At 61.0% G+C, this 54,103-nt stretch carries 56 protein-coding genes and 2 pseudogenes (1 of these 58 running past the window's edge); 28 read left to right on the top strand and 30 right to left on the bottom strand.

From position 1 onward, the window contains the following. Positions 1–24 precede the first annotated feature (24 nt). The 5 genes from EJ072_RS14395 to EJ072_RS14375 form a co-directional block, all read right to left on the bottom strand. Positions 25–549, bottom strand: a complete 525-nt coding sequence (locus EJ072_RS14395; RefSeq protein WP_126080273.1) for a hypothetical protein — start codon at positions 547–549, stop codon at positions 25–27. Between the two features lie 70 nt (positions 550–619). Then, positions 620–1,756: an ABC transporter permease gene (locus tag EJ072_RS14390; RefSeq protein WP_126080272.1), complete on the bottom strand. Its 1,137-nt coding sequence runs from the start codon at positions 1,754–1,756 to the stop codon at positions 620–622. Further along, entirely contained in the window at positions 1,753–2,673 is a 921-nt protein-coding gene (locus tag EJ072_RS14385; RefSeq protein WP_126080271.1) for an ABC transporter ATP-binding protein, read from the bottom strand. Before EJ072_RS14385 ends, EJ072_RS14390 begins: the two co-directional genes overlap by 4 nt. After that, entirely contained in the window at positions 2,670–3,623 is a 954-nt protein-coding gene (locus EJ072_RS14380; protein WP_126080270.1) for an HlyD family efflux transporter periplasmic adaptor subunit, read from the bottom strand. The genes EJ072_RS14385 and EJ072_RS14380 overlap by 4 nt, the downstream gene beginning before the upstream one ends. Then, entirely contained in the window at positions 3,620–4,324 is a 705-nt protein-coding gene (locus EJ072_RS14375) for a CerR family C-terminal domain-containing protein (protein WP_126080269.1), read from the bottom strand. The genes EJ072_RS14380 and EJ072_RS14375 overlap by 4 nt, the downstream gene beginning before the upstream one ends. A 92-nt stretch (positions 4,325–4,416) precedes the next feature. Here EJ072_RS14375 and EJ072_RS14370 point away from each other — a divergent pair, with 92 nt between their 5' ends. Together EJ072_RS14370 and EJ072_RS14365 are read left to right on the top strand one after the other, a co-directional pair. Further along, positions 4,417–4,890 carry a CYTH domain-containing protein gene (locus EJ072_RS14370; protein WP_126080268.1) on the top strand — a complete coding sequence of 158 codons (474 nt, stop codon included), beginning with the start codon at positions 4,417–4,419 and terminating at the stop codon, positions 4,888–4,890. Next, positions 4,887–5,819 (top strand): CHAD domain-containing protein, encoded by a 933-nt coding sequence (locus tag EJ072_RS14365; protein WP_126080267.1) that lies wholly within the window; start codon positions 4,887–4,889, stop codon positions 5,817–5,819. Before EJ072_RS14370 ends, EJ072_RS14365 begins: the two co-directional genes overlap by 4 nt. Positions 5,820–5,862: 43 nt before the next feature. On the opposite strand, the gene EJ072_RS14360 is transcribed toward EJ072_RS14365, so the two are convergent. Next, a complete protein-coding gene (locus EJ072_RS14360) occupies positions 5,863–6,657 on the bottom strand; it encodes a helix-turn-helix transcriptional regulator (RefSeq protein ID WP_245463430.1) in 795 nt (264 codons plus the stop codon). A gap of 112 nt (positions 6,658–6,769) precedes the next feature. Between EJ072_RS14360 and EJ072_RS14355 the strand changes: the two genes are divergently transcribed. Both EJ072_RS14355 and EJ072_RS14350 read left to right on the top strand, forming a co-directional pair. Then, positions 6,770–7,633: an SMP-30/gluconolactonase/LRE family protein gene (locus EJ072_RS14355; RefSeq protein ID WP_126080265.1), complete on the top strand. Its 864-nt coding sequence runs from the start codon at positions 6,770–6,772 to the stop codon at positions 7,631–7,633. A gap of 118 nt (positions 7,634–7,751) precedes the next feature. Further along, positions 7,752–8,678 (top strand): DMT family transporter, encoded by a 927-nt coding sequence (locus tag EJ072_RS14350; RefSeq protein WP_126080264.1) that lies wholly within the window; start codon positions 7,752–7,754, stop codon positions 8,676–8,678. Positions 8,679–8,700: 22 nt separating this feature from the next. Here the strand turns inward: EJ072_RS14350 and EJ072_RS14345 are convergent, their stop codons facing one another. The 3 genes from EJ072_RS14345 to EJ072_RS14335 all read right to left on the bottom strand — a co-directional run bounded on the left by EJ072_RS14345 (position 8,701) and on the right by EJ072_RS14335 (position 10,112). Beyond that, complete coding sequence (locus EJ072_RS14345) at positions 8,701–8,970, bottom strand: helix-turn-helix transcriptional regulator (RefSeq protein ID WP_126080263.1); 270 nt, start codon at positions 8,968–8,970, stop codon at positions 8,701–8,703. Positions 8,971–9,048: 78 nt separating this feature from the next. Beyond that, the gene (locus tag EJ072_RS14340) at positions 9,049–9,759 is read right to left on the bottom strand and encodes a phosphatase PAP2 family protein (RefSeq protein WP_126080262.1); all 711 of its coding nucleotides are present in this window, start codon (positions 9,757–9,759) and stop codon (positions 9,049–9,051) included. Between the two features lie 14 nt (positions 9,760–9,773). Next, positions 9,774–10,112 carry a hypothetical protein gene (locus tag EJ072_RS14335; protein WP_042637321.1) on the bottom strand — a complete coding sequence of 113 codons (339 nt, stop codon included), beginning with the start codon at positions 10,110–10,112 and terminating at the stop codon, positions 9,774–9,776. 383 nt (positions 10,113–10,495) lie between these two features. Between EJ072_RS14335 and EJ072_RS14330 the strand changes: the two genes are divergently transcribed. The 3 genes from EJ072_RS14330 (at position 10,496) to EJ072_RS14320 (ending at position 14,287) form a co-directional block, all read left to right on the top strand. Then, entirely contained in the window at positions 10,496–11,686 is a 1,191-nt protein-coding gene (locus tag EJ072_RS14330) for an integrase core domain-containing protein (protein ID WP_126078595.1), read from the top strand. A 186-nt stretch (positions 11,687–11,872) separates the two neighbouring features. Beyond that, positions 11,873–13,870, top strand: coding sequence for a PhoX family phosphatase (locus tag EJ072_RS14325; protein ID WP_126080261.1), 1,998 nt, complete (start codon positions 11,873–11,875; stop codon positions 13,868–13,870). A 192-nt stretch (positions 13,871–14,062) separates the two neighbouring features. Next, entirely contained in the window at positions 14,063–14,287 is a 225-nt protein-coding gene (locus EJ072_RS14320) for a hypothetical protein (RefSeq protein WP_126080260.1), read from the top strand. Positions 14,288–14,299: 12 nt separating this feature from the next. Here EJ072_RS14320 and EJ072_RS14315 read toward each other — a convergent pair. Beyond that, positions 14,300–14,515, bottom strand: a pseudogene (locus EJ072_RS14315) (GNAT family N-acetyltransferase); the annotation flags it as partial. A gap of 158 nt (positions 14,516–14,673) precedes the next feature. Here EJ072_RS14315 and EJ072_RS14310 point away from each other — a divergent pair. Together EJ072_RS14310 and EJ072_RS14305 are read left to right on the top strand one after the other, a co-directional pair. Further along, positions 14,674–15,711: a phosphatidylglycerol lysyltransferase domain-containing protein gene (locus EJ072_RS14310; RefSeq protein WP_126080259.1), complete on the top strand. Its 1,038-nt coding sequence runs from the start codon at positions 14,674–14,676 to the stop codon at positions 15,709–15,711. 109 nt (positions 15,712–15,820) lie between these two features. Next, entirely contained in the window at positions 15,821–17,041 is a 1,221-nt protein-coding gene (locus tag EJ072_RS14305) for an IS481 family transposase (protein ID WP_245467312.1), read from the top strand. A gap of 278 nt (positions 17,042–17,319) precedes the next feature. Here the strand turns inward: EJ072_RS14305 and EJ072_RS14300 are convergent, their stop codons facing one another. Both EJ072_RS14300 and EJ072_RS14295 read right to left on the bottom strand, forming a co-directional pair. Next, a complete protein-coding gene (locus EJ072_RS14300) occupies positions 17,320–18,081 on the bottom strand; it encodes an ABC transporter permease (protein WP_126080258.1) in 762 nt (253 codons plus the stop codon). Continuing rightward, positions 18,078–19,004, bottom strand: coding sequence for an ABC transporter ATP-binding protein (locus EJ072_RS14295; RefSeq protein WP_126080257.1), 927 nt, complete (start codon positions 19,002–19,004; stop codon positions 18,078–18,080). The genes EJ072_RS14300 and EJ072_RS14295 overlap by 4 nt, the downstream gene beginning before the upstream one ends. A 505-nt stretch (positions 19,005–19,509) precedes the next feature. Between EJ072_RS14295 and EJ072_RS14290 the strand changes: the two genes are divergently transcribed. The 3 genes from EJ072_RS14290 (at position 19,510) to EJ072_RS14275 (ending at position 24,936) form a co-directional block, all read left to right on the top strand. Next, positions 19,510–20,136, top strand: coding sequence for a CDGSH iron-sulfur domain-containing protein (locus EJ072_RS14290; protein WP_126080256.1), 627 nt, complete (start codon positions 19,510–19,512; stop codon positions 20,134–20,136). A 331-nt stretch (positions 20,137–20,467) separates the two neighbouring features. Then, positions 20,468–22,489 carry a hydantoinase/oxoprolinase family protein gene (locus EJ072_RS14280; RefSeq protein ID WP_126080255.1) on the top strand — a complete coding sequence of 674 codons (2,022 nt, stop codon included), beginning with the start codon at positions 20,468–20,470 and terminating at the stop codon, positions 22,487–22,489. A 266-nt stretch (positions 22,490–22,755) separates the two neighbouring features. Next, positions 22,756–24,936 (top strand): malate synthase G, encoded by a 2,181-nt coding sequence (locus EJ072_RS14275; RefSeq protein ID WP_126080254.1) that lies wholly within the window; start codon positions 22,756–22,758, stop codon positions 24,934–24,936. Positions 24,937–24,965: 29 nt separating this feature from the next. Here EJ072_RS14275 and EJ072_RS14270 read toward each other — a convergent pair whose 3' ends face one another. Continuing rightward, complete coding sequence (locus EJ072_RS14270; RefSeq protein WP_126080253.1) at positions 24,966–25,481, bottom strand: GNAT family N-acetyltransferase; 516 nt, start codon at positions 25,479–25,481, stop codon at positions 24,966–24,968. 165 nt (positions 25,482–25,646) lie between these two features. Between EJ072_RS14270 and EJ072_RS14265 the strand changes: the two genes are divergently transcribed. Together EJ072_RS14265 and EJ072_RS14260 are read left to right on the top strand one after the other, a co-directional pair. Beyond that, positions 25,647–26,237 (top strand): DUF308 domain-containing protein, encoded by a 591-nt coding sequence (locus EJ072_RS14265; RefSeq protein WP_126080252.1) that lies wholly within the window; start codon positions 25,647–25,649, stop codon positions 26,235–26,237. 131 nt (positions 26,238–26,368) lie between these two features. Next, positions 26,369–26,956 carry a TetR/AcrR family transcriptional regulator gene (locus EJ072_RS14260; RefSeq protein ID WP_126080251.1) on the top strand — a complete coding sequence of 196 codons (588 nt, stop codon included), beginning with the start codon at positions 26,369–26,371 and terminating at the stop codon, positions 26,954–26,956. Between the two features lie 52 nt (positions 26,957–27,008). On the opposite strand, the pseudogene EJ072_RS14255 reads toward EJ072_RS14260, so the two are convergent. Then, positions 27,009–28,442, bottom strand: a pseudogene (locus EJ072_RS14255) (YifB family Mg chelatase-like AAA ATPase); the annotation flags it as partial. Positions 28,443–28,640: 198 nt separating this feature from the next. Between EJ072_RS14255 and EJ072_RS14250 the strand changes: the two are divergent. Both EJ072_RS14250 and EJ072_RS14245 read left to right on the top strand, forming a co-directional pair. Then, complete coding sequence (locus EJ072_RS14250) at positions 28,641–29,594, top strand: hypothetical protein (RefSeq protein ID WP_126080250.1); 954 nt, start codon at positions 28,641–28,643, stop codon at positions 29,592–29,594. A 391-nt stretch (positions 29,595–29,985) separates the two neighbouring features. Beyond that, positions 29,986–31,311 carry an ATP-binding protein gene (locus tag EJ072_RS14245; protein WP_126080249.1) on the top strand — a complete coding sequence of 442 codons (1,326 nt, stop codon included), beginning with the start codon at positions 29,986–29,988 and terminating at the stop codon, positions 31,309–31,311. Between the two features lie 154 nt (positions 31,312–31,465). On the opposite strand, the gene EJ072_RS14240 is transcribed toward EJ072_RS14245, so the two are convergent. Further along, on the bottom strand, positions 31,466–33,187 hold the full coding sequence (locus tag EJ072_RS14240) for a DUF262 domain-containing protein (protein ID WP_126080248.1): 1,722 nt from the start codon (positions 33,185–33,187) through the stop codon (positions 31,466–31,468). Between the two features lie 195 nt (positions 33,188–33,382). On the opposite strand from EJ072_RS14240, the gene EJ072_RS14235 reads away from it, so the two are divergent. Then, positions 33,383–33,640 (top strand): hypothetical protein, encoded by a 258-nt coding sequence (locus EJ072_RS14235; RefSeq protein WP_126080247.1) that lies wholly within the window; start codon positions 33,383–33,385, stop codon positions 33,638–33,640. 242 nt (positions 33,641–33,882) lie between these two features. Here the strand turns inward: EJ072_RS14235 and EJ072_RS14230 are convergent, their stop codons facing one another. Then, positions 33,883–35,211, bottom strand: a complete 1,329-nt coding sequence (locus EJ072_RS14230) for a J domain-containing protein (protein WP_126080246.1) — start codon at positions 35,209–35,211, stop codon at positions 33,883–33,885. A gap of 345 nt (positions 35,212–35,556) precedes the next feature. Here EJ072_RS14230 and EJ072_RS14225 point away from each other — a divergent pair, with 345 nt between their 5' ends. Together EJ072_RS14225 and EJ072_RS14220 are read left to right on the top strand one after the other, a co-directional pair. Then, a complete protein-coding gene (locus EJ072_RS14225) occupies positions 35,557–36,585 on the top strand; it encodes a hypothetical protein (protein ID WP_126080245.1) in 1,029 nt (342 codons plus the stop codon). A 32-nt stretch (positions 36,586–36,617) separates the two neighbouring features. Continuing rightward, positions 36,618–37,283, top strand: a complete 666-nt coding sequence (locus EJ072_RS14220) for a phospholipase D family protein (RefSeq protein ID WP_210211649.1) — start codon at positions 36,618–36,620, stop codon at positions 37,281–37,283. A 378-nt stretch (positions 37,284–37,661) separates the two neighbouring features. On the opposite strand, the gene EJ072_RS14215 is transcribed toward EJ072_RS14220, so the two are convergent. Genes EJ072_RS14215 through EJ072_RS14200 form a run of 4 tightly spaced genes read right to left on the bottom strand, consistent with a single transcriptional unit; the run spans position 37,662 to position 42,163 of the window. After that, complete coding sequence (locus EJ072_RS14215) at positions 37,662–38,654, bottom strand: hypothetical protein (RefSeq protein WP_348639283.1); 993 nt, start codon at positions 38,652–38,654, stop codon at positions 37,662–37,664. Continuing rightward, positions 38,651–39,919, bottom strand: a complete 1,269-nt coding sequence (locus tag EJ072_RS14210; RefSeq protein ID WP_126080244.1) for a hypothetical protein — start codon at positions 39,917–39,919, stop codon at positions 38,651–38,653. The genes EJ072_RS14215 and EJ072_RS14210 overlap by 4 nt, the downstream gene beginning before the upstream one ends. Beyond that, complete coding sequence (locus EJ072_RS14205) at positions 39,919–40,731, bottom strand: hypothetical protein (RefSeq protein WP_126080243.1); 813 nt, start codon at positions 40,729–40,731, stop codon at positions 39,919–39,921. Before EJ072_RS14205 ends, EJ072_RS14210 begins: the two co-directional genes overlap by 1 nt. Continuing rightward, complete coding sequence (locus EJ072_RS14200; protein WP_126080242.1) at positions 40,712–42,163, bottom strand: hypothetical protein; 1,452 nt, start codon at positions 42,161–42,163, stop codon at positions 40,712–40,714. The genes EJ072_RS14205 and EJ072_RS14200 overlap by 20 nt, the downstream gene beginning before the upstream one ends. A gap of 392 nt (positions 42,164–42,555) precedes the next feature. Between EJ072_RS14200 and EJ072_RS14195 the strand changes: the two genes are divergently transcribed. The 3 genes from EJ072_RS14195 to EJ072_RS36380 all read left to right on the top strand — a co-directional run bounded on the left by EJ072_RS14195 (position 42,556) and on the right by EJ072_RS36380 (position 45,378). Beyond that, positions 42,556–43,215: a recombinase family protein gene (locus EJ072_RS14195; protein ID WP_126080241.1), complete on the top strand. Its 660-nt coding sequence runs from the start codon at positions 42,556–42,558 to the stop codon at positions 43,213–43,215. 171 nt (positions 43,216–43,386) lie between these two features. Next, on the top strand, positions 43,387–44,184 hold the full coding sequence (locus tag EJ072_RS14190; RefSeq protein ID WP_126080240.1) for a DUF6615 family protein: 798 nt from the start codon (positions 43,387–43,389) through the stop codon (positions 44,182–44,184). A 42-nt stretch (positions 44,185–44,226) separates the two neighbouring features. Next, positions 44,227–45,378, top strand: a complete 1,152-nt coding sequence (locus tag EJ072_RS36380; RefSeq protein ID WP_210211648.1) for an HNH endonuclease — start codon at positions 44,227–44,229, stop codon at positions 45,376–45,378. A 24-nt stretch (positions 45,379–45,402) separates the two neighbouring features. On the opposite strand, the gene EJ072_RS14180 is transcribed toward EJ072_RS36380, so the two are convergent. Then, positions 45,403–46,083 (bottom strand): thermonuclease family protein, encoded by a 681-nt coding sequence (locus tag EJ072_RS14180; protein WP_245467311.1) that lies wholly within the window; start codon positions 46,081–46,083, stop codon positions 45,403–45,405. Positions 46,084–46,389: 306 nt separating this feature from the next. On the opposite strand from EJ072_RS14180, the gene EJ072_RS14175 reads away from it, so the two are divergent. After that, the gene (locus EJ072_RS14175; RefSeq protein WP_126080239.1) at positions 46,390–46,722 is read left to right on the top strand and encodes a hypothetical protein; all 333 of its coding nucleotides are present in this window, start codon (positions 46,390–46,392) and stop codon (positions 46,720–46,722) included. Positions 46,723–46,804: 82 nt separating this feature from the next. On the opposite strand, the gene EJ072_RS14170 is transcribed toward EJ072_RS14175, so the two are convergent. Next, the gene (locus tag EJ072_RS14170; RefSeq protein WP_126080238.1) at positions 46,805–47,086 is read right to left on the bottom strand and encodes a hypothetical protein; all 282 of its coding nucleotides are present in this window, start codon (positions 47,084–47,086) and stop codon (positions 46,805–46,807) included. Positions 47,087–47,238: 152 nt separating this feature from the next. Here EJ072_RS14170 and EJ072_RS14165 point away from each other — a divergent pair, with 152 nt between their 5' ends. Then, positions 47,239–48,117: an ATP-dependent DNA ligase gene (locus EJ072_RS14165; RefSeq protein ID WP_126083628.1), complete on the top strand. Its 879-nt coding sequence runs from the start codon at positions 47,239–47,241 to the stop codon at positions 48,115–48,117. Positions 48,118–48,119: 2 nt separating this feature from the next. Then, a complete protein-coding gene (locus EJ072_RS14160; RefSeq protein ID WP_126080237.1) occupies positions 48,120–48,344 on the top strand; it encodes a hypothetical protein in 225 nt (74 codons plus the stop codon). Between the two features lie 14 nt (positions 48,345–48,358). On the opposite strand, the gene EJ072_RS14155 is transcribed toward EJ072_RS14160, so the two are convergent. The 4 genes from EJ072_RS14155 to EJ072_RS35960 form a co-directional block, all read right to left on the bottom strand. Beyond that, positions 48,359–48,646, bottom strand: a complete 288-nt coding sequence (locus tag EJ072_RS14155; RefSeq protein ID WP_126080236.1) for a hypothetical protein — start codon at positions 48,644–48,646, stop codon at positions 48,359–48,361. Positions 48,647–48,803: 157 nt separating this feature from the next. Continuing rightward, positions 48,804–49,052 carry a hypothetical protein gene (locus tag EJ072_RS14150; protein ID WP_126080235.1) on the bottom strand — a complete coding sequence of 83 codons (249 nt, stop codon included), beginning with the start codon at positions 49,050–49,052 and terminating at the stop codon, positions 48,804–48,806. After that, positions 49,049–49,342 carry a hypothetical protein gene (locus tag EJ072_RS14145; RefSeq protein ID WP_126080234.1) on the bottom strand — a complete coding sequence of 98 codons (294 nt, stop codon included), beginning with the start codon at positions 49,340–49,342 and terminating at the stop codon, positions 49,049–49,051. Before EJ072_RS14145 ends, EJ072_RS14150 begins: the two co-directional genes overlap by 4 nt. An 11-nt stretch (positions 49,343–49,353) precedes the next feature. Beyond that, positions 49,354–49,530 (bottom strand): hypothetical protein, encoded by a 177-nt coding sequence (locus EJ072_RS35960; protein ID WP_189343304.1) that lies wholly within the window; start codon positions 49,528–49,530, stop codon positions 49,354–49,356. Between the two features lie 126 nt (positions 49,531–49,656). On the opposite strand from EJ072_RS35960, the gene EJ072_RS14140 reads away from it, so the two are divergent. Next, positions 49,657–49,926 (top strand): hypothetical protein, encoded by a 270-nt coding sequence (locus tag EJ072_RS14140; protein WP_126080233.1) that lies wholly within the window; start codon positions 49,657–49,659, stop codon positions 49,924–49,926. A 29-nt stretch (positions 49,927–49,955) separates the two neighbouring features. Here EJ072_RS14140 and EJ072_RS14135 read toward each other — a convergent pair whose 3' ends face one another. The 3 genes from EJ072_RS14135 to EJ072_RS14125 are packed head-to-tail and all read right to left on the bottom strand — an operon-like array spanning position 49,956 to position 52,495. Next, on the bottom strand, positions 49,956–50,954 hold the full coding sequence (locus EJ072_RS14135) for a DUF4238 domain-containing protein (RefSeq protein WP_126080232.1): 999 nt from the start codon (positions 50,952–50,954) through the stop codon (positions 49,956–49,958). Between the two features lie 38 nt (positions 50,955–50,992). Further along, a complete protein-coding gene (locus tag EJ072_RS14130) occupies positions 50,993–51,445 on the bottom strand; it encodes a MucR family transcriptional regulator (protein ID WP_126080231.1) in 453 nt (150 codons plus the stop codon). 51 nt (positions 51,446–51,496) lie between these two features. Further along, positions 51,497–52,495 (bottom strand): hypothetical protein, encoded by a 999-nt coding sequence (locus EJ072_RS14125; RefSeq protein ID WP_126080230.1) that lies wholly within the window; start codon positions 52,493–52,495, stop codon positions 51,497–51,499. A gap of 173 nt (positions 52,496–52,668) precedes the next feature. On the opposite strand from EJ072_RS14125, the gene EJ072_RS14120 reads away from it, so the two are divergent. Next, complete coding sequence (locus EJ072_RS14120) at positions 52,669–53,343, top strand: hypothetical protein (protein ID WP_126080229.1); 675 nt, start codon at positions 52,669–52,671, stop codon at positions 53,341–53,343. A gap of 117 nt (positions 53,344–53,460) precedes the next feature. Then, positions 53,461–53,766: a helix-turn-helix transcriptional regulator gene (locus EJ072_RS14115; RefSeq protein WP_126080228.1), complete on the top strand. Its 306-nt coding sequence runs from the start codon at positions 53,461–53,463 to the stop codon at positions 53,764–53,766. Positions 53,767–53,801: 35 nt separating this feature from the next. Here EJ072_RS14115 and EJ072_RS14110 read toward each other — a convergent pair whose 3' ends face one another. Further along, positions 53,802–54,103, bottom strand: partial view of a hypothetical protein gene (locus EJ072_RS14110; protein ID WP_245467310.1) — the 3' portion only. Its footprint extends 22 nt past the window's final position; the window shows 302 of its 324 coding nt (coding positions 23–324); the start codon falls outside the window, past its right edge; its stop codon occupies positions 53,802–53,804.

The raw sequence follows: 54,103 nt of genomic DNA, 5'->3' as shown, positions 1-54,103 counted from the left end.
CGTCAGGCCTTCAGCTTGTGTGGCTCAAAAGGCCCAATCACCTTTGGTTCGCCGGATTTCCTCTGAGGTCAGGAAGTGGATCTCCATAAGGATCGGTTCTTCCGGTCCTCGGAAGAAATGCAATTCCGTATGGGGAAGCACAAGGCGGCGCACTGTTTCGGAGGCACTGTCGACTTGGTACTCTTCGCTGTGAAGGCCGAGATCAGTAAGCAGCGCCTTGGCGGAGGAAAGTCTCATGGCTGGGCTGAAGCCATCGAGATCGATTTGGCTGTTTCCGCTCCACTTCAAAGGTAAAGACTTGGCGACGTCCGGCATGTGCCACAGCTTGATGCTGATGCGGTTGACGCGAGCCCGATTCCGGCGGGTCAGAATGTCGATCTCCAGGTCGCCATAGCCAAGAAGAAAGCCGCAGGGCTGATTCTGATAGACATACAGCCATTTCGGGAAGCCAAGGTGCTTCTGGACTGGGCCGAGATCGGCTCCGACACGCAAGGGCATGTCTTTCTTGCCCGTGATCAAAGGAAGGATATGAAGTTTGCCCCGCAGCATCTATCAACCTGAATTGGCCCGTCACAGGCGATGCACTCTATAGTCTCGGCTACCGCGCCGGCGGTGCCTATCAATCCAGCGTCCGTCTGAACCGCACCAGCGCGACCCCGGCAAACAGCGCCACGAACACCGCCAGCCAGCCGATTTCCGTCGCCACCGCCGGCAGCTCGGCGCCCTTGAGCATGACCGCGCGGGTGATGCGCAGGAAATGCGTCAGCGGAAAGATCTCGCCAAGGCTCTGCGCCCATCCCGGCATGCCGCGATAGGGGAACATGAAGCCGGAGAGCAGCAGCGAGGGCAGGAAGAAGAAGAAGGTCAGCTGCATGGCCTGCATCTGCGAGCGGGCCATGGTCGAGATCGTGTAGCCGAGCAGCACCAGCGAAAGCACGAAGACCAGCACCGAGGAGAGCAGCAGCGTCAGGCTGCCGACGAAGGGGATGCCGAACAGCAGCTTCGCCGCCACCAGCACCACCACCACCTGCACCGCGCCGACCACCAGGTAAGGCAGCACCTTGCCCAGCATGATCTCGAGCGGGCTCGAGGGCATGGCCAGAAGGTTTTCCATCGTGCCGCGCTCGGTTTCCCGGGTCAGCGCCATCGCCGTCATCATCACCATGGTCATCTGCAGGATTACGCCGAGCAGGCCGGGCACGATGTTGTATTGCGAGACGCCTTCCGGATTGTAGCGCCGGTGCACGACAACATCGAGCTGGCCGCGCGCCGCTTCCCTGGCCGCGTCCTGGGTGCCCTGGGCTCGCAGCAGCGCCTGGCCGGCAACGGTGCTGAGCGTGGAGATGGCGCCGCTGGCGACGGACGGGTCGGTGGCGTCGGCTTCGATCAGGATCTGCGGGTTGTCGCCGCGCTCGACGCGGCGCGCGAAATCGGCGGGAATGGTGACGACGAAGGAGACGTCGCCGCGCGCCATCAGGAACTCGGCTTGCGCGGCACTTTGCGCGACATGGTCGAAGCGGTAGTAGCCGGTGGTCTGCAGCGCCGAGACCATCGCCCGCGTGTAGGGATCGCTGCTGGTCGCCACCAGGGCCGCCGGCAGGCTCTTCGGGTCGTTGTTGATCGCAAAGCCGAACAGCACGAGCTGCATCAGCGGCACGCCCAGCATCATGGCGAAGGTGATGCGGTCGCGCCGCATCTGGATGAACTCCTTGGTGAGCAGCGCGCCCAGCCTGGCGAAGGAAAAGACCGCGTTCATGCCATATTGTCCTTCGAGCCGGACATGAACTGGATGAACACATCCTCGAGGCTGGTCTCGCCCGGCGTCACCGTCACGTCCTTGTGCTCCTTCTCGACGTCGGCCAGCGCCTTTTCCAACGCTGCCTTGTCGGAGCCGACGACGTGCAGTGTCGCGCCGAACGGCGCCACCTGGTCGACGCCGGGCCGCCCCTGCAGCGCCTGGGCGACCTGGTCGAGCCCCGGCCCATGCAGCACGAACGTGGTCAGCCCGGCATTCCTCACCACCTCGTCGACCGTGCCGGCGGCGAGCATCTTGCCGTAGGAGATGTAGCTGATGCGGTGGCAGCGCTCGGCCTCGTCCATGTAATGGGTGGAGACGAGCACGGTGAGCCCGCCGCCGGCCAGGCGATGGATCTCGTCCCAGAACTCGCGCCGCGCCTTGGGATCGACGCCGGCCGTCGGCTCGTCGAGCAGAAGCAGCTTCGGCTTGTGCATGATGCAGGCCGCCAGCGCCAGCCGCTGCTTCCAGCCGCCGGAAAGCGTGCCGGCCAGCTGGTTGCGGCGGCTCGCCAGGCCGAGCTCTTCCAATGTCCTCGCCACATAGTGCTCGACCGGCTTCAGCTGGTAGAGCCGCGCCACGAATTCGAGGTTCTCGCCGATCGTCAGATCCTCGTAGAACGAGAATTTCTGCGTCATGTAGCCGACTTCACGCTTGATCCTGAGCGCGTCGGTGCGGATGTCGAAGCCCAGCACCGTGCCGTCGCCCTCGTCCGGCGTGAGCAGCCCGCACATGATGCGGATGGTCGTCGTCTTGCCCGAGCCGTTCGGCCCGAGGAAGCCGACGATCTCGCCTTCGGCGACCGTCATCGTCACATGGTCGACGACCGTCTTGTCGCCGAAGCGCTTGACCAGGCCGCGGACGTCGATGGCGTTCATTGCCCCATATCCGCGAGATCGACATCGACGATCTGGCCGGGCTGCAGCGGCCCGGCATCGCCCTCCGGCCGCGCCTCGACGAGATAGACCAGCTTCTGCCGGTTCTCGAGCGAGTAGATCACCGGCGGTGTGAATTCGGGATCGGGCGAGACATAGCTGACGCGCGCCTTCAGCCCTGCCCCGCAGCCATCGCAATGGACGCTGAGCGCGGTGCCGACCTTGACCGACGAGAACGCGCTTTCGGGCACATAGACGCTGAGCTTCACGGCGCCGTCCGGCAGCATCGAGATCACCGGTGCGGTCGGCCCGGCCGTGTCGCCGGGATTGCGGATCACGTCGTTGACGCGTCCGGGCGAGGGCGCCATCAGCACCCGCTTCGACAACCGCCACTCAGCCTGCCGCAGGGCCGACTGCGCCTGCTTGACCTGGTTGTCGGCGGCCTTGATCGTCTCGGGCCGCGCCGGCAGGTTGCCGACGGCGAGATTGGCTTCCGCCTGGCCGACCTGCGCGTTGGCCGTCTCCAGCGAGGCCGAGGCGGTGTCGTAGTCGGCCTGCGTGCCGGTGCCGCGCTTGTAGAGGTCGCTGGCGCGGTCATATTTGCGCTTGGCGTCGGCGGCCTGGGCTTTTGCCATGTCGACCTCGGCCTTCAGCACGGCGATCTCTTCCGAACGCTTGCCGACCTGCAGGTCGGCAAGCTGCGCCTGTGCCTGGGCAAGCGCGGCCTCGGCCTGCGCCACCTCGATTTTGGCATCGGCATCTTCCAGCGTCGCCACCGCCGCGCCGGTCTCGACGCGGTCGCCGCGCCTCACCGTCACCGTCGCCACCTGGGCCACTTCGATCGGCGCCATCAGCACATATTCGCCTTCGACATAGCCGACGGCGAGGGGTGCCGCCGGCGCGCAGGCGCCGAACAGTTGGGCCGCGAGCGGCAACGAACAGAGAAAGCTCATGATTTGCCCTTCTTGCCGGCGGGCGCATCGCGCGCCGCTAGCATTGCCCTGAGATTGCCGGTCGTGACCGCCACCACCTTGGCGGCCTCTTTCTCGCCGATCTCGCGCCAGCCCATCCGGCGCATCACCGCTTCGCGGCCGATGCGGAAATAGATGACTTGGCCGATCATGGTGAAAACGGTGAGCCGGGTTGCCTCGCTCTCGGCCGGTTCGCCGGTCGCCTGCTCCCAGATCTGGCACAGCCGCCGGTGCGTCGGCTCGAAGACGCCGGCATAGATGCGGTCGAGCGCGGCGGTCGGATGCGAGAGCTCGCGAAGTACGAATTGTACGATCTCGCCCGCCTGCGGACTGACGATGACGAAGCCCACCATCCGCTCCAGCGCCGCAAAGAGCTGTGCCCTGGCGGCTTCCGGGTTTGCCGGGGCGGTCCCCTGGGCGCCGCCCAGCGCCTGGCCGGCGATGCCCTGGATGGTTTCCACGATGAAGTCGGCGGCGGCGGCGCGCAGGCCTTCCTTGCCGCCGAAATGATAGGCGATCGAGCCGATATTGGCCTTGGCTTCCGCCGCGATTTGGCGCGTCGACGTGCCGTCGAACCCCTGCCGCCCGAACAGCTTGAGCGCCGCGTGCACCAGCGCCGCGCGTGTTTGGTCGGCGGTGGTGGCTTCGCGCTGCTGCCTTTTCGCAATTGATTGCCTGTCCATACCTCAATGTTTAATCAATCGATTGATTAAAGTCAAATTTGACCTCTGAACCGGCTTGCCTTCACTGCCCCCACAGGCTTTAGTGCGCGGCCATGGGCAAGGAAGTCGAGCGTAAATTCCTGGTCTCCAGTTCCGCCTGGCGAGACGAGGTCGAGGCGGAGATCCGCATTCGCCAGTTCTATGTCGCCGCCCAGCCCGGCCGCACCGTGCGCGTGCGCATCTCGGACGGGCGCTCCGCCAAGCTGACGTTGAAGTTCGGCGTCAGGGCGCGCGAACGCGACGAATTCGAATATTCGATCCCGCTTGCCGAGGCCGAGGAATTGATGGCCTTTGCCATCGGACGTGTCATCGAGAAGACACGCCACCATGTTAGACACCGTGGCTATCTCTATGAAGTCGATGTTTTCGGCGGCAAGCTCGCGGGGTTGGTGATCGCGGAGCTGGAGACGCCGGAGGACGTATCTGACGAAATGCTGCCCGACTGGCTCGGTCGCGAGGTCACCGGCGAGTCGAGGTTCTACAACGCGTCGCTGGCCCTCGGGGGGATACCGGAGATCGCCGCATGAGCTTCCGCATCGATCCGCGCTTGCCGCTGACCGGCGAGGTCAGGCGCATATTGGCCGACGAGATCGGCAGGGCCATCAGCCATCTCGAGACGGCGCGCGAGAAGCCGGAGCAGGGCCTGCACAAATGCCGCAAGCGGCTGAAGAGCGTGCGCGCCTTGCTGCGCATGGTTCGTTCCGGGGACGAACCGTTCTGCCGGACCGAGAATGAATGCTACAAGCAGGTCTCGGCGCTGCTCGCCGGCCCGCGCGAGGCGACGGCGCTCATCGAGACCGTCGACCGCCTCGCCGATGCCTTTCCGGAACAATCCGCAGGCGGCGGTCTCGATCCCGTGCGCGAACGGCTGGTGCTGCGCCAGCACGAGCTTCATGCCGGCCCGGGCCTCGACGCCGCCATCAACGCGGCCGTGGCCGCCTGCCGGGAAGGCCTGGAGCGTATCGACAGGCTGGCGCTGCCCGACCTGCCGGAACAGGCGGCCGACATCCTGGCCGACGGCGCCCGCGCCACCTTGCGGCGGGCGAAGAAGGCGCTCGACAAGGCGGAGGCGCGCGGCGAGGACGAGGATTTTCACAACCTGCGCAAGGCGGCCAAGACGCACTCCATGCATCTGTCGCTGCTCGGCCGCCTGTGGCCGACGCCGATCAAGGCGCGCCGCAAGGCGGTCGACAAGCTCGGCGAGCAGCTCGGCGAACTGCACGACGTCTTCGTCATGCGCGCGCTGCTCGATGCCGAAGGCGAGCCGCTCGGCCCCGCCGACGAGACGAAGCTTCTGCGCAAGCTCTTGAAGCGCTCCGAGAAGAGCCTGACCAAGGCCTGCCTCGCCGATGCCGCCGAGCTTTTCGGCGACAGCCCGAAACGCTCCGCCAAAAGATTGGCTCGCAAGGCGCGCGACGACCTCGCCGCGCCGCAGGAAGAGGCGAAAGCGGCGTGACGCTGCGCTTTTTCCTTCTCCCCTGGGGGAGAAGGAGAAGGCGCTACGCCGGCAGCGGCCGTCTTCCTTTCGCCCCAGCATCCGCCTTTGCCCCCGCATCGCGCGGATGCGGGCAGATCGGCATGATCGCCGGGAACGGCGTCGCGCCGAAGGCGAAGGTCCATTTGTAGCCGGTGAGCTGGTCCTCCGGCGTGGTGTGCTGGTCGTGATGGGCAAGCAGCCGGGCGCGTTCGGCGAGCTCGTCGGCCTCGCGGCGCAACATCTCGGCCGTTTGCGGCCGCATCCGCCGGGAAAAGCTGATGAAGGTCGCGCCGTGCTCCATATGGCCGAGCGCCCAGCCGACGAAATTCTTGTTGGTCATTTCGAAGTGCGGCTTCAGCGGCCCTTCGAAATCCCACTGGATGGGCGTGTCGACGAGCAGCCTTGCCGACAGGCCGCGCCCCAGCGCCACCAGCCCGAGCTCCTCGAGGTCGCGCAGATAGAGGAACATCGAGGCCTCGCTCAAGCCCTGCGAGCGCATGATGCCTTCGGCCGTGAATTTCTCCGACAGCATGATGAAGACGAAGAGCAGCGCCGGCCGCGCCGCCAGCCTGCGCTCGATCTCCGGCGAAACGCGGTTGGCCGGACCCGGTCCGCGATTCATCGCGCCGAGCACGTTCTCCAGCTCGACGTCCGCCGCGGCGCAGATCTCCATCAGCCGGTCGAGCTTGCAGTTCCGCTCATGGAAGATCCGCTTCACCGTCGGCTCGGAAACGCCCATGCGCTCGGCGAGCGTCCGGTAGGTCAGGCCCTTGGCCTTCAGCGTCCGCTTCAGCGCCTCGAAGATCGGAGCGTTCATGGAATGCACCTCATTCGCGCGATTTCGTATCGATAAGCGATACTAGCGTCGAACCGTCTTTCCGAAAAGTATCGAAAAATTTAGCTCTCCTTCGTCACCACAGGAGAGCACCATGAACACCCTCATCGCTTCGACCGTCATCGCCGTCGCCGGCATCGCGGCGGCTCCGGCTGCGCAGGCCGGCGAGCTCTGGCGCGCCGCCGGCTTCGAGCAGCCGGAATCCGTGCTTGCCGACGCCGCCCACAACCGCATCGTCGTCTCCAACATCGCCGGCGATCCCGGCGCGGCGGACGGCAACGGCTATTTGTCGCTTCTGTCGATGGACGGCAAGGTCATCGCCCGCCACTGGGTCGACGGCATGGATGCGCCCAAGGGCATGGCGATTTCCGGAGGCAGGCTCTACGCCGCCGACCTCACAAAGGTGCTCGTCGTCGATCTCGCCAGCGGCAGGCTGGTCGAGACCATCGACGTGCCGGGCTCTGTCTTCCTCAACGATATGACTGAGGACAGCGCGGGCAAGGTCTATGTCAGCGACATGCTGGCCGACACGATCTACCGCATCGACGGCGACAAGCCGGAGCTGTTCGTCAAGGATGCGCTGCTGGCCTCGCCCAATGGCGTGTTCGCCGATGGCGACCGGCTGATCGTCGCGTCCTGGGGGAAGGGCATCAACAAGGCCGATTTCAGCACCGCCGAGCCCGGCGGACTGCTGTCGGTCGACCTCGCCACGAAGACGATAACGCCGCTCCCCGGCGCGCAAAACTTCGCCGACCTCGACGGTGTCATCGCCATTGGCGGCACCATCTACGCCACCGCCTACATGACCGGCACGCTTTACAGCTACAAGCCAGGCGGCAAGCGGGAAGCGGTAATGCAGTTCAAGCCGGGCAGCGCCGATATCGGCACGGACGGCAAGGCGACCATCTATGTGCCGCTGATGGGCGAGGGCGAGGTCGCGGCGCTGTCACTGGATTGAGCCAGGCGGAAGTGATCGTGTCCCGCCAGCCTTCGAATTTCGCCGATCGGGATTGGACCGGCCATATAGGCGGCGCTGCCATCTGGTAGCGCTGTCGGCTCCGGGATATCCGGCTGCCATGAGCCAAGCCGTGAAGACATCCAGCCTGACCGGCGCCGTTTCTACGACCATCCCCGTGCTCACGTGCGCGCTGGCGATTTTCCTGCTGTCCGGCATGGATGCGGCCATGAAGTCGCTGACAATAGCGGTCGGCGTCTACAACACGCTGCTGTGGCGCAGCATGGTCTCGACCCTGGTCGCCGGCGCCGCCTGGTCGGCGGGGCCACGCTCGAAGCCGCGCCTTCCGGTGCTGGGCCTGCATGCGTTGCGCGCCGCGATTGTCGGCGTCGTCCTGGTCTCGTTCTTCTGGGGACTCGCCAGGCTGCCGCTCGCCGAGGCGATCGGGCTCAGCTTCGTCGCGCCGCTGTTTGCGCTCTTCCTCGCGGCGCTGCTGCTGGGCGAGCGCATAAGGCGGCAGGCGATCTGGGCGTCGCTTGCCGGCATCGCCGGCGTCGCCATCATCCTGTCCGGACAGTTCGGGCGGGAAAGCTACTCGCAGGATGCCGTGCTCGGCACGGCGGCGGTGCTCGTATCGACGGTGTTCTACGGCTACAATCTGGTCCTCGCCCGGCAGCAGGCTCTACTGGCCAAGCCGGTCGAGATCATGCTGTTCCAAAACCTCTTCGTTGGGATCATCCTTGGTTGCGCAGCACCTTGGCTCGCGGTTGCGCTGCCGGGAGATCTCTGGCTGCCCTTGGTCGGGGTGGCGCTGCTGTCGCTCGCCGGGCAATTCCTGATGAGCTGGTCCTACGCCCGTGCCGAAGCGCAATATCTGATCCCGACCGAATACTCGGCCTTCATCTGGGCGATCGCGCTTGGCTGGTTCTTCTTCGGCGAGAAGCTGGCCTGGACCACGTTGGCCGGCGCATGCCTCATCGTCGCCGGCTGCCTGATCGCCGCGCGCGCCAATCCGAAGCTTGCCGAGCCGATCGAAGCGGCGATGTGAGGCGATCTTCCAGGCCGGCGGCTTAACCTTGCGGGTTCTGCGCCGCGGCGGCCTTGAGGCGCACGCCCCTGCCGCCGCGCTCGCTGGCCTGGTTCTCGCCGATCAGCTCCACGCCGACATCATCGAGCGCCTGGATGACCTTCATCAGCGTGTCGACCACGCCCCTGACGACACCGTCGCTCGCTTCCATGCGCTGGATCGTGGGCAGGGAGACCCCGGCGCGCTCGGCAAGCGTCTTCTGGTCGATGCCGGTCAACGCCCGCGCGGCGCGCATCTGTGCGGCAGTGATCATCGGCCGGAACCTGTTTCTGAAAATATGAAAGATGTATATTTTAGATATTACAATGTCTCAAGCATCATTTTGAATGCTTCAGCCATCGATATCGCTGTCGGCCACAACTTTGCGCCGCTGCAGCAGCCGTGCCGCGAGCCAGCACAGCATGGCCCAGGCGAAGCCAGCGCACCAGCCGGCAAGCACGTCTGACGGCCAGTGCACGCCGAGATAGACGCGGCTGGTGCCGACCAGCACGGTGATCAGCACGGCAAGGCAAAGCACGAAGATCTTCGTCCGGCGATCCGGAAGGAAGCGCGCCGCCAAAGAGCCGAGCGTCAGATAGGTCACCGCCGACAGCATGGCGTGTCCGCTTGGAAAGGACAGTGACGTTTCGGTGGCCAGGTGCGAGACGAGATCGGGCCGGGGCCGGTCGACTTCGTGCTTGAGCAAGGTGGAAAGCACTTGCCCGCCCGCCACCGCCGCGAACACGAACAGCGCGGTCGAAGGCCTGCGGATCAAGATGAGATAGACGATCGTCGCGGTCGTGATCAGCACCAGCACGACGGTGCTGCCGAGCGCGGTGATGTCGCGCATCGCGCCCTGCAGCCAAAGCGGACCGATCGGGCTGTCCGGCTGCCCGGCATGGCGGAAGGCAAGCAGGATTTCGGTGTCGAAGGCGTGCGGCGTCGTCGCCCGCGCCACCTCCATCAGTTCTTCGAAACCCCATAGCCCGCCGGCGATGATCAGTCCGGCCAGAAGCAGGGGGAATTCGATCTTGGCAAGCAGCGCGCCGACGGATGGCTTCATGAGAGGCTCGAGGGTTAGAGCTTCTGCATATAGGGCCCAAGCGTGATCAGGGCGACGGCGGCGATCGCCAGCACCATGCCGGTCGCCTGGAAAGCATTGAGCCGTTCGCCGAAAAAGGCGATCGCCACGACATTGACCGCGACAAGCTGGATCACCGCCGACAGGCTGAACGCCACCGACATGCCGAACTCGCGCACCAGCCTCAGCATGATCAGGTTGCCGGCGGTATAGAGCGCCAGCGTCACAAGGAGCTTGGCCAAGCTCGGCGCCAACCCCCATTGCTTGGCCGCCATCGCCGCCAGCAGGAACATCACGGTCGAAATACCGAGCTGCGCCAGTCCCCAGAAACTCACCTGCCGTCCCCTTTTGAAGCGCCGTCGCCACGCCGGCCGCAGCCCTTGTTTCCGAACCGGGCGAAGCCGTCAAGCTGGCGGTGTGGGGGCGAAGGTCGCGGCAAGCCCCCTTCTCCCCGTCACTATACGGGGAGAAGGTGCCGGCAGGCGGATGAGGGGCGGCGCCAGCGTTGGCCATCAGCATTACACGCAGGGGCTGTCTTTGAAGACATCATTATAGCGCCACTGTTTGCCAGCTCGGCGCCGCCCCTCATTGCCCAGCCGGGCATTTCTCCCCGTATAGTGACGGGGAGAAAGGGGCTGATGTCCGAACCGGATAGATAGGTAACAGAATGGACCGATTAGATGGGTGACAGTTTTCTTGCCAGCCGGGAGGACCGGCGATGGTTTGGCGAGAGACTGGCATCATGGATGAGCGGCTTCGTTTTGTTGTTGAATGCCTAGCTGGCGAGGAGACGATGACGCAGCTTTGCGCGGCCTTCGAGATCTCACGCAAGACCGGCTACAAATGGCTTGGGCGTTACCGGGAGACCGGGCCGGAAGGCCTGCACGACCGGCTGCGGGCGCCGCTCGATCACGGCCGAGCAACGGCAGCCGAGCTGGTGGAGCGGATCGTGGCGGAGAAGGAAGCGCATCCGCTGTGGGGGCCGAAGAAGATCATGGCGCGGCTGAAGCGGGCGGAGCCCAGTTGTGGCTGGCCGGCAGTCTCGACAGCTGGCGAGATCCTGAAGCGGCATGGTCTTGTGGGACGCCGGCGCCGGCGCTGGCGGGCTGTGGGCAATGGGCCATGGCCGGAGCCTGCGGCGCCGAATGCGGTGTGGACGGTAGACCACAAGGGCTGGTTCCGGACCCGTGACGGCTGGCGCTGCGAGCCATTGACGGTGATGGATGCATTGAGCCGCTACCTGCTGGGGCTCGAGGCGACGGGCTCGACGGCCGACGAGGAGGCGTGGCCGGTGTTTGAGCGATTGTTTGAGGAAAACGGTCTGCCGGATCGCATTCGAAGCGACAATGGCCCACCCTTTGCGTCGGCCGGCGTCACAGGGCTGACGCCGCTGGCAGTGCGCTTCATTAAGCTCGGCATCGCCCTGGAGCGCATCCAGCCAGGCAAGCCGCAGCAGAACGGGCGCCATGAGCGTTTCCATCTGACCATGCTGCCGATGGCCGATGCACCGAAGGCTGACAAAGCGGCTCAAGCCAGGGCCTTCGAGAACTTCCGGCGCAGCTACAATGAGGAGCGTCCGCACGAGGCGCTGGGCATGGACACCCCGGCACAGCATTACCGCCCCTCGACCCGACCGATGCCGAAGACAGCCCCTGAACCCGATTATCCGACCGAGGCAGCGGTGCGCGGCGTGCGCCAGAACGGCGCGGTCAAATGGCGGGGCACCGAGATCTATGTCTCGGCCACGTTGGCCGGCGAACCGATTGCCATTGAAGAGACCGAGGATGGCGAGTGGACGATGCGCTTCCACACCCATCCGCTCGGCTTCATCGATGAGAAGCACATGAAACTGGTTCGCCGCAGCGCCGCGCCAAGCCGACCGCTTGGCGCTGCGGCGACCGCATCATAGGGAGAGAAAACTGTTACCTATGTATCCGGTTCAAAGTGTTACCCATCTATCCGCTGGACACTGACATCGACAGGCTTCGCCAACCACCGAGGGCTACGCAGAAGCCGATGTCACGAAAATGTGATCGGCGCGCTTTAGGGGTTGAAGGTCCAAGCTCAAGCCACCTCAAGAAGCCAGAGGAACACCATGACCGCGACCCCTGAAACCCGCTTCCGCACCAGCCAGCTCGAGGAGAATGACGGTCCGCCCGTCAACCCGACCGACAACCGCACCATGGGCGAGATCATTGCCGCGCGCTTCTCGCGCCGCGGTTTCCTCTTGGGCTCGCTGGCCGTCTCGGCCATCGCCGCCACCGTCAGCCCGTTGGCGCTCGTCGCCGCCGACGAGGCGCGCGCCGCCGAGGCCTCGGCGTTCAAGTTCGACGAGCTCGAAGCCGGCATCGATGACAAGCACCATGTCGCGCCAGGCTATGATGCCGACGTGCTGCTGCGCTGGGGCGATCCGCTGTTTGCCGATTCGCCGGAGTTCGATCCGCTGAAGCAATCGGCTGAGGCTCAGGCAAAACAGTTCGGCTACAACAACGACTATGTCGGCTATATCCCGATCGACGGCTCGGCGGAGCACGGGCTACTGGTCGTCAACCACGAATACACCAACCCGCATCTGATGTTCCCCGGCATCGTTTCGATCGTCGAAAAAGACGGCAAGAAGGCCGCCGAGGTCGCACCGCTGTCGAAGGAGGAGGTCGATGTCGAGATGGCCGCGCATGGCGGCACCATCGTCGAGATCCGCAAGGAAGGCGGCAAGTGGCAGGTGGTGCGCGACGGCAAGCTCAACCGCCGCATCATGTCGACCACCGAGATGGCGCTCTCCGGCCCGGTCGCCGGCCACGACCGCGTCAAGACCAATGCCGACCCCTCCGGCACCAAGGTCATCGGCACGCTCAACAATTGCGCCGGCGGCGTCACGCCCTGGGGCACCTATGTGATGGCCGAGGAGAATATCCACGGCTACTTCTCGGGCGAGCTGCCGGAAGGCCACAAGGAAGCCGCCAATTACAAGCGCCTGGGCATTCCGGAAGGCGCCTATGAATGGGGCGCGCATTACGACCGCTTCAACCTCGCCAAGGAGCCGAACGAACCGAATCGTTTCGGCTGGATCGTCGAGGTCGACGTCAACGATCCGGCTTCGGTGCCGAGGAAGCGCACCGCCATGGGCCGTTTCAAGCATGAGGGCGCCGAGTCGATCGTCGCCAGGGACGGCCGCGTCGTCTTCTATCTCGGCGACGACGAGCGCTTCGACTATGTCTACAAATTCGTCACCGCCGGCAGGTTCAATCCTGGTGACCGCGCGGCCAACATGAACCTGCTCGACGACGGCACGCTCTATGTGGCGCAGTTCGCCGAGGACGGTTCGGTCGAATGGATGCCGATCGTCTTTGGCCAAGGCCCGCTGACGGCGGAGAACGGTTTTGCGTCCCAGGCCGACGTTCTGATCGAGACGCGGCGCGCCGCCGATCTGCTCGGCGCCACCAAGATGGACCGGCCGGAAGACATCCAGCCCAACGCCGGCAACGGCAAGGTCTATGTCATGCTGACCAACAATTCCAAGCGTAAGGCCGAGCAGGTCGACGCCGCCAACCCGCGTGCTGCCAACGCCTTCGGCCACATCATCGAGATCGTCGAGGATGGCGGCGACTTCGCCGCCAGCAAGGGCAAGTGGGAAGTGCTGCTCAAATGCGGCGATCCGTCCGTCGCGGATGTAGGCGCCACCTTCTCGACCGCGACCACCGCGCATGGCTGGTTCGGCATGCCGGACAATTGCGCCGTCGATTCCGCCGGGCGCCTGTGGGTCGCCACCGACGGCCAGGGCCCGAAAGCCACCGGCCGCACCGACGGCCTGTGGGCGGTCGACACGGAAGGAGCGGCGCGGGCGACCTCAAAACTGTTCTTCCGCGTGCCGATCGGCGCCGAGATGTGCGGCCCGCTCTTCGCGCCGGACGACCAGACCGCCTTCGTCGCCGTCCAGCATCCGGGCGACGGCGGCGAGGATTGGGAAGGCTTCGGCCGCCCGTCCTATTACGAGGATCCGTCGACCCGCTGGCCGGACTTCAAGCCGGACATGCCGGTGCGGCCGTCGGTCGTTGCGATCACGAAGCAGGGCGGCGGCAAGATCGCGGTGTGAGGACACTATCTCTCTGTTTTTATGCAATTCCGGACGGAAAACCGCTCACACTTTTCCTGGAATTGCTCTAAGCACCCGACATGGCGGGGGCTCGGCAGGGCCCGAGCCCCCTGTTTTGGTTGAAGTCGATCAAGCCTCAGGAAAGATTGATCTTTTATAGGTGGCGCCCTAGCTCCTCGCCAGGAGATCGCCATGCCGAAGTCCATTTATGACCGTGGCCTGCTGAAACCCGCCCAGGTCGCCACCTTGCAACGCGTCTTCGATGAAGCCTGCCGAAGTCGCGAGGCGCATCCCGAATCGGACGAGGCGCGGGAGATCGCGCTGACTGTGCTCGCGCTCTACAATGCCGGCATGGTCGATGAAGAGATGTTGATGGAGACGGTTTGCTTCCGTCGGCCGAAGTCGAAAACCGCCTGATCCAGACAGCCGCTATCTCGCCCGCTGAACCACCGCGATGTTCATCGCGCTGCGCAGCCGGAAGCCGATCGACTCGTAGAGCTTTATCGCCGCTGCATTGTTGGCAAAGGCGTGCAGATATGGCACCTCGCCACGCGCCATGATGCGGTTGGCCACAAACAGCGACAACAGCCTGGCGAGGCCGCCGCCGCGAAAATCCGGATGCGAGCACACGCCGCTGAGTTCCGTGTTTCGCGCGGCCGACCGCCGATGCCGAAGGCTTCTGACCTTTGCCCTTCATTCGCCGTCAATTGCATCCTATATCGCTGTCGCGGCGTAGCCGGCAGCGGTCGCCAGCGATTCGCGACCTGCGGGGGCAGGTCATCACTTCTTGGCACGCGGAGCTCATGGCGCCCCTGCGCATCTATTTTGATCGGCTTCTCGATGCCGTGGCACCCAAGGTTCCGCGGCGCGAATTGAGCGATGAGGAGCGCCTGGGGCTGGTGCGCCGCCACGGCGATTTCTCGCTCGCCTATTCCACGGCCGTGCAGAAGAAGCTGTCCTATTTCAGCGAGGGCGACGGCTACATCGCCTTCGGCACCAAGATGAGCCGTCATTTCGCACTGGGCGATCCGGTGGCCGACCCAGCCGACCGCCCGGCCTATATCAAGCGCTTCGTCGAGGCGGCCGGCGGCCCCTGGTTCGTGCAGATCGGCGCCGACACGGCCAAGGTGCTCGCCGGTCTCGGCTACCAGGTCAACCGGTTCGGCATCGACACCAGGCTGCTTTTGCCGGCGCATGATTTTTCCGGCAAGCGCAACGAGACGGTGCGCTATTCCGAGCGCTGGCTGGCGAAGAAGGGTTTTCTCCTCGCCGAGGGCACGGGCGACATGCTGCAGGAAGAGATCAAGCAGCTTTCCGCCGACTGGCGCAAAAAGCGCATCATCAAGCGCTGGGAGATGGGTTTCCTCAACCGCCGCTTCTCCGAGGAGCTCGGTGCCGGCATGCGCCGCTTCCTCCTGCACAGCCCCGAAGGCCGGCTTCTCGCCATCCTGGATTTCGACCCGCTGTTTCGCGACGGCAAGGTGATCGGCTACACCACCGCCTTCAAGCGCAAGCAGACCGACGCGACGCCGCATGCCGAGGTCGGACTGACCAAATTCGCCGTCGACCGCTTTCGCGAGGAAGGTATCTCGCAGGTGACGCTCGGCCTCTCGCCGCTGCTCGACATCGAGCCCAGCGGCTTCGCCGAATCGGATTTCTGGCGCAACGCCTTCCAGCGCGCCTACAAGTCGCCCTGGGTCAACCGCTCGCGCTTCAACCTGCAGGGCCAGGCGGCCTTCAAGCGCCGCTTCCACGGTGTCGAGGAACCGACCTATATCGCCTTCCGCAAAGGAACCTTCGTCGAGATGCTGGGGCTGCTGCGCCTGACCAAGGCGATTTAGATAGGCGCCCCTTCCTCGCCCCCGCCAAACTGTACAGACTGGGGAGATGGTGGACAGGCGTTCGGAGACATCGTGGACACTTCCCGATCCTTGGATCGGGAGGGATGGAATGCCGTTTTACGAGGTGTCCATGATGGATCAGAAGCGAGAGTTCGTGGAGTTTGCCTCGCGAGAGTGGGCGAATGTGCGTGAACTTTGTCGACGGTTCGGGATAAGTCCGACGACCGGCTATAAGTGGCTCGAGCGATACCGGTCGGAAGGGCCGGCTGGATTGGTCGAACGATCGCGTCGCCCGCACTTGAGCCCGCAACGCACCGCTTCGGCAATTGAGGCAAGGGTGTTGCAGGTACGCGACGAGAGCAACGACGTCTGGGGCGGTCGCAAGATCAGACAGGCGATGAAGAGACATGGCGAACTCGTCATCCCGGCGGCGAGCACGATCACCGCGATCCTGCGTCGTCATGATCGGCTGACGGAGGCGACAGCAGCGCAACATCCGGGACCATGGCAGCGCTTCGAGCGGGAGGCTCCCAACGAGCTGCGGCAGATTGACTTCAAGGGTCACTTCGCCATCCATGGCGGGCGCTGCCATCCGCTCACCACGCTCGACGATCACTCGCGCTTCAACCTGGTGCTGTCCGCCTGCGGCGACGAGCAGGGCCGGACGGTACGCCGGGAGCTGGAGATTACCTTTCGCCGCTATGGCTTGCCGCTGGCGATGCTGATGGACGGCGGCTCGCCGTGGAGCGATTCCGGCGGTGAGCCTTACACCGGCTTCAGCGTCTGGCTGTTGCGGCTCGGCATCCGCGTGCTGCACGGTCGGCCGCGCCATCCGCAGACCCAAGGCAAGGAAGAACGCTTCCATCGCACACTCAAGGCCGAGGTGATCAACGGGCGAAGCTTCGGCGATCTCGCCGAGTGCCAGCGAGCCTTCGATCGGTGGCGCCCGCGCTATAACTACGAACGACCACACGAAGCACTCGACATGGCCACGCCGGCCGAGCGCTACCGGCCGAGCCCGCGCAGCTTTCCCGACGTCCTGCCCGCGATCGAGTACGCACCGGGCGACCAGGTTCGCAAGGTCGACAGTGATGGCTTCATCAGCTTCAGGAACCGACCCTGGCGACTCGGCAAGGCATTCCGCGGCGAGCTGGTGGCGCTTCGCCCGACCGTCGAGGATGGTGTCTTCAGCGTGCACTACTGCTCGCATCGAATTGCCACCCTGAACCTACGTCAGGGCGCAAGCGAGACCTGTGGACTTGTGGACAACGCTGAGCGTTGCCCACAGGGTCCACAGGCCGAACAACAAAAACAACCCAGCAGTTCGTGATGAACAAAAGCGTCCACGATGTCCCCGAACACCCGTTCACCTTGTCTCCAGCACAAACACCCCGCAAAGCGGGGGAGAGGTGGCTCGGGCGAAGCCCGAGACGGAGAGGGGGGGCGACATCCGCGAAGCCAGAACCCGGCGTGAAAAGGGCGCCACATTGCCTTGATCTGAAGAACAGGCCACGCACAGAGAGATTCCACCCGTCGGCACGGGCCCCTCTCCGTCCCGGCTTCGCCGGGCCACCTCCCCCCGTCGTGGGGCGAGGAACTCGACTTCGGTCAGTTCCTCAACCGGTAGCCCGTCTTGAATATCCAGGCGACGATGGCGATGCAGATGGCCAAAAACACCAGCGTCATGCCGAGGCTGACGCCGACCGAGACGTCGGCCTTGCCGTAAAAGCTCCAGCGGAACCCGCTGATCAGATAGACGACCGGGTTGAACAGCGTGAGCGTCTTCCAGATGCCGGGAAGCATGTGGATCGAATAGAAGCTGCCGCCGAGGAAGGTGAGCGGCGTGACGATGAGCAGCGGCACCAGCTGCAGCTGCTCGAAGGTTTTCGCCCAGATGCCGATGATGAAGCCGAACAGGCTGAAGGTCACCGCGGTCAGCACCAGGAAGGCGACCATCCAGAACGGATGCTCGATCCTGAGCGGCACGAACAGCGCGGCGGTGGCGAGGATGATCAGGCCGAGCATGATCGATTTGGTCGCAGCGCCCCCGACATAGGCGATGATGATCTCGAGATAGGAGACCGGCGCCGACAAAAGCTCGTAGATCGAGCCGACGAATTTCGGAAAGTAGATGGCGAAGGAGGCGTTGGAGATCGATTGCGTCAAGAGCGACAGCATCATCAATCCGGGCACGATGAAGGCGCCGTAGGCGATGCCGTCGATCTCGTTGATGCGCGAGCCTATGGCCGAGCCGAAGACGACGAAATAGAGCGACGTCGAGATGACCGGCGAGATGATGCTCTGCAGCACCGTGCGGAAGGCACGCGCCATCTCCACCCGGTAGATCGCCCATACCGCGCGCAGGTTCATGGCTCTTGCCTCAGAAGACTGACGAAAATCTCTTCGAGCGAGCTGTTCTTGGTGTCGAGATCGCGGAACTGGACGCCGGCCGCCTCGAGGTCGCGGATCAGCGAGGCGACGCCCGGACGGTCGCTCTGGTTGTCGTAGGTGTAGGTGAGCTGGCTGCCGTCGCCCGACAGCTCCAGCGCATAGCGCGACAGGCTCTCCGGCAAGGCGGCGAGCGGCGCGCGTAGCTCCAGCTTCATCTGCTTGCGGCCAAGCTTGCGCATCAGCTCGGCCTTGCCCTCGACCAGGATGATCTCGCCCTTGTTGATGACGCCGACGCGGTCAGCCATCGCCTCGGCTTCCTCGATGTAATGCGTGGTGAGGATGATGGTGACGCCGTCCTCGCGCAGGCGCCTGACCATCGCCCACATGTCCTGGCGCAGCTCGACGTCGACGCCGGCCGTCGGTTCGTCGAGGAAAAGCACGCGCGGCTCGTGCGACAGGGCCTTGGCGATCATCAGACGGCGCTTCATGCCGCCCGACAGCGTGATCGCCTTGGAATCCTTCTTCTCCCAGAGCGACAGGTCGCGCAGCACCTTCTCGACGAAATCCTTGTTCGGCGGCTTGCCGAACAAGCCGCGGCTGTAGTTCACCGTCGCCCAGACCGTCTCGAAGGCGTCGATGGTGAGTTCCTGCGGCACCAGCCCGATCAGGCTGCGCGCGGCGCGGTAATCCCGGCTGATGTCGTGGCCGTCGACCGTGACGCTGCCCGACGAGCGGTTGACGATGCCGCAGACGATCGAGATCAGCGTCGTCTTGCCGGCGCCGTTCGGCCCGAGCAGCGCAAAAATCTCGCCGCGCTCGATATCGAGATTGATTTCCTTCAATGCCTTGAAGCCGGTGGCATAGGTTTTCGTGACACCGGAGATCGAGATGATGGATGACATGCTGAAAAACGGCCGGCTGGAAATTGTGACCTGATATAGGTCGGTTGCCGTTTTATGCAAACCGGCATTCGATGCCGCTCCTGACAGCTCTGGACAGTGGGTCCTGACCGACCAGTATTCGGGTCCCGGCGGCTGGAGAGCCGGCGCTGGCGGCAGCTTCTTTCTCCCCGTAAACGGCATATGCGCTAAGATAGCGCTGGCATGCTTGAAACTTGCGCTTTCGTGGTGGCTCACCGACGATGTCGCGGGGCATGGAGATTTAGGCGCAGGGTCGCCAGGGGCGGCTGAGTAAAGATCGCAGCGATCAGGGAGGCGACGATCTGGCGGCTAGCGCGCCACAGCAGCGGGCACCCTCGCTCAAGGGGGCGCGGGAGATCAGCCGGCACCTCTCCTTTCGCCAATCTCCTGACGGTCGCTATTGTAAGGCTGCCCATCCTCCCAGCTTGACGCCCTTCGCTCCCGCGCCCTAAGCCCGGTCTCCACCCCAACAGGAGACCCCACCCAAATGGCAGGCACGGTCGAAGGCGAGAAGATCGACGTTTCCTTCAGCGGCAAGCGCTGCATCCATTCGCGCAATTGCGTGCTCGGCAACCCGCATGTCTTCGTGCCCAACGCGCCGGGCGAGTGGATCCATCCCGATGCCGCGAGCGTAGAACGGGTGGTGGCGCTGGCGGAGAACTGCCCGTCGGGCGCCGTCACCTACAAGCGCAAGGATGGCGGGCCGCAGGAGAAGCCGCCTGTGGTCAACACGGTGCGCGTGCGCGAAAACGGCCCGCTGGCGGTGCATGCCGAGATCGTGCTGGGTGACCAGACGTTCTTGCGCGGCACGCTCTGCCGCTGCGGCGCCTCGCAGAACAAGCCCTTCTGCGACAACAGCCACATCAAGGCCGGCTTCACCGCCACCGGCGAGCCGCCGCTGAAGGAAGCGCAGGTGCTGGACGCGCGGGACGGCCCGCTGACCGTAACCCCGACCAGCAACGGACCGCTGAAGGTCGAAGGCAATGCCGAGCTCGTCACCGGCACGGGGCATACGATCGCCCGCACGACCAAGGTGTTCCTCTGCCGCTGCGGGCATTCGGCGAACAAACCGTTCTGTGATGGATCGCACAAAAGAGTGGGGTTTGTCGGGTAGATAGTTGCGAAGGCCGGCTCGAGGCCCCCCTCTCTGCCCTGCCGGGCATCTCCCCCTCAAGGGGGGAGATTGGCAGTTCAAGCGCCTCGCTCCTTTCTACAACGTTGGCGATTGGCGAAAGCCGGCGTGACATCCGATCTCCCCCTTGAGGGGGAGATGGCCGGCAGGCCAGAGAGGGGGGCCTCGCGCCGATGTCTCAAAGCTTGGGTCCCTCTCCCCACTTTGTCGGGCGAGGAACTTGCGCCCCTTGGCCCATCCCTCCAACCTTTATCCGGCAGCCCGTATCGGCTAAGGGCTTCGCGAAGCCCTCGACCCCGGACTGCCCGCAAAAATGACTGCCAAGCCTCACCCCCTCTTCCTCGGCATCGACACCGGCGGCACCTACACCGATGCGGTGCTGTGGTCGGAGGAGGGCGGACCCAAGGGCAAGGTCCTGGCCAAGGCGAAATCGCTGACCACGCGTCACGATCTCGCCGTCGGCATTTCCGGCGCGGTCGACGCGGTGCTTCAGCAATCCGCCACCGATCCGGCCGCGATAAAACTCGTCTCGATGTCCACGACACTTGCCACCAACGCGCTGGTCGAGGGCCAGGGCGGGCGCGTGGCGCTCGTCATGATCGGCTTTTCCGAGGCCGACCTTGCCCGCGACGGGTTGAAGACGGCGCTGGGCACCGACCCGGTGGTGTTCTGCCCCGGCGGACACGACGTGCACGGCAATGCCGCCAAGCTCGACCTTTCCGGCCTCGAGGCGGCGTTGCCGGAATTGGGCGGCTCGGTTTCGGGCTTCGCCGTCTGCGCCTATTTCGCCACCCGCAATCCGGCGCATGAGCTGGCGGCCCGCGACCTGATCCGCGAGAAGACCGGCTTTCCGGTCACAGCAAGCCATGAATTGTCGGCCAAGCTCGGCGGCCCGCGCCGCGCGCTTACCACGCTGCTCAACGCCCGCCTGATCTCGATGATCGACCGGCTGGTCGCGGCGACCGAAGGGTTTCTGGCCAAGCGCGGCATCGCGGCACCCCTGATGGTGGTGCGCGGCGACGGCGCGCTGGTCTCGGCCGCCTTTGCCCGCCAGCGGCCTATCGAGACGATCCTCTCGGGCCCGGCTGCCTCTCTTGTCGGCGCCCGCCACATGACCGGGCTGGACGACGCCATGGTCTCGGATATCGGCGGCACCACCACGGACGTCGCCGTGCTCGACGGCGGCCGCCCGCGCCTCGATCCGGAAGGCGCCACCGTCGGCGGCTTCCGCACCATGGTCGAAGCGGTCGCCATGCGCACCTTCGGCCTTGGCGGCGACTCGGAGGTCACGCTGGAAGACGGCGCGCTCGATCCGAAAATCCTGCTCGGGCCGCGCCGCCTGGTGCCGCTGGCGCTGGCCGGCATGGCGCATGGCGAGGCAGTCACCGCCGAGCTGGAACGGCAGCTGCGGGCGCCGAACCCCGGCCGCATGGACGGGCGGTTTGCCCTGCGCACCGGTGTGCCGGACCGACTCGCCGCCGGCCTCACCGCGCCGGAAGCGAAGCTCTACGAGGCGATCGGCACTGTCCCGCTGGCGCTTGATCGGCTGCTCTCGTCGAACGCGCAGAACGCCACGCTGAACCGGTTGGTCGCGCGCGGGCTGGTGCATATCTGCGGCTTCACGCCGTCCGACGCCGCGCATGTGCTGGGCAAGCAGTCGAACTGGGACGCCGCCACTGCCCGCCTGGGCGCCGAGCTGTTTTCGCGCCGCCGCGACGGCCGCGGCCAGGCGATCGCGGCGACACCCGAAGCCCTGGCCGAGCGCGTGCTGACGACGCTCACCCGCTGGTCGGCCGAATACATCCTCGAAACCGCCTTCGCCGAGGACGGGCTGGATGGCGCGGCCACCGTCGCGCATGCGCTGGTGCAGCGCGCGGTCGATGGCCATCCCGGCATCGCCCGCTTCACCGTCGCGCTCGACCGTCCGGTCATCGGGCTGGGCGCCTCGGCGCCGCTGCATTACGCCGGCTTGGCCGTGCTGGTCGGAAATGGCTGCATCGTGCCGGAGGACACCGACGTCGCCAACGCGCTTGGCGCCGTGGTCGGCCAGGTGCGCGTCTCGGCCGAGGCCCGTGTCAGCCAGCCCAAGGAAGGCCTGTTCCGCCTCGCCTCCGGCCAGACGGTGCGCGACTTCACCGAAGCGGCGAAGGCGATCGCGGCGGCCGAGGCCGATGTGCGCGCGCTCGCCGCCGAGCGCGCCAAGAACGCCGGCACCGACAGCGCCGAGATCGACGTCGCCACCGAGTTCAAGGTCTCGACCATCGAGGGCCAGCGCATGTTCATCGAGGCGCATGTGGTGGCCGTGGCGTCGGGAAGGCCTCGGATCGCGGTGTGAGTGCGCCTTCCTTCTCCCCGTAGAACGGGGAGAAGGTGCCCGAAGGGCGGATGAGGGGCAGCGCCGGCGAGTGTTGCTGTTCTCCTCGACTTCAATCGGCGGATCAACGCATGCTAATTGTCAACGCCGGCGCCGCCCCTCATCCGGCTGCCGCCACCTTCTCCCCGTAGAACGGGGAGAAGGAAGCCTTCACCCTAAGCCGAATTGACCCCGCAACCCCAAACATGCCAAAGGCCCCGGCAAGCTACCTATCTGGAGACGTGCTGATGACCGACCGCATCGAGATCGCCGGGTTGCGGATTGCCCGGGAGCTCCATGACTTCATGGCCGAGGAAGCCGCGCCGGGCACCGGCATCGATCCGGAAAAATTCTGGGAAGGCTTTTCCGCCATCGTCCACGATCTCGCGCCGAAGAACCGGACGCTGCTCGCCAAACGCGACGCCATGCAGGAGAAACTCGACGGCTGGTACCGCGAAAACGGCGCCCCGATCGACATGGAGGCTTACAAGGCCTTCCTGAAGGAGATCGGCTATCTGGTGCCGGAAGGCGCGGCGTTCAGCGTTTCGACGGAGCATGTCGACCCCGAGATCGCCGTCGTCGCCGGGCCTCAGCTCGTCGTGCCGGTGATGAACGCGCGCTATGCGCTCAACGCCGCCAATGCGCGCTGGGGCTCGCTCTATGACGCGCTCTACGGCACCGACGCCATTCCCGAGACCGGCGGCGCCGAGAAGGGCAAGGGTTTCAATCCCGCGCGTGGCGCGAAAGTCATTACTTGGGCTAAGGATTTCCTCGACCAGTCCGTGCCGCTGACCACCGGCAAATGGGCCGGCGTCAACGGGCTGTCGGTGGCGAATGGCGCGCTGAAAGCGGGTGAGGGCGCCGGCGCCACCACGCTCGCCGACCCAAAGCAGTTTGCCGGCTATCGCGGCGATGCCGAAAATCCGGAAGCCGTGCTTCTGGTCAAGAACGGCCTGCACATCGAAATCGTGATCGACCATGCCAACCAGATCGGCAAGACCGATCCGGCCGGCATTGCCGACGTCGTCCTGGAATCGGCTCTCACGACTATCCAGGATTGCGAGGATTCGGTCGCGGCCGTCGATGCCGAGGACAAGGTTGTGGTCTACCGCAACTGGCTCGGCCTCATGAAGGGCGACCTCGCCGAAGAGATCACCAAGGGCGGCAAGAGCTTTGTCCGCAAGCTCAATCCCGACCGCCGCTATACGGCGCCCAATGGCGGCCAGCTGCTTTTGCCTGGACGCTCGCTGATGCTGGTGCGCAATGTCGGCCACCTGATGACCAATCCGGCGATCACCGACCGCGATGGAAACGAGGTGCCGGAAGGCATCATGGACGCCGCCATCACCGCGCTGATCGCGCTGCACGATGTCGGCGAGAACGGCCGCCGCGCCAACTCCCGCGCCGGCTCGATGTATGTGGTGAAGCCCAAGATGCACGGGCCGGAAGAGGTTGCCTTCGCGGTGGAAATCTTCGACCGTGTCGAGGCGCTGCTCGGCATGCCGAAGAACACCATCAAGATGGGCATCATGGACGAGGAGCGGCGCACCACCGTCAACCTCAAGGAAGCGATCCGCGCGGCCAAGGAGCGCGTGGTGTTCATCAACACCGGCTTCCTCGACCGCACCGGCGACGAGATCCACACCTCGATGGAAGCCGGCCCGATGATCCGCAAGGGCGACATGAAGCAGGCCGCCTGGATCTCCGCCTACGAGGCCTGGAACGTCGACACGGGGCTCGAATGCGGGCTTGCCGGCCACGCCCAGATTGGCAAGGGCATGTGGGCGATGCCGGACCTGATGGCGGCAATGCTGGTTGAGAAGATCGCGCATCCCAAGGCCGGCGCCAACACCGCCTGGGTGCCCTCGCCGACGGCCGCGACGCTGCATGCCACGCATTATCACAAGGTCGATGTGCACGCCGTGCAGGCGGCGCTGAAGAGCCGGCCGAAGGCGAAGCTCGACGACATATTGTCGGTGCCGGTAGCAAGGCGGCCGAACTGGACGCCGGACGAGATCCAGCGCGAGCTCGACAACAATGCGCAGGGCATCCTGGGCTACGTCGTGCGTTGGATCGACCAGGGCGTCGGCTGCTCGAAAGTGCCCGATATCAACGATGTCGGCCTGATGGAGGATCGCGCGACGCTGCGCATCTCCTCGCAGCACATCGCCAACTGGCTGCGCCACAAGGTCTGCTCGGAAATCCAGGTCAGGGACTCGCTGCAGCGCATGGCGGCGATCGTCGACCGCCAGAATGTCGGCGACCCGCTCTACCGCCCGATGGCGCCCGACTTCGACAATTCCATCGCCTTCCAGGCCGCCTGCGACCTGGTGTTCAAAGGGACGAGCCAGCCCAACGGCTATACCGAGCCGGTACTGCATGCGCGGCGGCTGGAGCTGAAGGCGCGGGACAGGCAGGGCTCCGCCTGAGTCTGCCGGCTGGTCGACGGCTGCGGCCCTTACGCGCCTTTGCTTGGCCGCGACAGGAACACGTCCGTGTGCCTGACATGCGCCGGTGTGTCGCGAAACGGCGCGCAGGGCCTGAAGCCGAATGCCTCATACACGGCGATGGCGCTTTCCATGTAGAAGATCGTCTGGATCAGCACCGTGCGGGCGGGGCCTTTGTCGATCTCCGTCAGGACCGCGCCCATCAGCGCGCGGCCTATGCCTTGCCCCCGGAAAGCGGCGTCGACGAAGAACCTGTGAAGTTCAACCGTGCTTTCGCCGAACGGATCGAAGGCTAGGCAGCCCGCCGGCAGGCCTCCGGATCTGGCGATGAACGCCATCGCATCCGGCGCGCCGAACTGCGCGGCCAGCTGCGGGCCGCTTGTTTCGGGATGGAACGGAGCCCTCACATCCGCGGCCGAGACGCCATGCGGCGCCGAAGCGTCGACGTCCCATTGCGCGAGCTTGCGGCAGAGCCCCGCCAGTGTCTCGAAATCTTCGGCGCTGCGCGCCGGCAGAACTGAAATCATCCCTCGCCCCCGCGCGGATCGGCTCCAACATACCACGCGCAATTTCCGGACGCGATTGCGCGTTCAAAGAGTTGTGAACGCCCAGGCGGCCACCTCGCAAACGCTTGACGGATGCGTATCTACCTTCTAGTAGGTAGGAAATCAAATCGAAGGAAAGTTAACATCATGTCTGCACAAACGAGCGGTCAAGGCCGCGCCAACTCCTCAAACGGTTGGCTCAAAAGCTATTACTATCTGCGCTTTGCCGTATCGGCAGCCTGGGTCCTGGCAGCCTTCACCGTCGCGAAGATGGTGCCGCCGCTGGCCGCCGTCATGCTGATCGCCTACCCGCTGTGGGACGCGCTTGCGAACTACCTCGACGCGCAGCGCAGCGGCGGTCTCGGCCGCAACAGGTCGCAGCTGCTCAACTTCGTCGTCAGCATCGTCACCGCGATTGCGGTTGCCATCGCGCTTGGCCACAGCATGAACGCGGTGCTCGCGGTCTATGGCGTCTGGGCCGTTTTCTCCGGTGCGTTTCAGCTTCTGACGGCGGTTCGTCGCTGGAAGACCAACGGCGCCCAGTGGGCGATGATCCTGAGCGGCGCCCAGTCGGCGTTGGCCGGTCTCTTCTTCATCAAGATGGCGGGCGGCGCGGAGGCCATCGGCATCGCCAATGTCGCGCCCTATGCCGCTTTCGGCGCCTTCTATTTCCTGGTGTCCGCCGTCTGGCTTTCGGTGAGCGACCTGCTTCGCAGGTCGCCGCAGGCCGCGCGTTGAGATTTCTGCCGCCGGAGATTAGAGCAATTCCAGGAAAAGTGTGCGCGGTTTTCCGGCAGGAATTGCGTCAAAACAAGGAGATAGAGCGTTTCGCCGTTTCCGTGAAACGGTGAAACGCTCTAGGCATGCTTATGGACAGGCCCTCGAATACAGCCGACGACATCCTGGCCGCCGCGCGACGCTTCATCGTCGCCGGCGGCTATAACGGCTTCAGCTACGCCGATATCGCCGAGGTGGTCGGCATCCGCAAGGCGAGCATCCATCATCATTTCCCAAGCAAGGTCGACCTCGTGCAGACCCTGGTCAGGCGCTACCTCGAGGATGCCGTGACGGGCATGACGGAACTTGAGCGCAATGTGCCTGAGCCGCCCGAGCTGCTGCGAACCTATGCCGGCTTCTGGGCCCAGTGCATCGAGGACGCGAGCAGGCCGTTTTGCGTCTGCGCGTTGCTGGCGAGCGAGCTTCCGGTTCTGCCGCCCGAAGTTGCCGCCGAAGTGCGAGCCTATTTCCGGTTTCTCTCGGGCTGGCTGACGGGTGTTATCGAGCGCGGCGCCGAGCAAGGCACATTGACGATCGCCGCCGCGCCGCGCGTCGAGGCCGAGGCCTTCATGGCGACCGTGCACGGGGCGATGCTTTCCGCCCGTGCCTATGGCGATGTCCTGACGTTCGGCATGATCCTGGCGCCGACGCTGCAGAAGCTGATCCCCGAGGCCGATTGAAGAGGAACTCAGGAGCGAAGAAACCGACTCGGCCTCCTTGCGAGTTCCTTGACTACGCCGCCTGCGCCATCCGCTCGGCGCTCATGCGATAGGAAATCGCCTCGGCGAGATGGATGCGGCCGACGGTCTCGCTGGCGTCAAGGTCGGCCAGCGTGCGCGCCACCTTGAGCACGCGATGATAGGCCCGCGCGGAAAAGCCGAGCTTCTCGCTGGCGTCCTTGAGCAGCGTCAGTCCGGCGGCATCGGGCTTGGCGATCTCCTCGATGATCGAAGGCGGGCAATGCGCGTTGGTGGTGGCGCCGGCGCCCAGCCTTTCCAGCCGCTCGCGCTGCATGGCTCGCGCACGCGCCACGCGCTGCGCCACCGCAGCGCTTGTCTCGGCCTTGTCGGGCCGGATCAGGTCGCTCGCCGACACCGCCGGCACTTCGATCCGAAGGTCGATGCGGTCGAGCAGCGGGCCAGAAATGCGTGCCTGGTATTCGGTGCGGCAGCGGTCGCCGCGCAGGCAGCGATAGCCGGGCTCGCCCGACATGCCGCAGCGGCACGGATTCATCGCCGCCACCAGCTGGATGCGCGCCGGATAGGTGACGCGGTGGTTGGCGCGCGCGATCATGCAGTCGCCGGTCTCCAGCGGCTGGCGCAGCGCATCCAGCGTCTGCGGTGTGAACTCCGGCAGCTCGTCAAGGAACAGCACGCCGTGATGGGCGAGCGACACCTCGCCTGGCCGCGCGCGCAGTCCGCCGCCGACCATCGCGGCCATCGAGGCGGAGTGATGCGGCGCGCGGAACGGCCGCCGGTCGGTCAGCTTGCCCTCGCCGAGCTCGCCGGCGACCGACGCGATCATCGAAACTTCGAGCAGTTCCTTCGGCGCCAGCGGCGGCAGGATCGAGGGCAGCCTTTGCGCCAGCATCGACTTGCCAGAGCCCGGCGGCCCGACCATCAAGAGGTTGTGCCCGCCCGCGGCAGCCACTTCGACCGCCCGTTTGGCGCTCTCCTGGCCCTTGATGTCGGCGAGGTCCGGCAGGTCGCGCGCCGCAAGCTGGATGCCGGCTTCGGGCCGCGACAGCACCTGCGTGCCGCGAAAATGGTTGGCGACCGCGATCAGGCTGCGCGGCGCCAATATATCGAAATCCTTGCCTGCCCAGGCCGCTTCCGGTCCGCAGGCGAAGGGGCAGATCAGGCCCTTGCCTTCGGCATTGGCGCCGATCGCCGCCGGCAGCGCCCCGGCTACGCCGGCGATGGTGCCGTCGAGCGACAATTCGCCCAGCACCACATAGCCGGTGAGCATGTCGCCAGGGATAGCGCCGAGCGCCGCCATCAGCCCGAGCGCGATCGGCAGGTCGTAATGGCTACCTTCCTTGGGCAGGTCCGCCGGCGCGAGGTTCACCGTCACCTTCTTCGACGGCATCGACAGGCCGGATGCATGCAGCGCTGCCTGCACGCGCTCGCGGCTCTCGGCCACCGCCTTGTCCGGCAGGCCGACGATCTGAATAATTGGGCGGATTAATTTGCACCTTATCGTTGTTGCGACAGCGCGGATCGGCTGGTGAGATCGTCTTGCTGGAGAGCTGTCGACGGCGATGCTTTCGCGTGCAACCATCACAGGTATCACCTGCGATTCGGGGCCTCCGTCGCAGATGCTGACGAGCGGTCAAGCCCGTAAGTTTGTGCTACCGAGGTTCTGATGGATTGCGCGGACGATAAAACCAACGAGGCTCCTGAGGGTAACGGCGATAGGAGCGAGGACCTTGCTCAGCCAACCTTGAACCCGAAATTCACTGTCAATATACGAGGCTGGGATAGCGACAACGCGGAGGAGGCGTCTGAATTTGCGCGCCAGATAGGAGCCACTACTCTCGATCTGTCGCGGCATTTGGACCTTAGCAGGCTCGAGTCAGTGGTCGTTGCGACCGATTACCATGAAGCTGTGAGCAGCTTTGACGCAACGGATCAGCTGTCTGCGCAGCCTACGTCCAATGAATATGGCCAGGGAGCGGCGATGGCTCGTCATATCATCAGGGATGACGAGTTTTGGAGTGTAGTTATCATTTGGACCCCATTGGTTCGTCAGATGGCCAACGTTGGACAAGAGGGTCACAAGTCCGCACTGCACATTTTCGTCCACGAACTGGTGCATGTAGACGATCTCAGGTTCTTTTCGAGGACCTATCCGGGCGGTTGGCGAGCTGCAAAGCCTCGCGACGGCCGGGATAGCCAACTTCAGGGCATAGTAAATCCGTGCCAATCTGAGTACTCGGCTCAGCGACGCTCTGCATGGGCCGATCCGGAACATGGCTTCGAACTTCTCGAAATGCTTGGCAAAGCACTCAAGGATGTGGACAGTCAGATTCGCAATGCGCGTTTTGAGTACCGGTTCCACGGCAACATGGAAGTTCTTTGGCCGATCGTATCTGCACGATTGACCTTTCTATTCCAATGCCTGGGCTACGGCCTGGGACACGCAGACTGGGCTATCGGTGAGAAGGCTGAAAACCCGGGTCTGGCCGTTAAGTACGAGGAAGTCCTAAGCGACCTAGCGAAGCTTCCATCGGGTTGGCTACTCAAGGCCTGCCGCGAGGCAGTTCAACCTTTTTACACAATGAAAGAGTGGACAGGATTAGAAGTCTACGACCCCTAATCGAGGTCGTCGAGAAGCTCCTCAATCAGTATGGGATGTATACCAGTCCGCAAGATGGCGGTATATTTGTCTCAATGCCGTACACAGGTTTCCATGATCTGTAGGCCGGCGCGCATATCGAAGAACATGTGCACGAAATGGGGCCGCACGCGGATGTCTGCTTTGGGGCGCATACGGCACAACCGCGTCGTTTCTATGGGCTTGTCGAAGCCAACGGAGGGCCAACAGGCGATTAAGGACGGCAAGGGATGCGATTGGACCGGCTGCGCGGCGACGCCGAAATGGGCTGGTTGCTTACGGGCCGAAGGCCGAAACATTAGGAATTCGCCGTTTAACACTGGTCACCACTTCCGTTTTCAAAAAGCCGCGGGAGTTTTCTTAGGGGATTTGGATGGCTGAATCTGACCTAGTTAACTTGCTTCTGTTGCCGAACGAGACGCTCTCCAACGAATACAAGAACTGGCTGGACCTCACCACCAACGAAGGCAAGGCGACGCTGGCCAAGGCAGCGATTGCCTTAGCCAACCATGGCGGCGGCACGATTGTTTTGGGAATGGTTGCTCCCGCCGGCTCACCACTACAATCCGTTCCTCTACCGGCCGGGATCAAGCGTTATGATGCCGACCTGATCAACGCTGCCGTCAACCGCTACGCTGATCCGAAGATCCATTGCGACATCCAATTCAAACTGCATCCCCACACGGGTGTTGAACATGCATTCGTTAGCGTACCGGGCTTGTCGGCCGTTCCAATAATGTCTGTCCGAGACCAGGGCACTACAATTTATAAACATCGATGCTATATCCGAAAGCCCGGCCCTCAGAGCGAAGAGCCGCACACCTCGGAGGAGTGGCGAGCGCTTCTCAATCGCTGTGTCCTCGCCGGCCGTGAAAACCTGCTCGACAGCATTCGGAACATCATTCAGGGGATACCGGCGCCTGCCGCAGCGAAGGTCGAACTTGTAAATCGGCTGCTAGAGTTCGCAAAGGAATCCCAGGACCGCTGGGCGGAGCTAAAGCGCTCATTGCCGAAGGATGACCCTGCTCACATCCCCTTAGGTCGCTATGAATACACGTTCGAGATCAGGGATGTCCCCCCGGCACCATCTCTGAAAGTATTGAAGGACCGAATGGATGCCGCCTCCGCAATCAAGCACACTGGATGGGGGCCATTTGTGTGGTTTGATCGCAAGCCAATCGGCCCGGTTCCGGTAAACGGCGTTATCGAGGCGTGGGTCGGTCATCCGGATGAGAAAGGCCGGGATGGGCGGCATTCTGATTTCTGGCGCGCTCATCCTGATGGCAGATTGTTTCTTCTCAGATCTCTTGATGAGGATTTTATGCAGCGCACAACCCCTGGGCGCGCTTTTGATCTAACGATGCCTATCTGGCGGCTAGGTGAAGCCCTGCTGTACGTCGCGCGTTTCGCCACGCAGTACGCCGAAAATCCGACCATCTTGGCGCGGTGCGGCTACTACGGGCTGCAAGGCCGTGTACTTGGCACATATGCCGGGTCGCGAGCTCCGATCAATCATCGTGAGAGCCATACCGACGGGATCGCGCTCGATTTCATGGCCACTGCACTCCAAATCAACGATAATCTCACAGAGGTGCTACACCCTATCCTGCTGCCCCTTTATGAGGCCTTCGGTCTATACACCTTGCCCGTGGATATGGTCGCGCAAGAAGTTGCCCGTCTGCGCGCCGGCAACTTCTAGGCATCAATAAGTTCCCCAACAAGGGGCAATCTGGGCTCACTTTCGTGGGATTTTTCCCCGAAGGGCAGCGATCGTCTTGTGGGGCCTCTCGTAGGCGCCATCGCTGGACGGTCATTCCGCGGCTTTTTCCCGCTGCTTTCGTGACTGCGTTTGCTCACTCTGCGCTGACGAGTTCGTTGTCTGTGCTTTCGGCTACCCCCGATCCAACCACAGCCGGAATGACTGGCCCAGGCCAAAGCGAAATTGCCGTCGTGAACATGGCCTCCGCCCGCCTCAAGATCGCGCCTTCATCCCACCGATCTTGCTGAAGAACGAAACGGTTGAGTTCAATATGGGTGTTTGCGAGCTTTGCCTTCTTCTCCCGGAACGGCAGATTGCCCAGTTCGGTGTTGTAGCCGGTTAGCGACAAATTGCCGAAAGTGTCCTTCAGTCGCGCGTGCACTGAGTCCGCGTCTGGACCAATTTCGTTCTCCCACTCTGCGGTCATGCTCTGCGGCATGAGATGCTCAATCGTCGCATTGCTTAGATCGACACGCTCCTTATGCCCAAACGCTTCCTCAAGGCGTAGCAATACGTAGCGGGTATATCCGCGCCCATACTGTGCGAACTTTTTGAAGTTCTCACCGAATTCAGCATCGTTCGGGAAGCGTCGTCCACCTGCACCTGCGGACATCGATGTATGCAGCCAATCGACGTGGTTCTCTTGCGGAAATTGACGCGCCCACTGTAAAAAGAGCTTGTTCAGCGCATTGGTGGGGACGACAGAGACAGCCCTGCGCAGGACGAACGATTCTATGAGAGCAAGGCATCTTTCGAGATCATCAATGCTGATCTTGTCGGAATGTCGCGCCTCGAAAAGCCGAAGAAGTAGAGGATAAGAGGTTCCCACGTCCAGGGTTTTCAGGCTTGTGAGACGCTTCCGGATAGATGGCGTCTGTTCCAAGGACGGATTCAGTATACTCGCGTAGATGACAGAGAAGTTAGTCATCCGGATCAATTCGGCCTCAACCTCGGCCGGTGAGGACATCCCTTTGAGCAGGCCCCTCGTCGCCACGTAAATACCGCGCTGATAGACGTTATCCCCGCCCTTCATCGCATAGTGACGGAGGAATTCAGTAATGTTGTCCCCGAGACGCTGCTCCATCGGGGCCCAATATCTCGTGTAGATTCGTTCTTGTTCGCCGCCGGCCGACATCGAATGGCGGAACCGCATCAGGATGTAATTCCTGACCAAGTCGGCTTGGGTGAGTGGCTCACCCTTGAAGTTGAGGCTCTCAAAGATGAGGTACGGATCGTCATCGTCGCCCAGGTTGATCATGACCACCTGCAACGCCCGTTCGACCGTCGTCAGAATTTTAGCGCAATCGATCGGGTCGCCATTCGGATCGATGCCTCGAAGCAGTTGGTTCTTGAAGTAAGCGTACGCCTCCGCCATGAGACTTTGATCGTTATGGACGGTGCGATCCAGGATCATCGCCCGATAGCGATCACGGTCGATTTGAGTCGGCACGAACTTCAACGTGTCTTCGGGATCGCGGAACCGGTTCGTAAGGTAAACCTCCTGAATTCGATCGGAGGAGTTTTTGTCGAGCGTGTCGCGAAGAGCGGCGAGGAGAATTGAAATTGTCGTGAGGCGTTGTTGCCCGTCGATGATCAGATATTTGCTAACGCCGACGGGTACGCTGCGTGCGGGAACCGATACGATGGTGCCCATGAAGTGAGCGGACTTATCGTCGGAATCATATTGGACCAACACGTCATCCCATAGGGTCTTCCAGTTCGGCAAACGCCACGAGTACGGCCGTTGGAATAGCGGAATGAGGTTTTGCTTCTCGCCGTTAAAATACTGAATAACCTGAGCAGGTGAAGCTTCCACGATTTCCCCCAAGTTCGCGCCTGGACGAGATCTAGCAGAGATTAAGCTTGCCGCAATAGGCTTGACCGGTTGGCCCAATAGACGGACACAATGCTGAAGCAGCACCGTCGCCACCGCGACTGCGTCGACGAGCTGGACGCTTGTCCGTACCGTCAGCCAAGTCAGTGAGCGGACATCCAGAAGTTGGACAACCCCATGCGAACATCACTGATAGCGATGATGGTTTCGATGCTCTTCGCTACACAGGTCTACGCCGGCAGTTCACTGGCAGAGAAGATTCGGGAAAATCCGACCTGCCAGCAATTCAATGACGGTTGCAGCATCTGCAAAATCAGCCAGGGCGTCGCGTCATGTTCCAGTCCTGCGATCGCCTGCATCGAAACCGAGTGGTATTGCGCCTCCGATCCTTCGAAGACTGGCCAATCCCAACCGGAAGGCGATCCGCGACCGTGAAGATAGGCTGGGCATCCTCGGTGCCTCACGTCTTTGACGGGCCGTCAGCAGTCGATATATCGACTGCCTTTCGAGCTGATGGAAGATCCTTCGGACTGATCCTGGCCCACGTAGAAGCCCCAAATCTCTGCGCCACGCGTTAGCTTGTTGATCGTCCGGGAATTCCCAGGAGTTCTGCCTCGGTTGCTCGGACCGAAACGATCCAGCTTGCCATAACGATTGCAAAAATTGCCGACTTAGTCTCATGGCGCATCAAATGCCTCCACAGAAAGCGATTGTGGACGAACGTTTCCAGAGGCGACCGCGTAAAGTGTGTAGGTGAGATGCTGCGTGATGATCTGGGTCGAGTTCATCTCGGTCTGCAGCCGCTCGACATTCGGGAACTGCCCCACGGCTGCCGTATTGAAGAATGATCTGCAGTCGGAACGCAACACGTCACCGACGGCGTACTGGATACGGTAGCTGCCATCAGGGATACCGCGGTACTCGGCAGTGGCGTTATCGCTGATATAGAACGATGCGACCGTCCCGTTTGAGAACGAGTCCCGCACCTTGACGATGGCTGGACCGCCTGACCCATTCCTAATTTCGAGGACATGTCCCTGCGATGACATGGAGTTCTCGTAGCCTTCTAGTGTGTCGCCGTTTCTGGGGCGGTTGGCGCAGGCATTGGCGATCGGAACGGCCTTCGCTGGAACAGCCTTGGTTGCTCTGGGAGGCGGCGTATATGTCGACGTGTATGAAGGCTTCGGGGTCGGGCTCCCGGTCCACCAAGAAACGATTTGGTCTTGCATAAAAATGCAGGCGACCACCAGCGGGACCGCCGAGGCCATGGCAACGTGCTTCAGTCTTTCGATTGGATCGAAATTCCATGGATTCTTGAGACGTGACCGCTTGGGATCGACCCCAGCCTTCTCCAGCTCCCTCGACAATTCTGTGGCCCGTGATGAAATCTCAGGGTCGGATGCCTTCCGTGACAACTGTGCCAGGGAATACGCGAGATTGAGGTCGCCGCGAGACAGGAAAGCAAGGCAATTATACCAGGTCAGCCTCTCCTCGGCTTTCTTGGGGTGTTCGCCACCGAACCCGTTCCCAACAATAGCGCCGATTGTGTAGATAGGCCCCCATGGGAAGCCCCACCATCCAGTGAACATCGTAATCAGAGACGATTTGAAGGCTTCTTTCCGGGCACATGAAGCGCAGAATATCCCTTGGACAGGTGTCCTCACCGTCGCCAGAACGAAACTGTAGACGCGTCGGAAGACGACGTATCTCGGTTGCGCAGTCATCTGACCGCAACGGGAACAGCAAACCGGATCCAGCTGCTTGTGACCGACATCTTCAGCCGTCGCCTGATAGCCCGAGCTGTCATATGCGGCACGGGCCTCAGGATCGGAGAGAATCTTGTAGGCCGCATTCACCTGCTGGAATGGTGTCGATGATGAATTGCTCGAGGTGTCAGGATGCGATTCTTTAGCTCGCCGCCGGTACGCATTCTTGATTTCTTCGGCTGTCGCCGTTGGTGAAACACCAAGGACGGCGTACAGGCCCCTGGGATCGCTGTTTTGCATTGCCCTGCCCACCCCTCGTGCTGCCCAAGATTGGCAATTAGCCTGATCTCTTATTGGGCGCCAGAGCAACTCACTCTGAAGGGGTGACAACTTCCCTTACAATGGGCACGGCATACTTGAGTGCTGCGCGCGCCAAGCTGTCGACCGGCGTCGGTCATTGGCTCCTTAGAAGCCCTTGTGTCGTGCATTCCCATGCGAGGCGGTGGATTGCCAAATCGCGAATGAGAAACGGCTCCGAGAAAGGGACGAATCGGCTATGAAGGTACCCTTCTGCAGATGCTTCCGCTCCGACTGAAAATGCCTGACGCTAAGAGATTGCTCCCGCCCGTATTAGTAGGGCTTCTGATGTTGATCGCGCCTCACGCCGGAGCGATTGAATTTTCAATGGAAAGGGGCAATGCAACCTCGAAGATCCTGGTGACGGGACCTATTGAGCGTGGCGACGCGCAGCGCTTCAAGGACTACTGGGAGAAAAACGCCTACGATTCATGGCACTTTGTAGTTTCCTTTGACAGCCCAGGCGGTAACCTTTTAGACGGGCTTGAAATAGGGCGTTTCCTCCGAAAAGTCGGGGCTGGCACAGAAGTCCAGCGATATCCACCGTCCGATCCGGACCATCCCTATCCAGAAGGACTTCCTGGGGCTGAATGCTATTCAGCTTGCGCGCTTGCGTTCATGGGCGGCGTTGAACGCAACATTCCCGAAGGTGGGACGATCGGGTTCCATCAGTTCTATGGGGGTGCTGGCTCATCGACTGATGAAGCTATGGAGCTGACCCAGCAGATCTCCGCTCTGATTGCGGGCTACCTACGCGAGATGGGGGCTAAGCCAGAACTGTTTGAAATAATGTCTGGGACCTCGCCCGGAAAAATGTTTGTCCCAACTCGCGATGAGATAGCCGCGTTAAATATCGTTCCGCAACCCGGATTTCACGACTTCCAACTGGTACCGAAGAATGGGCTGATCGTCGCAACTGCAACAGACGAACGAAATCCGGGACCATTGGAGAGGGTCTACGAAATCGAAACCATGTGCTGGAAGCGGCGACCAATCATCAACCTGTACGCCAAAAGTGATCAACAAGGTCTGGCGCCGGAAATAGCAGCTCCTTCGACCACCCACATCGACGGCTTCAGGATCGACACCGACTTTGGAACATTCGAATATGGGAGTGACCGGCTAAAGCTCTATCCGCAAACACGGCTTTTGGCGTCTCTTATTCTTGAGCCCAAGGTGGCCCGTGCTCTCGGGAGTGGGAATGCGATGGTAGTCGTAAACAGTTACACGGCATCCGGCGTGCTTATGGGCGGCAAGATTGTCGCGCCGTCAGGGGGTGACCCAGCAATCATTGCGAGCTTTCGGGATTGTCTGTAGTTGATCAAGCTAGCCGGCTAATGATGATGGACATGGTCCAACTTGACTCCCCGCCAGATTGGCCCGGCGGCTCTGATTGCGACAATGTGGCTAACCAAAGCGGCCGCGCGATGATCGCAGGAATTGCTGAGGGCAGGAGCAGGCATAAGCTGGCCCTCGAAGGATGGGGGAGTAAGATGCGATGGGGGGCGGCCTTGCTCATTCTCAGCGGGAGCATGACTGTGCTAGCAGCTCTGCCGACGTCTGCCACCCAAGCCGACGTGACTGTTTGCTTTACGCCAGCCCAGAAATGTGAACCGGAAATTGTCAAGGCGATCGACCAAGCCCAGGCAACCGTCCGCGTTCAGGCTTATGGCTTTAGATCGTTCCCAATCATCCATGCCCTACAACGCGCTGCCCAGCGCCGCGTTGAAGTGCTCGTGATCTTGGACAAAACGAATGACCGAAAATATTCCGCCGCCACCCTTTTATCAGCATTCAATATCCCGGTCTGGATCGACTATCGGCCAGCTATCGCTCACAATAAGGTAATCATCATTGACGGGCATCTCGTGATCGGCGGCTCGTACAACTACACAGCCGGGGCCGCGTCTCGAAACGCCGAAAACGTGACGTTCATCGATTCACAAGCGATTGCCAAACGATACCTAGCAAACTGGGAGAGCCGGCTGAAGGTGTCGAGAGCTTTCAGATTATAGCTGCCGAGTTCAAATATGCGCTTGTCATTGGTAATACTGGCTGTTTCGACGCTTTTCGCTGCACAGGCCCACGCCGGTGGCACGCTGCTGAGAAGATTCGGGAAAATCCGACCTGCCAGCAATTCAATGACGGTTGCAGCATCTGCAAAATCAGCCAGGGCGTCGCGTCATGTTCCAGTCCTGCGATCGCCTGCATCGAAACCGAGTGGTATTGCGCCTCCGATCCTTCGAAGACTGGCCAATCAGAAGGCGGGTAGCGTCCTCTGCGTTGATTGGGACCAGCGTATAAGGTCCTTGATGAAGGACGCTCGCTGCGCCATCACGCGGGAGGCAGGTCATTTGCCCCCAACTTATCCTCGCTCGCCGAAATTCCGACGGCTATTCGACGCCAATTGCGACTGGATTGCTCTTTCTGACCCTGATCTCGATGCGGCGCCGCGCCTTCACATCTCCCAATTGGTTCCCGTCGGTAAGTTTGTCTCCTGGAAGGATAAGCTGCCCGCCCGACATCGGAAGTATGGTGAAGCCTTCCAATTGCGGAATCGCCTCCAGGAACTTGGCAACTGAGATTGCCCGCGCTAGTCCCAACCCGGCGTTGTCGGCAGGGTGCAAATATCCGATTGGCTCTTTCCGCTCCAGTACCGGTCGAAGACCACGATCCATATTGGATGAGTCGCCGCTCATCGTCTGTTCGTCAGTGTGCCCGATCACCTCGATGATATCGACTTGGTACTTTTTCGCGGTCGCCGCTATCTCTGCCGACTTCTGCCGCAGCTTCGTTCGGAATTGGTCGGAAAGCTCCGCGCTGCCAGGATCAAAATTATAGCCTTCGAGCTCGTTGAGATTGATGATTGGCGGCCATTCGTGTGGCTTTGAGGTCTCGGACTTCTCCACGTTTGCCACGACGTCCCTCGCCGACAACCCTTTGGCCGAAAGCGTTTTAAGTGCAGGTACCCATTCGCGTATTATTTCCTCCGTGATGTCGTTATCGCGCAGAACCTTGGTGGAGGGGGCAAGTTCGACAGCTTCGTCCAGTGTAAGGCCCGCTGCCTCAATCGCATCGGCGGCCTTTTGTGCAGGAACCAATTCTTTCCATTCGTCTTCGGAAACCCAATGACCGGTTCCAGCCTTCACGGAGGAGATCGTCTTCCGAAGGTTTTCGTTTTCCCTTTCGGCTTTCGCCTTAGCTTCCTCTGCAACTTTCTGCGTTTCCACTGCAACCTTTCGCTCCTTTGCGATAATGGCGCCGGCGGCCAGCAAGAGGCAGAAGACGAGCAATAGCATCGTCTCGGCCATTGTGAGACCGAGGATAAGACCTCGCCCGTAGCCTTTCTTCTCGGTTGTGATCGAGGTTGCGGTTGCTGAACTCAACGAAACCAGCCCCGTTTGACAGGCACCGCCTCATCGTCCGGCCGCGGAGGTAAAGCTATTGGCTCAAATTCACCGCCATTCGCGGGACCAGCCGAGGCAAAATCGGGGGCGAGTGCCTCTGTCGCTATCGGCTGGGCCTGAGCCGATGCCAACAGCGATTGCGTTGCAACAAGCTTTTCGACCAGTTCGTTCATCTGCTTGCTTTGAGATTGTACAAAGCTAAGGAATGTTTCCGTGAGACGCCTTTGATCGCCCGCCACTTCAGCCACTTTCTGAGCCGCAATCGCCGAGTTTTCTGATTTCTCAGCTACCCTCTGCACTGCGTCGATAATAGCTGACATCCGGGCCTGCTGTTCTTGTGCAGCGGTTTCAGTCTTGATGGCGTACTGCGCAACAGCATTACCCAAGAGCTTGACCATGGGAGCGAGTTCCGTCTTCAGGACTTCGTCTGGTACGACAACCCTTTCGAGCTTCGAGGCAACTGTGTCAGCCTGGCCGCCGAGCCTCGAGACAGACCCGGCCATTGTCGAATTTGCGCTTTCCAGCAGCGCCGAAGCAGCCTCGACTTTCTTGGCTATTTCCGAGAACTGCTCCTCAACTCGAGTGAAATTTTCGGCCATCGCATTGCTCAATCTGGCGGAAACATCCTGCACTGGCTTGATGGCCGCCGCTGCCATTTTTTCGAATGTTTCTCTAACGTGCTCGCCATTTCGTTGCGCTTGGGTCACGATTTCTCCAAACCCCTCCTCCAGCATCTGATTGCTCACTCGACGAAAGTCGGCAAATTCGCGTGACGCGCTCTCTAGCTCAACGCGAACACGTCTCGTCATGTCGGCTAACTCGTGACGGGCGGACCGTTCGATGTCGATCGGATCGCGGCGGGTTTGATTGTAGAAAATCCGGAGCGCAATACCCATAATGGTCGACGTCACAGCAACACCGAAATTCCTCACCACCTCGTCAGTCGACCCGCTTGAGGTGAACTGAAACAGAGCCACACCCAAGCTAGAGAGTGTAAAAAGAAATCCCATGTAATAGAGGTTGTCCCCCGTTTGCTCGTCATGCAGCCGCAGTCGGCCGACGGCGATGGAAACGGCGAGGTAACCGAGCATCAGCGCTATCGGAACAGATATCGAGACACGCAGATCTACTCCGGATAGCTTCGCTGCCGCGATGAAGATGCAGCCACCGATGGTGAACAATCCGTAGACGACCAACGCGAAATTCGCGGATGCCGAGACCGTGTATCGGTTTCTAATAGCCATTAATTTAGCCCCTCAAGCGGGACAAGCTTGTCCATATCTCCGTGATGAAGTCTGACCCACTTGCCCCAAAACTGTTCATGCTCGTCGGTTGAGAATTTTTTGTTCTGTCGACGAACATACAAGATGACGACAGATATGCCATCTAAGGAGGTCCCATACTGAAGATTGGCAGCGCTGTCTTCGAATTTCCGGTATTCGACCCCGAACTTGTATTGCGAGTAAAGGTCAGTGTGCTCGATCATATCCGAGGCGACGATCAAGATCTTTTTAGCATGCTTCGCCAGATCGCTGTCAAACAGGTTCAGTTTGGTGGTCTGGATGGCCGCCATTATCGGAGACTGTTGCGATCCAGATGACTGACCGATCTCGTTCAAAAGTTCGTCGAGTGGCCTATGGAATGTCTTTTCCCACTTGTCTTGCTGCTGGTGACGATTGTGGGTCCATTGATCGACCGACGACGCGTCGCCTGGATTACAGGCGTCGAACTTTGTCTCGACCTTCCCAGCTGTTGCGGTGACGTTCGCAATCCGTAGGTAACCGCCGGGCTCGGTTTCTCTAACAGCCTTACTGAGTTCGTTTCTCAGATCAGTCAATGTAGTGACCGATATTGGATCGGTCGTATCGATCAACACCGCCGTGACACTGTTTGGCCCGTCGACCGGGCAGTTCTTAGAGTCGACCTCAACGCCTCCAGATCGGAGCCAGAGCCAAACGAAGCCGGACAACATCAAAACGAAGAGAAGAAGCAGGGCTGTCCCAACCACAACTTCCCGAACATTGCCCTTTCGTTTCCTACGGGATCGCTTTGCCATTCACTTCGTCCGGGAAGAGATTGTCGAGTTCCCGGTACTTCTCGATACCGTTCTCGCACTCGATGCCGATTGCTTTGATTTGCTCTGATAGCTCCTCCTGAGCTTGCCTGACCGATGCCGCCAGCTCCTTGTCCGTCCACTCGTCATTGAGCGCAACGCGGGGCTTTATTCGCTCCAGCTTGAAGGAAGTCGAGAAATGTTTCGGAGCAGGATCCTTCCGCTCGTGGATGTTGGCCTCGCGATACTTTGAGAGGAGCTGGTTGGCTGCTCTTTCCAGGTGGTCCTGGTGTTGCGCGAAGAGCGAGAGAAGCCTGGACCTATGCTCCATGATGGCAAGGTACTCCCTCCTCCGGGCTCCAAGACCCTTGATGACCTCCTCAATCCCTTCATTGTGTTGGTCGCGCACACTCTTAAGCTCTTCGATAAGGTCTTCCTTCTCGGACACGTACTCATCGCGCCGATCGCGCAGGCGCTTCTCAACCCCGGCAAAGCCAGGGTAGGGGTCACGCACGTAACACCCGTCGATGAATGCAATCAGCGAGAATATGAACCCAACGCAGAAAAGCAGCCATGAACTGACATCGTTCAATCCAAATGGGTTGTCCCGCATATGTCGGTAGGCGACGACACCTGCTCCCTCTATCCAAGTACCGCTGACCTCTCTGTAGTGTGCGAGAACGAGGTTTATCAGAAACGCTGCGGCTAAGTACGCTACGATGGATACGGAACCCCAAAACTTTACGAACCACGACCTATGGGTAACCAAGCGTGCAAGGTAGATTGCTACCAAGAGGGCCACACCAATATTGACTAAAGAGAAAAGGGCGGCCTCGATCAATCCGCCGAAGTAGCCTTGCGCATTGCCCTTCGCTAGAAAAGCAGCGTTGCCTGCGGTTTCCCCTCCGAACAGGAATAGAAGGAGCGTTATTCTCAAGTAGTGAGCAGTCCCTTCTGTGACCCTTGCAGCGCGTACGAGCCCGTGCTTTTCCTTGAACCAGGTATGTTCCCTTTTGGCCTCATTGAGTGCGTCCCTCAACCCGTGAAGCTTGTCCACGCCGACCGTTACTGCAGCTTTGAAATTGGATACGCTCGAAGCGTTGGTTTGCCTAATGAGGCCAAACTGTTCCTCGAAATTCAGGTTGCCGAGACGCCCAGCAAAGAGTTGCAGGTTGTCTTCGAGAGTTTGATGAGCGGCTTTCTTCTCAGCCTCGATCCGCTCTACAATCGTGTTCTCGACGTCGTCCAACGTCTTGGAAGACTTCGAAGGCTGGTTCTCTCTACCCCGCCGTCGGCCGGTGTCCTCAAGTGAAAGATCTCGCGCGACCCGTTCCACGTCGAGGGTAGGGAAGATTTCCGTCCCTACTCGAAAATCATGGTGGGACTCTCTCACCTTTTCACGCAGCCTGTTCAAGGCCTCGAATGTTACTGCCACTATCCACCCCCCCACGAGGTCTTTCTTATTGTCGTTTTCTCGATAGGACTACCCCAAGGCGCGGCCGCCTTTGTGACTACAGCGCGAAGCCGCGCTGTCATCCCCAACATAAACGCTCAGCATGAACGCGATCCTGGGTCAATTCAAAAGAAGCATCGTTGCCTTTCTGCCTTTGTTGACGCTGTGGAATGTTAGTGAAACATATCGCATGTCGGTTTGAGGCCCGAGACGCCACCGCCTCTCTAAAAATTGCCAGCAGCTATCGCGGGGTCGTCGATTCCAACCGCACCGGTACCAGTTAGCTTTCCGAACCATAGAGAACCGTTGTCCCAAGCCCAAGGTCTGAGGAAGCCCTTAAAACATAAACCAGCGTTTATGTTTGAAGGAGCCTCATGAAATACGTCGGCTATTACCGCGTTTCGACCAAAAAACAGGCTCGATCCGGACTTGGTTTGGAGGCTCAGCAGCAGATGGTCCGGCAATTTGCCGGTGCTCACGGCGAGCTGGTCGGAGAACTCGTTGAGGTGGAATCTGGCAGGAACGATCGACGAATCGAACTGGCAAAAGCGATAAACGCCGCCAAAAAAGCCGGAGCTTCCCTGCTAATTGCCCGGTTAGACCGCTTTTCGCGCCGTGTCAGCTTCATTTCAGCGATGATGGAAAAGGGAGTCCGCCTTGTCGTCGTTGAGATGCCGAATGCCACGGACTTTCAGCTACATATCTTCGCCGCGCTAGCTCAGGAGGAACGGCGACTGATTTCAGAACGGACCAAAGCGGCGCTGGCCCAAGCCAAGCGCAGAGGAGCAGTGCTTGGAAAAAATGGAGGTATTCTGGCTGCGGCCAACAGGGCAAGAGCGATCGTATTTGCAAACCACATCCGCCAGTTGTTGCCCAGTGCCTGGGAGACGATGTCTTACTCCGAGTTGGCGCGTCGGCTTAACGAGGCGGGTGCTGTGACGATCAACGGCAATCCCTTTTACCCCCAGACCGCCAAAAATCTGGTCTTGGTACTCTCTTCAGCCCGGCTCAGCCTTCAAGCCAAGAACGTCTAAAGGCAATGATCCTGGCCCACATCTTCTCGAATCGATATCTGTGCGGTTAGATACAGCCTCTGAAAAGGATGTCAGCGGCACGGGGGGTTAATGGCGTCAACTGTCCAACTCTGCTCTAGTTTCCGAACAGAGGCGGGCCGCGTCTGGAGACAGATGGCGTCCGCCCGTAGCATGGGTCTGTTCGTCGGCGAGGAAACGATAACCGAAACTTGCCTCTACAACCTTGCATTCCGCCACTGGAAAAGTGGCATTGCGATCATCCCAGCGAGCAAGCCACAGGAAAAGGTTCACGGTGCCGATTGGGAATGGTGGTTCACCAGAAAGGGGCGCGGCGTTGGCTACAGGGTGCAAGCCAAGCGTCTGTTTCCGAGCGGTCGATATGAGAGCCTCTTCAAGTCCGGTGACAAATATGGCCAGTTGAAGACGCTGGTTACCAACGCCAAGGCTAACAACCTCGACCCGCTGTATTGCTTTTACAATTTCGACCATTTTAGTGGCCTTCGCGGCTTGCCAAATAGCTGCTCACATTCCTACCGCGGCCCAAGTTTTTGGGGATGCGCAATCGCCCTGCCCGAAGACGTACAACGGGTGGGCTCAAATGAGATCAAAGACCTGCGGCACGTGATGCATCCGTGGCACTCGCTGGTCTGCCTCTCGTCTTCCGGGGGCCATCTCCCGACCTCGGTTCTCAAGAACGTAAGGAACCTGGCCGCGCCCCGGACTGTGGGCGCAGAAAGAACGGTTCGTCGAGAAGCCATTGAGGTCGCTTCCTCGCAGCGCGAACTGCCGAAATATGTGCGCCGTTTAATCGAACTCGACCGCTCGACGCGCAACGCACCGCCCGAGGAACGGCGTTACCTTGATTTTGCATATTGGCAGGACAGCCCCCTTCCTGGGGACGATGTCTCTAAAGAGGGAAACCTTCCCAGTGAAGGCGTCGCAGGACTGACTGTCTTCGACGAGGAATGAGCGGGTGTCTGAATATTCAGCGGAAAGATCTGGGAGCGCAATGTGGGATTCGAACACATCGACAGGACTGCCGTTCTTCGTGCGATCGAAGAATACCAACAGCTCGGCCGGCCAACCTTTCTAGAGCGCTACGGGTTTGGCAAAGCCCGCGCATACATGTTGGAGCACGAAGGAAAACCGTACGACTCAAAGGCGATCGTCGGCGTCGCCCATCGCTACGCCCGCCCGGACCTCGGTCCATTGAAGGCCTCGGATTTCAGTGGCGGTGACGCTACAGTCCGCAAGAAGCTTGAGCAGCTCGGCTTCCAAGTAACCGCCCCTTCGGCGGAAATGCCATCACAGCACTTGCAAATCCACGAGGTCTACACTCGCGATCGACTTCGCCAAATGTTCGGGATCGTTGATGCCACCTTGAATACCGGCGTCTTCCGCCTGAACGGAACTCGATGGGTCTGGCTTTTTGTCACGGCTGAAAAGACCGCCGACAGGACGCAGTACCATGACTCGCTCGTTGGCGACGTTCTGCACTGGCAAGGTCAGATGAGCGGCCGAACCGACTCATTGATCATAGATCATCGAGCAAACGGACTCGAGCTGCTGGTCTTTTATCGCCAGCGCAAATACGAGTTCGAAGGTGCCGGGTTTCGCTATCTAGGTCCGTTCAACTATGTTAGCCACTCCGGCGGCTCTCCCACGAGCTTCATTCTGCATCGAGCCGACCAAGGCCATCCGTCGATCATAGCACCGGAGGAATCGGACCCTGACGTTTTTGATCCGAACAGCGTCCAGGATGCGCGCGAACGGATTGCACGCACGATTGCTCAGCGTAGAGGGCAGCAGCAGTTCCGCGACGCCCTGCTCTCCGCCTATGACGGCCGCTGCGCCATCAGCAGCTGCAGCGTAGTCGACGTGCTGGAAGCGGCACATATCTCGCCCTACAAAGGCGACGCTACGAACGTCGTCAATAACGGGCTGCTGCTACGGTCGGACCTGCATACCCTCTTCGACTGCGGTCTCATCTGGATCGATACTGAGAATATGATCGTCCAAGTATCGTGTGCCCTTTTGAAGACCGAATACGAAGAACTACGCGGGCGAGCGCTACGCCTACCCGAAAACGCCGCCTTGATGCCGAGCACCAAGGCGTTAGACAAGCACCGCAGTCAATCCATGCAGGATGAAGCCTCGGCATGATCGGCTAGGGGGATCGCCTATACCCTAGCAAAGGGTTTCACACGCCACTCCGTCGCCGTCCCGATCCAGCTTCCCTCCCCACGAGCAGTTCTGCAGATACCATTGAGCTTCGTCGCACGATCCGATCTGTTTGCACGTACGCCGTGGTTCGCATGAATAGCCACTCTGCGCGACCAGCTTGCGGCTGACGATGCCGAGCGGCTGGCTCGCCGGCGCCGCGCCGTCGTCGTGCGATGCGCGCCAGTCCCACGGCGCATCAAATTTGCCGACCCACAGACCGATCTTCGCCGCTTCCGCTTTAGCCTGCTCCGCTGCATAGGCGCCGTTGCTGTAGCGGGGCCAATCGAGCGCCTGGCCGTGCTCGATCATCCATGCCGCCACGCTAGCGCCGTCGGCGCGCCGGCAGTCGCCGACGTAGCGGTGATAGCGATCCCAACTCACGAACGTGCATTGCACCGGCCTCGAGGCCGCCAGGAAGCTATCCAGCGCTTCGGCCGATCGCCGGCCGCACGGATATTCGAAGCCCTTGGCGTCGTCGCAGTATTGCTTGCTCTCCGGCGCGTCGATGCCGTTGAAGCGGATCCGCTGCCCGTGAACTTCGATCGTGTCACCGTCGATGACGGATGCGACTCCGGTGATCGGCGCCGGTGTCCGACCGGTCCAACTTGATAGGCTGAGATTGGTGGTGCGGTCGCTGTGCTGCATTGAGAATTGGGTGAGCGCCGCGGCAAGCGTACCAACGCCTAGTAAGAGCATCCCTGAGAGCGGACGCGGCAGCCGTCGAGCGGGCATTCGATCGGTGCGCTTTCGCAACCGATTAGGCCGATTGTCATGGTTGTCTTTCCCCACGCCCCTCTCTCCCCAAGGAGAGAATGCTTCCGTTCGGGGAGAGAGTCCAGAAGCTATCCGGCCAGCGGCGAGCGAAACCAGCGAAAAACATTTGCGAATCCACAGGCAACCGACTAGCTGAAGTCGACCGGAAAGAGAACCGGCGTGTGAGAGGGGCCAAGAATGAAAAACATTATTTCTATTATCGTTTTAGCTTTAACCTTGTTCGCAGGCAAGTCATACGCCCTAGGCTTGAAAGATTATATCTCAGGCCGCAACACCGATTTGTCAGATGCATTGATACTGACGATGGGGCAGAGCTTCGATATAGCAAACGCTGTCCTGGAGCATCAGGAGCGGGATCCGTTGTATTGTCCACCACAGAAATTGCCTATCTCTAGCAAGCAATACGACGAAATACTGATGAGATATGTTGACAATGAAGATATAGAAGGCAACAAATCAACAGAAATACTCCTATTGTTTGCTCTTATGGATGTCTTCCCGTGCCATTGACGGCGTCTAGCCGGCAATCGCGCCTATTAGCGACTGGCGACCCAATGGACCAAACCGGGTTTGTGGCAGTGATGCGCCGTGCTTAGGGCTGGAGAAGCGCCCCACCGTACTGCACCCAAAGGCGGTCGCAGTCCCATTTCCTGAGGCTCGGCGTCCCTGGCAAACCATATAGCACCATGGCGCCGCGAACGTCATAGCCGAGCACCGACGCATTTGCGACGAACTGGACGGCGTGCCCTAAGCTTATGGCGCCGATCCGCGTTTCAATTTTGCTGGTGAGGTCGACCACCCCGAAAATTTCCGCGTCGTGGCCTCTGCCGGCCAGAACAGCCGACGAGATCGCATCGTCCAAGGAAAGCAGCATCGCGAAGTCCCCGTAGCGACCTGCAAACTCCCATGCGGGCAATTTGTTCCGCTGGATATTCCCACGATCGCCCGCGCCTTTATTCAGCGATCGCTAACGGAACGTCCGCGCTCGTGCGATATTGAATCAATTTCGCATTGTTGGGCCGTTCCATGCGTAAGCCTGCCGCCGGCGTCCGGCTATCCTTCATTCCCCCGTTGCTGCCCATCCTGGTCGACAAGCCGCCGGAGGGCGACGGCTGGATTCACGAGGTAAAATTCGACGGCTACCGCTCACAGATCGTTCGCGACGAGGGCGGCGTTCGCATCTTCACGCGCCGCGGGCTCGACTGGACCGCGAAGTACCGGGATCTTGTCAAAGCCGCCGGCGAGCTCAATGCCGCAAGCGCCATCATCGACGGCGAAATCGTCGTCTTGGATGAGGCGGGACATTCGAACTTCGGCGAGCTACGGAAGGCCATCACTCGGCGCCAGCACGACCTTTATTTCGTGGCGTTCGATCTGCTGCATCTGAACGGCCACGATTTGCGCGACATGCCGTTGATCGATCGGCGCGACATCCTCGAGGCCCTGCTACCGGAGGGCCAGCGCATCCAGTTCAGCCAAGCGTTGCCGGGTGACGCCAAGTCCATTTTCCACCTGATCGACCAAGCCGGACTTGAGGGCATGGTGTCGAAGCGCAAGAACAGCGTTTATCGGAGTGGCAATTCGACGGCGTGGCTGAAGATCAAATCCTATGCCATCGACGAATACGATCTGCTCGGCGTCGAGCGGGAGCCCGGCAAGCCGGCATTCGCGCTAATGGCCGAGCGCGGGACGGGCCGGTATGTCGGCGCCGCCTTCATCACCCTGAGCCGAGAGATGCGCGAGCGGCTCTGGCAGCGCGTGCAGGACCGTTCCGGGCCGCCACCCAAGGGGATGAAGCGGCCCGCGACACAATGGGTCAAGCCGGGCTTGATCGGCCGCGTGAAACACCTACGTGGCGAAGACGATTTGCGGCACGCTTCGTTGCAGGATTTCAGGGAGGATTAAGGATGGCCGTCGCCAAGAAGGATCAGGAGCGCGTCACCTATGCCTGGATGTACGGCCAGCAGGCGCGGAAAGATGGCAAGGAACGCTCCGTCCCCGATTATTGGAATGAATATGCAGAGGCTTGGCTACAAGGCTTCGACGGACTACCGCTCGGGAGCGAACCTAAATCGGTAAGTGATCAGCTGGAGGCCGAGCTAGACGACAGCGCCGTGTCTAAGCCGGAGTAGCAAGTCGCGCATTCCTACTCCGGGAGCGTCAGCTTCATGTACCCTGGATGAAGTGCTCGCATGTGACCAAAGTAAGTGAGGCACGCTTGGAGCGTGACATCGGCCTTGCGGAAGCTCTTCTGCCTGAACTTCGGCATGAGCTTGGCCCAGAACTCCTGAATGAAGTCGTCCTCGAAGCCAGCGGCCTTCAAATGAGCCAGAGCTAGGAACGGCGCCTCTTCGACATACGTCTGGTCATTGGTCGCATTGTAACAGTTCACGCCCCACGCCAGAGTTAGAGCAGCATCAACCTCTCCAACCATCTTCTTTTCATCATATTTCTCGCCTGGCGCTGGGTGATGAGCAGCGCGGACATTACAAGCAAAACAGCGGCTTTCATAAACCCTATCTACGTGACAACGGTAAACGGAAAGTCGTCAAGCCTAGACCTCAGCTTCCCATTTTTGGGTAGTCACCCTACTATGGCTTCGGCCGGCCGGCGCGGATCATCGCCCGCGCGATCGCCAGCTCCGCTTCGACCTTGGCGTTTTCCTTTTGCTTCATGTTGTCGGCTGCGATCAGGCGCCGCAGTGCACGCTTGGCCTCTTCGCACGTCCAGCCGGCCTCGCTCATGCAATCAATGATCGCCTGAAAACCGGGCTCCATCGCCTCCTGGCAGTCGATGTCCCGATCGGTGTAATCGCCTTCGCGCCTTGGCCTGCTGATCATCCGTTGCCCTCCACTGGGCTCTCTTCGTCAACCGCATGAGGCACCGGCAGATACGAATTGGCGACGAGCCATTCGCCGACAATCGTCTCCACCAGATCGGGCCTAGCCGTCCCCAGCTCGGCCGCCAGGCTGGTCAGAGCATCGTCGGTACGCGGATCGAGGTTTATCCCGCCGACATTGCGAAGCAGCAGCGCGGCCCGGCGGAGCAGCACTTGCAAATCCGCCCGTGAAGCGTCAGCGATGTGGTCGGCGGTGCATTCCAGTTCATGCACGAATTGATGACGGGACATCTGTCATGCTCCTATAGGAATTGCTCGCCTTCGCCGCGGTGCTCATAGCAGAACCAGTGCGGCGCCTGCTTCGGCTTGGCGAAGCCCCACCCGGCATCCTTGCCGCACCCATCATGTTCGCAGAAATGGTGCTGAACGCCTGGCGAGGTGGCGTATTCCGGCCGGGGCAATCTGATTTCGTCGCTCATGGGCAACAGTGAACAAAATGGGAACAAAAGAGTCAAGCCGCTCTTGACCAGACAGGAATATGTTCTCAATTCGAAGGCATGCCGGAGCAACCCGAAAAGTGGCCGAGAGGCGCCGCCTGGACCCTAATGCATGCCCATGATGCCGGGCAGGTGGCGGGCATCCGCTGCGGCAAGTGCAACGTCACGCGCTACTACAAGCCAGCCGAACTGCGAGAGGTCATCGGCAACGTCACGATCGACGATGTGCGAGAGAAGGTCCGATGCCAGCAGTGTAAAAGCCGGGAATGGATGAGCGCGCAGCTATTCCACCCGACCGGCGAGCAGGCCCACACGATTCGGTTTCGGCGCCTGGTGCAAATCCGATGGGAAAAGCGGGTGATCTGGCGGGATGAATAGGGATGTATTGGCATCTCAGCACCCCGGACTTAGCTCTTTCCGCCCCGTTCGAGCCCTTTGAGCTTCTCCGGAAGGGCTTGAGCAAAAAGAGTGGACTGGCTTTCCCAAACCGCCATAACGTCCGCCAAAATTGCGCTTTGCATCTCTGGAAGCCGCGATACCAAACTCGGCTGCGTTTCGATCCCCATTCGCCTCTGGATAAATTGCAATTGACTGTCCGTGCGGCCGCAAACCGTGACGGTGGCATTCGACACAACGAAGTCGTTGAGGACCCGCACAAGCTTGTCCGCGCCTTCCGCTTTTATTTTCGCTATTAACGAACGGTCCCTAACCGCTAAAAACACCCTGCTAGGTCCTATCGGCACGAACAGATGGGACTCCGGATGATGCAGGCTATAAGAGTGAGCTACCGGCCGATCCGATGTGAGAAGTTCGTGTTTAGCGTTGTCCGTCGTCAGGACCGACCATTCCAAGGCCGCTAGGCTGCGGACAACGTCTTCATCGCCCATGAGCTTACGGGCTGCTTCGATCGCTTTGCCAGCCAGGATGTCTTTGCTAGCACCGTTGAAGAATTCCTCGAACGACCCAGCCTGATCTTGGGCGGGTAACGCATTATATATTTTCTCGAATCCGGGGATGAGCATCTGCCAGATTTGCGAGATATTCTCCTTAAACTTCGTAATGTCATTTGGCATCCGAAAAAGAAGTGTGGCGATGAACCCTGCCCACGCATTTCGCTGAGCTTGAGTTAGAACATTCCCGGCGAGCAGCGCCTTGAGCGCGTCTGCTGCCCGGCTGTCGACTGGCGATAGAAAATCAGTTTCCAGGTCTTGTCTTGCTTCGTCAGGCAGGCCTTGCGCCGCGTATAGATGCTCAATGTACCCCGCACCGTCGGGGTGGACACGGAGCGGCTTCACTACGTCACCGTAGGGCCGGGTAAAGCGCACGATCTTCTGGTCAGCGCCTGCCCACTGACGCAGGTAGAAAACCGGCAAGAAATGGTGCCTATTCGGCTTGTTGGCAGACATTCCGCGGCTTCAGACGGATCGGGACGGCCCTTGTGCTCTTAAACCTTCCGCCGTGCCGACGCCTTTTTGGCTGATTTGACGGCCGGCTTCCGCCCAAGCCCGCTCGCCTTTGCCAACGCTGACCGCTGCTCCGCATAGTTCGGCGCCACCATCGGATAGTCGCGTGCCAAGCCCCACTTCTCACGGTACTCGTCGGGCGTCAGGCCGTAGTGCACGCCGAGATGTCGCTTCAGCGATTTGAACTTCTTCCCGTCCTCGAGGCAGATGATGTAGTCGGGGAGCACCGATCTTTTCGGATTTACCGCAGGAGCCTTGGCCGGCGTCTCGGGTTCGGTCGGCTGCCCGACCTTCGTGAGTGACGAATTCACGCTTGCGATTAGATCCGGAAGGGATGCAACCGGCACCGGGTTGTTGCTGACGTAGGCCGACACGATGTCGGCGGTTAGCTCGATCAGGTTCAGGGTCTCGTCGGCCAAGGCTTTCTCCTTCATGACAATCGAAGCTTCGTAGCTTTTGGCCGAGACCTAATCAACGGTCGAACTCTACCTCGTACAAATCCATCGAAGCATTCCCGAACCGGCGTTGCCGATGAACACGCTGGGGATATCAGCCAACACATCTTCAACTTGCTCGATAACAGCGGCCGGAACGCGACTGTTCGCTGGACCAGAGTGCTCCGCCAAGATCCAACCAGCAGAACCACACCGGGCGAAGGCAAGCAGCGCTGGGTTCTCGCCGTCCCACCTATAAAAATACCGCTGACCAGACAGAACAGACGCGACAGCTGCCGCGAGTTCCTCGCCACGCTTGCTCAGGCAATTCCTGAGAAGTTGCCCCGCCTTTCGGAGTTGGTCGGCCGTGGTGATCGGAATCAGCGCGCCGACCTGCTCAAATGGGGGCGCAGGGAATGGCACCAGCCCATACAGGTTTGCCAAGATATTCGCTGGCTGACGACCCTCAGAGATGCACCGAACAAGGTGCCGTTCCTCGTATCGCGACGCCATCCGAGAAATCACCCACAGCAGGTCGACCATTGCCTGAGCGGATGTCTTGCATTTCAGCAGAGCGCGGACCACCCGATTCGACCCAGTCATAGTCACGGCGGTTGCGAGTGAGGCCAGATCGTCATCGTCCATTTTCGCCGACTGGTGGACGTAGTGTGCTAGCGGTCCGTCTGCTGAAAGCACTTGGTGGAGCGCAATATAGGCGTGTTTTGGCCTCGCAAATGGTCCGAAATTGCCGAGTGCCGAGACCATTCCCGCGGGGCAGGAGCCGAATGCATCCGTCAGAATCTGTCGGGATTTAGCGAAGGTGAGGAATTGATAAGCTTCAGCTACGTCGTGAATGGCAGCGCCATGGACCGCTAGCCATGCGTGCCAGGTGTGTCGGCGGCTATCGGAGGGGAGCAGATATTCGAGGATGCTTTCGTTCTGCCAGATCGACTGAACTTCAGCGCTGTCTTGCCTAGCAAGCAAGGCGATAATCGAATTTTCTGACCTACAGCGGCGGCTCGATGACGTGCTAGTTCGCTCGCGATGCATAACGGACACCCTCCTGATAGCCCGCCTCTCCTCGTAAACGGGGCCTCGGACAACCGCTTTCCAACCGCGCCCGTTGATCTCGCTTTCTGCAGCCAAACTTCCAGCAAGCGACTGCCACCTTGACAGCTCGAGCGGCGGGATTGACGCTTGATCGAGCTTTCCGGGGGGAAGTTATGAACGCTGAAACTAAATGCTATCGGAAACTAACTTCATCCTTTGCTCTCGCCGTAGGGCTTGTTTATGTGACGTCGAGTTTCAGCCAGGCCGATAGTGCAGTAGACCAGGCGCTGTCTGCCATGGCCGGCACACTTGATGTCCAATCGCAGCCGTATTTGCATAAAGGTCAGCTGTCCGGCTGCACCCTGATTTTCGACGCGATCTTGCAAGATTGGAGCTATCGACAAGGCGGATTTCTGAAAATTTCGGGAAACGTCGGCATCATGCGAGCCGGCAACAAACTTGGGGCGAATCTAAAAGTGGTTGTGCTGGAAATTGACCCCAATGACCCAACGCTCGGGCTTAAACCATCCGCGCCGTCTCGCGCTTACCTGGTTGACGACGATTTGAAGACTAACCTTGCAACGCTCCGAGGCACCCCCGCTTCCGATACTCCAGGCGCTTTGTTTTCCATTTTTGAGGTGTCGCCCACTTTGGACATGGTTCTTGATGGCCTTCGAGCCAACAAATTGACCGTCGCCTTCAACAGCAAGGGTGGCGACACGGATATACAGCTACCGCTGCAGCTCGACGTTCAAGAGGTGAAACAGTCCGGCGAACGTGTTCGGTCCAACAAGATGAAGTCCGACTTCGCAAATTGCCTGACAGCGCTTGGGAACACATTCAAGTAAGAGCAGGAGCTCATGGACCCGCGAATTTAAAGAAACCAACTCCAAATATGTCGTTGTCGCTCGCCGTTCGGTTCGGGATAGCGCCACCCATCGGAAACAATCTGATGGAGAACGGCTATGGACGCTCGCATCATCAAGGCGCTGGCCTGCGAAAGCAGGCTGAAGATCTTGGATTTTCTGAACTGGCCAGAGCTGCATTTCCCGGACGTGCCCACCGCTCGCCAGACCGGCCTGACGAACAAACTGATCTGCGGCAGGCTTGGTATCTCGCAAGAATCGGTCAGCCTGCACATGCGCTGGCTCACAGAGGCAAGGTTGGTTTCGGCGACGAAGGTTGGGACACGAGTTTTCTACAAGCGCAACGAGCCAGGAATTGACGAGGCTGTCAGTTCGCTGTGCGAACTCTTGCAAAGGCAGGGCTGATATCGGATGGCGGATGCCCCAGCCGAGCTGAAGCTCTAAACGCGCGACTTACGCCATCCAGCGGCCCTTGCCGCCGCTTCGGAACAAAACCAGCGCTCACCCTTCAGTAGGTTGATCCGCGTCTGCCAGTAATATTCCTGCCCCGGCATATGGTAGATGCGCTCACCGGTATTGTAGCTGATATTTCCCTTGATGTTGCAGCCCACAGCAGCCGGACCAAATTCGAGGGCAAGAAGGCCGCCCAAGACAGTCAAGCCAGCAGCGACCTTCGCCCAAAACGGCATATCGCTGGAACGGTGGCGTCGGCCACGCTTCCGACGATTGTATCGATTGTCTG

Source organism: Mesorhizobium sp. M2A.F.Ca.ET.046.03.2.1 (genome assembly GCF_003952425.1).
GTDB lineage: Bacteria > Pseudomonadota > Alphaproteobacteria > Rhizobiales > Rhizobiaceae > Mesorhizobium.
This window is presented reverse-complemented; position numbering and strand designations above follow the sequence as displayed.

What these genes read in the sequence shown, in the direction of transcription:
- EJ072_RS14345 (WP_126080263.1), bottom strand. Translation starts at nt 8,970, where the DNA reads ATGATCACTGCCGCACAGATGCGCGCCGCGCGGGCGTTGACCGGCATC.
- EJ072_RS14310 (WP_126080259.1), top strand. Translation starts at nt 14,674, where the DNA reads ATGGCGCCCCTGCGCATCTATTTTGATCGGCTTCTCGATGCCGTGGCA.
- EJ072_RS14325 (WP_126080261.1), top strand. Translation starts at nt 11,873, where the DNA reads ATGACCGCGACCCCTGAAACCCGCTTCCGCACCAGCCAGCTCGAGGAG.
- EJ072_RS14265 (WP_126080252.1), top strand. Translation starts at nt 25,647, where the DNA reads ATGTCTGCACAAACGAGCGGTCAAGGCCGCGCCAACTCCTCAAACGGT.
- EJ072_RS14295 (WP_126080257.1), bottom strand. Translation starts at nt 19,004, where the DNA reads ATGTCATCCATCATCTCGATCTCCGGTGTCACGAAAACCTATGCCACC.
- EJ072_RS14395 (WP_126080273.1), bottom strand. Translation starts at nt 549, where the DNA reads ATGCTGCGGGGCAAACTTCATATCCTTCCTTTGATCACGGGCAAGAAA.
- EJ072_RS14385 (WP_126080271.1), bottom strand. Translation starts at nt 2,673, where the DNA reads ATGAACGCCATCGACGTCCGCGGCCTGGTCAAGCGCTTCGGCGACAAG.
- EJ072_RS14390 (WP_126080272.1), bottom strand. Translation starts at nt 1,756, where the DNA reads ATGAACGCGGTCTTTTCCTTCGCCAGGCTGGGCGCGCTGCTCACCAAG.
- EJ072_RS14160 (WP_126080237.1), top strand. Translation starts at nt 48,120, where the DNA reads ATGGCCGTCGCCAAGAAGGATCAGGAGCGCGTCACCTATGCCTGGATG.
- EJ072_RS14195 (WP_126080241.1), top strand. Translation starts at nt 42,556, where the DNA reads ATGAAATACGTCGGCTATTACCGCGTTTCGACCAAAAAACAGGCTCGA.
- EJ072_RS14135 (WP_126080232.1), bottom strand. Translation starts at nt 50,954, where the DNA reads ATGTCTGCCAACAAGCCGAATAGGCACCATTTCTTGCCGGTTTTCTAC.
- EJ072_RS14150 (WP_126080235.1), bottom strand. Translation starts at nt 49,052, where the DNA reads ATGATCAGCAGGCCAAGGCGCGAAGGCGATTACACCGATCGGGACATC.
- EJ072_RS14170 (WP_126080238.1), bottom strand. Translation starts at nt 47,086, where the DNA reads ATGCTGCTTTCCTTGGACGATGCGATCTCGTCGGCTGTTCTGGCCGGC.
- EJ072_RS14300 (WP_126080258.1), bottom strand. Translation starts at nt 18,081, where the DNA reads ATGAACCTGCGCGCGGTATGGGCGATCTACCGGGTGGAGATGGCGCGT.
- EJ072_RS14340 (WP_126080262.1), bottom strand. Translation starts at nt 9,759, where the DNA reads ATGAAGCCATCCGTCGGCGCGCTGCTTGCCAAGATCGAATTCCCCCTG.
- EJ072_RS14330 (WP_126078595.1), top strand. Translation starts at nt 10,496, where the DNA reads ATGGTTTGGCGAGAGACTGGCATCATGGATGAGCGGCTTCGTTTTGTT.
- EJ072_RS14175 (WP_126080239.1), top strand. Translation starts at nt 46,390, where the DNA reads ATGAAAAACATTATTTCTATTATCGTTTTAGCTTTAACCTTGTTCGCA.
- EJ072_RS14375 (WP_126080269.1), bottom strand. Translation starts at nt 4,324, where the DNA reads ATGGACAGGCAATCAATTGCGAAAAGGCAGCAGCGCGAAGCCACCACC.
- EJ072_RS14290 (WP_126080256.1), top strand. Translation starts at nt 19,510, where the DNA reads ATGGCAGGCACGGTCGAAGGCGAGAAGATCGACGTTTCCTTCAGCGGC.
- EJ072_RS14270 (WP_126080253.1), bottom strand. Translation starts at nt 25,481, where the DNA reads ATGATTTCAGTTCTGCCGGCGCGCAGCGCCGAAGATTTCGAGACACTG.
- EJ072_RS14245 (WP_126080249.1), top strand. Translation starts at nt 29,986, where the DNA reads ATGGCTGAATCTGACCTAGTTAACTTGCTTCTGTTGCCGAACGAGACG.
- EJ072_RS14350 (WP_126080264.1), top strand. Translation starts at nt 7,752, where the DNA reads ATGAGCCAAGCCGTGAAGACATCCAGCCTGACCGGCGCCGTTTCTACG.
- EJ072_RS14370 (WP_126080268.1), top strand. Translation starts at nt 4,417, where the DNA reads ATGGGCAAGGAAGTCGAGCGTAAATTCCTGGTCTCCAGTTCCGCCTGG.
- EJ072_RS14210 (WP_126080244.1), bottom strand. Translation starts at nt 39,919, where the DNA reads ATGGCTATTAGAAACCGATACACGGTCTCGGCATCCGCGAATTTCGCG.
- EJ072_RS14355 (WP_126080265.1), top strand. Translation starts at nt 6,770, where the DNA reads ATGAACACCCTCATCGCTTCGACCGTCATCGCCGTCGCCGGCATCGCG.
- EJ072_RS14230 (WP_126080246.1), bottom strand. Translation starts at nt 35,211, where the DNA reads ATGCAAAACAGCGATCCCAGGGGCCTGTACGCCGTCCTTGGTGTTTCA.
- EJ072_RS14165 (WP_126083628.1), top strand. Translation starts at nt 47,239, where the DNA reads ATGCGTAAGCCTGCCGCCGGCGTCCGGCTATCCTTCATTCCCCCGTTG.
- EJ072_RS14125 (WP_126080230.1), bottom strand. Translation starts at nt 52,495, where the DNA reads ATGCATCGCGAGCGAACTAGCACGTCATCGAGCCGCCGCTGTAGGTCA.
- EJ072_RS14130 (WP_126080231.1), bottom strand. Translation starts at nt 51,445, where the DNA reads ATGAAGGAGAAAGCCTTGGCCGACGAGACCCTGAACCTGATCGAGCTA.
- EJ072_RS14280 (WP_126080255.1), top strand. Translation starts at nt 20,468, where the DNA reads ATGACTGCCAAGCCTCACCCCCTCTTCCTCGGCATCGACACCGGCGGC.
- EJ072_RS14320 (WP_126080260.1), top strand. Translation starts at nt 14,063, where the DNA reads ATGCCGAAGTCCATTTATGACCGTGGCCTGCTGAAACCCGCCCAGGTC.
- EJ072_RS14155 (WP_126080236.1), bottom strand. Translation starts at nt 48,646, where the DNA reads ATGGTTGGAGAGGTTGATGCTGCTCTAACTCTGGCGTGGGGCGTGAAC.
- EJ072_RS14225 (WP_126080245.1), top strand. Translation starts at nt 35,557, where the DNA reads ATGTTGATCGCGCCTCACGCCGGAGCGATTGAATTTTCAATGGAAAGG.
- EJ072_RS14115 (WP_126080228.1), top strand. Translation starts at nt 53,461, where the DNA reads ATGGACGCTCGCATCATCAAGGCGCTGGCCTGCGAAAGCAGGCTGAAG.
- EJ072_RS35960 (WP_189343304.1), bottom strand. Translation starts at nt 49,530, where the DNA reads ATGAGCGACGAAATCAGATTGCCCCGGCCGGAATACGCCACCTCGCCA.
- EJ072_RS14305 (WP_245467312.1), top strand. Translation starts at nt 15,821, where the DNA reads ATGCCGTTTTACGAGGTGTCCATGATGGATCAGAAGCGAGAGTTCGTG.
- EJ072_RS14140 (WP_126080233.1), top strand. Translation starts at nt 49,657, where the DNA reads ATGCATGCCCATGATGCCGGGCAGGTGGCGGGCATCCGCTGCGGCAAG.
- EJ072_RS14380 (WP_126080270.1), bottom strand. Translation starts at nt 3,623, where the DNA reads ATGAGCTTTCTCTGTTCGTTGCCGCTCGCGGCCCAACTGTTCGGCGCC.
- EJ072_RS14235 (WP_126080247.1), top strand. Translation starts at nt 33,383, where the DNA reads ATGCGAACATCACTGATAGCGATGATGGTTTCGATGCTCTTCGCTACA.
- EJ072_RS14275 (WP_126080254.1), top strand. Translation starts at nt 22,756, where the DNA reads ATGACCGACCGCATCGAGATCGCCGGGTTGCGGATTGCCCGGGAGCTC.
- EJ072_RS14190 (WP_126080240.1), top strand. Translation starts at nt 43,387, where the DNA reads ATGGGTCTGTTCGTCGGCGAGGAAACGATAACCGAAACTTGCCTCTAC.
- EJ072_RS14120 (WP_126080229.1), top strand. Translation starts at nt 52,669, where the DNA reads ATGAACGCTGAAACTAAATGCTATCGGAAACTAACTTCATCCTTTGCT.
- EJ072_RS14360 (WP_245463430.1), bottom strand. Translation starts at nt 6,657, where the DNA reads ATGAACGCTCCGATCTTCGAGGCGCTGAAGCGGACGCTGAAGGCCAAG.
- EJ072_RS14365 (WP_126080267.1), top strand. Translation starts at nt 4,887, where the DNA reads ATGAGCTTCCGCATCGATCCGCGCTTGCCGCTGACCGGCGAGGTCAGG.
- EJ072_RS14260 (WP_126080251.1), top strand. Translation starts at nt 26,369, where the DNA reads ATGGACAGGCCCTCGAATACAGCCGACGACATCCTGGCCGCCGCGCGA.
- EJ072_RS14220 (WP_210211649.1), top strand. Translation starts at nt 36,618, where the DNA reads ATGGTCCAACTTGACTCCCCGCCAGATTGGCCCGGCGGCTCTGATTGC.
- EJ072_RS14205 (WP_126080243.1), bottom strand. Translation starts at nt 40,731, where the DNA reads ATGGCAAAGCGATCCCGTAGGAAACGAAAGGGCAATGTTCGGGAAGTT.
- EJ072_RS14180 (WP_245467311.1), bottom strand. Translation starts at nt 46,083, where the DNA reads ATGCAGCACAGCGACCGCACCACCAATCTCAGCCTATCAAGTTGGACC.
- EJ072_RS14250 (WP_126080250.1), top strand. Translation starts at nt 28,641, where the DNA reads ATGGATTGCGCGGACGATAAAACCAACGAGGCTCCTGAGGGTAACGGC.
- EJ072_RS14145 (WP_126080234.1), bottom strand. Translation starts at nt 49,342, where the DNA reads ATGTCCCGTCATCAATTCGTGCATGAACTGGAATGCACCGCCGACCAC.